The sequence below is a fragment of the Methanomassiliicoccales archaeon genome (assembly GCA_038850735.1).
Lineage (GTDB): Archaea > Thermoplasmatota > Thermoplasmata > Methanomassiliicoccales > JACIVX01 > JACIVX01.
In genome coordinates, this window is record JAWCLO010000001.1 from 1 (window position 1) to 57671 (window position 57671).

Consider the following 57671-nt stretch of genomic DNA (forward strand, 5'->3'; position numbering starts at 1 on the left):
CAAGACCACATTCGAATTGTTCCCGACAGATGCTCTCACTGCGGGAAGTGCATCGAACCTTGTCCTGTCCTCAGCTTTGGCAACTCCGCCTTTGAATTCTAATTATTTGTTCATCCCATCCATTATATTTTTCTTCGATTTACCCCAACGCAGACTCGGACTGCCCCCGCGCTCAACGCACGAAATCAATCCCGTCGTCGTCCTCTATGCGACGAGATTTCCCCCTCGATCTAGGTGCCAATTCATCAACCAGCTTATCCTCATAATCGTAATCGCTTCGACCGAGCATATATTTAGATCTTGCACCAGTTACAATGAGCAAGACTTTTATTGTACCCTTCAGCTCAGGTTCGATTGAGCAACCCCAGATTATTCTTGCCCTTTCATTGACGCTATTTGTGACGATCTCCGCTGCTCTTTGAGCCTCTGCAACAGTCATGTCAGGACCACCGACAACTCTGATCAATGCTCCCTTAGCGTCCTTCAGGTCAATTTCTCCAAGTAACGGCGAAGTGAGCGCTTCCTTGACTGCAGCTTCGACCCGATCTTCATCATCATTTGATTCGCCGATGCCAACGAAAGATATTCCGCCTTCCCTCATAACAGTTTGGATATCACTATAGTCAAGGTTCACCAAGCCAGGTTTCGTAATTATCTCCGTCAGACCCTTCATAGTTTGCATCAAGACTTCATCCGCAACTTTGAAGGCAGCCTCGATTGGTAACTTAGGCACAAGCTCAAGCAACTTATCATTTGGAATTACTATTGTCGTGTCACAAACACGGCGCAACTTGTCAAGTCCAGCTAACGCGTTTTCCATTCTCACCGTTCCTTCAGCCTTAAACGGCAAGGTTACAACTCCGATAGTAAGGGCTTGGAGGGATTCCTTAGCGATTCTCGCAACGAAATGTGCAGCGCCAGTACCGGTTCCACCGCCCATTCCCGCGGTGACGAAGACGATATTGGCACCCCTCAAATATTCCCTGATTTCAAGTTCATTTTCTCGGGCTGCCTGTTCACCAACCTCAGGTATGGCACCTGCACCGAGACCCCTTGTTGCGGTTCTACCGATAAGTATCTTCTTTGGCGCTCTGATCGTTAACAGGTGCTTAGCATCAGTATTGATCGCACACAATTGCGCACCGCTGATGCCAGCATCAACGCATCTATTTATGGTATTGGAGCCGCCGCCACCGCAACCAATAATCTTAATGCATACATCCATTTGAGCGGCAATTCGACGTAGCTCCTCGTCAACATCCGAAGAACCTTCCGCGGGCATTTGCCCCGCCTGCGAATTATTACCCAGAGTCTTTGATACTTCTAATGCATGCTTAACCAACGAATTAACCATGAGTGCATCCCTCGTTTTACGATAAGTTGCAACTGGAATATAAATATTGCGTATGGCCCAGCTAACTAGACGCTGAGTTTTGCGGTTGTTTTCAATTGAGAATATTATTGAATCAATACGAATGGATTGATGAAAAAGCAATTAGAATAGAAGAATATCGTGAATCGCTATGTTTACCCGATGATTTGCATCACGATTTCAGGCCACATCACAAGATGAATGCTCGGTTCCCCTTCAAATTTTCTAAAATAGCGTTGGTATATGTCCTCGCTTGATGATTGCATAAACCCAGATGAAAGCTTCAAACAAACTATGCCAATCGTGTAAAGTGTGAAGACAGCTGATCGATCTTTATTTTCGATGCGCTTCTTAAAATTGTCATCGTAATATGCTAAAAATTCATCTTCGAGAAATGCTCTGAGCGCTTCGATCGCTTCCGATCTCTTTCCAGTTACCGTGCTTGAAGTAACGGAATCCACGAGCTCATGCAGTCTTGAAATTACCCAGACATCAGCACCAGCGAGTTCCGCAGGAGGCATATTTGGCCTTTCTGTAACAATCTCGTTCACAATCTTGCCGATCCGAAGAAGTTCATTTCGAATAGTTGCTTCTTTCATGCGTTCTTCAATGATTTCTCTTGTTTCATCATATCTTCTTGATCTGCTTGCCTTAACAGCCTTCTTTAGCGATTCCTCAATTGCTCCGCCAAAAACACCTATCCTTGTGAGGTCTGGAGCCATCCTCAAAATGTCAACAATGTATGACCTGAGTTGCTCAGCGCTTCGATATCTATGCTTGACAAATTCTAGACAAGATGAGATGTCCTTAATCGCCTCGATGACTTCCCCATCAAGGAAAGTCTGCTTAGACACTTCAGCAAGCGCCTCGATATCATCCACTGGAATATCCTTATTCCTTGCCATCGCTGCCAGTAGAAGTGTTTGCTCGTAAAAAGACGCGTATGTGATTGCATGAATACCCGCGCGTTCGCCAAGGAACGCCAAGACAGCCCTGCGTACTTCTCTACTTGGATGGATGATATTGTTCAGCACGGCATCCATGCCGATCCGTGATTTTGTAAGCTCTGACAGACAGTGGCGAACGCTCTTCTGCACCTTATCATTCGGATGATGGTAATATTTCAGCAATATGGCAATCATCTCATAGGGATCTTTTACTCCATGTCGCAAAATTCTTTTTTCAAGGCGTTTCCGCTCAGATGCGAGAGGAGATTTCAGCGATCGAACCAAAATTTTCTCAATTTTCATTCCCTCAGTTGCTTTCTTTTCCGCGGGCGCAAAAATCCGATGCAACGAAAAGCGTACCATAGCCTCGTGATGATATCGCTTCCAGACATACATGAAGATTTCTCAGCCAAGTGGCAAATTCTCCTCGATGAATAATAGTTATTTTGCCAAATTTCGAAAATGCGCATATAGAATAAACATCATGCTTCCGATCTGGATAATCCAAGAAACTGTGAGTTTTATAGAAAAAGCTTTTATGTTGACTCTTCGATTATACTCCTTGTAACGCTTGTGGAGAGAGTGGGCTAGATGGCTGAATTATCTCAGATTCGAAATGTTTTAGACGAAATTAAGAGGATCGATCATGTCTTGGATGTTTCATTAGTATCAAGAGGTGGAATGTATATAACAGGAGATCCGCCACGAGGCGTGCACCAGGAAACATTTGCCGCCATGGCGGCTATAATTATTGGAGCTGCAGAAACAACTTCAGCTGAACTCAAGGATACTTTGAATAAAGTCGTGCTTCATCTTTCGGGAAGAAATCTCATATTGACAGGCGCAGGACCACGATATCTCATCGCTCTCGCGACGGATCCTTCTGCCGATATCAATAAAATTGCCACCGACGCCAAAGAGAAAATTGCAAAAGTGGAATCATCGCTATGATCAGAGCCTTCTCATCCCTCTTGTGACCCATTCTGAAATGCATTTTACTCCATACCCGATAGTACCTAATGGTTTTCTTGAACTCCCTTCTGCTCTTGTGCTTTTCTCTAGAATTTCCAAAATCAGATCATCGGCGTCCTCGCAATTATCAGAAAAAATCGTAGAAGCTGCCCCAATTTGACGTAACGAGTGTGCATCGCTGCCGCCCGTCTCAGCACAACCGATAATCGCGCGAAGATTAGCTGCCTTATCATTGGATCGGAACGATGATCTCGCATTTATGGTCTCAATTGCATCGAATTTATTCTTGAGAATTTCTTTCGCTCCAATGCCTGACCACCATCTGTATGGGTGAGGTGCAACCGCGATGCCACCGCTATCATGAATATACTCTATTGTTTCTTCAACACTCATATCGCGCGGTATTAGCTCAGTAATGCCATACCCAATTACGTGGCCTGTACTACATGTTATTTCGATTCCTGGGAGTACAATGATATCATTCTTTCTCATATTCATAGCGCGTATAGATCCTTCTATAGAATTGTGATCGACAATCGCAAATCCCTTAATTCCAAGAGCTTTACATCTTGCTGCAATATCTTCAACTTCAAGTTTGGAATCCCCTGAGTAAATCGAATGAATGTGCAAATCAACCTTCATCTGATAAGTGCCCCTTTGCAAATGTCCTCGTCCACCGTAATCTGCACACCAGACTCAGTGAAAAGCGGAAGTGCATGAGAAGAATCCTCCGATGGCAGGAACACTGCAACCTTTGTGCCTTTTTTCAGTTTTGCAGACTTTGCATCGAGATTGATACGTTTTCCAATATCAACAGCATTGAGATCCATAACTTCTCCAACAATTAGCTTCAATTCTTGGAATTCCGAAAAACTCAGCATTTTTCCACTTGGAGACATGCCGGAATTAACCTTAGTTCCTGCTGGAACTTTTTCGTGCGGTGTTAGAAGGACAACTTTCCCCCCATGTTCCGCTGCTAACAACATACCCTGGGATTCAACGCCCCTTAGCTTCGCCGGCTGAAGGTTCGTCACTACAACAATCTGCTTCCCAATCAGCTTGTCTTTGGGGTAATGGCCTTTCAATCCTGCTACAAGTCTGATTCTTTTCCCAACTTCTACATCTAGTATGTAGAGTTTATCGGCATTTGGATGATCACTAATCCCAACAATTTCACCTACCCTGAGATCGAGTTTCTCAAAATCCTTAAACATAGACGAATCCTCCGCAATTTCAACCTTCGAAAAAAGCGGGTATGGTTCCCTTAACTGCTGGCCCACGAGTAGCGGCGTTGAAATCCATGACCACCCCCTGCTCGTGATGTCCTCATCATAGCCAAGAAATTTCCATACCTCTGCAGATGATCGTGGGAGAAAGGGGTAAGACATGATTGCAAGAGCTTTAACGATTTCAAGATTCAGATGAAGAACGGATCCACAACGTTCTCTGTTTTCCTTAAGCAGGCTCCATGGCGCAACACTATCGAAAAATCTATTTCCAAATTGGGCTAGGTCCATCACAGACTTCAGTGCTCTCTTAAATTGACAGGAAGACAGGTATTGATCGAACTCCTCAACAGTTCTTGATACTGCCTGAGACACTCTTTTCATTTCGTCTTCTATCCCAATGCAAGGAGGAACTATGCCAAAATGCCTATGAGTAAAACTCAGCACTCTGTGATAGTAGTTACCCAGGGTAGCAACGAGCTCGTTGTTGATTTTCGCTTCGAAATCATCCCAACTAAACTCTGTATCTCTGTTCTCAGGCATGTTTGATGCAAGGTAGTATCTAATCGCATCGGGATCAAAACGGAGGAGCATACTTGGTATATCTATACTCACGCCTCGACTTTTGGAAAGCTTCTCACCTTTGAATGTCAGATATTCATTTGCAGGAACATCATACGGAAGATTTAATCCACCATAACCCATAAGTATTGCTGGCCAGATGATTGTATGAAAAGGTATATTGTCCTTTCCGAGGAAGTAGTAGTGCTTTGCTTCAGGATCTGTCCAGAAATCCTTCCATCTTTCTGGTAAACCTATTCTTTCAGACCACTCAATAGAGGCAGAAAGATAGCCTATTACCGCTTCGAACCACACATAAATGACTTTATTATCCCATCCAGGCAGAGGTACGCTAACGCCCCAAGACATGTCTCGTGTAATGGGTCTATCATTCAATCCTGCTTCAAGCCAGTTTCTTGTAAATGTTTGCACATTAGGTTTCCAGTAATTTTTATCCTTTATATAATCAAGCAGAGGATCTACAAATTCGCTGAGCTTAAAGAAGTAATGTTCAGTTTCTTTCAGTATGGGCTTTGATGAGCATATTGTGCATCTTGCATCCTCGAGCTCGCCTGGTTGAAAAGTCGCTCCACATTTGTCACACTGATCACCTCTAGCCCTTTCAAATCCGCATTTGACGCATTTACCCTCAACATAGCGATCTGGCAAAAACCGGTTACATTGCTCGCAGAAATATTGGAGAGTTTCTTTCTTGTAGAGATGTCCTTTTTCAAGGAGTCTGAGAAATACTTCGTGAACGACTCTGAAATGGTTTGTTGTGTGTGTTTTTGTGAAAAGATCAAATGTAATCAAAAGACCTTTTATCGCATCGGAATTGATTTTATGATACCGCTCCGCTATTTCCTCAGGGGAAACACCCTCCTTTTCTGCTCTTACGGTGACAGGTGTTCCATGCTGGTCGGAGCCTGAGACCATAAGGACTTCGTTTCCCTTGAGTCGCTGAAACTTGGCAAATATATCGCCTGGTAGCAAGGATCCAGCTACGTGACCTAGGTGAATAGCGCTATTTGAATACGGCCATGCAGTGCAAACCAAGATTCTAGACATATGAAGCGGAAGTGAATAAACCATATAAGATTTAAGTTTTGACTATTGAACAAGGAAAAAATAAAAAATCATTATCTATACGAATTTTTGATAAAAATGAGAGTCAAAAGGAGATTTCAATCCAAATCGCATTAAATGATCTGGATTTCCACTAATATCAGATCCCCCTGAATTGAAGAACTGGATATAAGAACAAACCAATACATGTAATACTTGCTTAGAACCAGTATTCGTTTCGAAATTATCAGGAAATTTCCCAATACTTATCTGGCCGTTTAGCAAAACCGTAGCCAATATTCAATTACCAATAAAGTGATCAGTTTCAGTTGAAAATTTTACAGATTAGGAACATTTTTTTAGGATTTTATCATTGCTAACTGCGTGCGCATTGCAACGCTTATCAAAGATCGCTGCCAACCGAAGAAGTGCAATTCAGAGTGTTTGAAATACTGCCCAAAGGTTCGAACAGGAGTGGAAACTATAGTAATCGGAGATAAGGGCAGGCCAGTTATTTCTGAAGAGCTGTGTGCCGGGTGTGGTATTTGTGTTCATAAATGCCCATATGAGGCGATCAAGATCATTGGCTTGCCTGAGGAACTTGGAAAGGATCTTATACATCAATATGGAAAGAACGCATTCAGATTATACAGATTACCAGTTCCTAAGCAGGGCTTGGTGACGGGCATACTTGGACCAAATGGCATTGGAAAGACAACAGCGCTTAAGTTGCTCTCTGGCGAGGAGATCCCTAATTTTGGGATATATGAGAAACCGCCTTCTAAAGATGAAGCGCTCCAACGCTTTGCAGGGACAGAACTCTATGATTATTTCGAAAGACTATATTCTGGAATGATTAGAGTGTCGTTCAAACCTCAGTATGTTGACAAGATACCAGCAGCTTATAATGGCATGACAAAAGATCTTCTTGCGAGAGTTGCAGAGCGGATTTCCGTTGAAGAGGCGGCTACGATGTTTGAAATTGAAGATACCTTGCATAAGGATCTTTCTAGCTTATCCGGCGGCGAATTGCAACGAGTGGCCATAGCCGCAGCTCTCATGAAGGATTCTGATGCATATTTCTTCGATGAACCTTCTTCATACCTTGACATAAAACAACGTCTGAAAGTAGCAAGGATCATTCAGTCGTTAAGTCAAGGGAAATATGTTGTCGTTATAGAACATGATCTAGCAATCCTCGATTTCCTTGCAGACAATGTTTACCTCATGTATGGTTCTGAGGGATCTTATGGAGTATTTTCTCAACCTCGCCAAGTTAGAACAGCTATAAACACTTATCTCGAAGGGTATCTAGCCGAAGAAAATATCAGATTCAGAGAGCAAAAGATTGAGTTCGAGAACAGACCACCAAAGAATCTGTGGCAATCTGCAATATTGCTCAGATTTGGGCCCTTAGAGTATGAGTATCCTAGTTTCCAGCTTCGGGTAGAGGAGGGGACAATAAAAGTCGGAGAAACCGTTGGAGTGGTAGGTCCAAACGCAATAGGAAAAACTACCTTCGTGAAAATGCTTGCCGGTGTCTTGAGACCTACGAATGGATCTGTTGATAGAAATGTTAAAGTGAGTTATAAACCACAATACATTTCGCCAGATTTTGATGGTAAAGTAAGAGAGCTGTTTCATGTCCTGGTAAAGGATTTTTTCGAGTCTGGATTCTTTAGAAGCGAAATCGCGGAACCGCTCGGACTTACCCACTTATATGAAAAAGAAGTAAAAACCTTGGCCGGGGGGGAATTACAGCGCGTTGCAATTGCTCTCTGTCTTTCTCGCGATGCGGACATATATCTCCTCGATGAGCCGTCCGCGTATCTCGATTCGAATCAACGAATGGAAGCAGCAAAGACTCTAAGAAGAGTTATAGAAAAGCAGGGCAAAAGCGCGTTGGTAGTCGATCACGATATCTATTTTCTTGACATGGTTTCGGATTCGATCATGGTGTTTACGGGAACGCCTGGAAAGGAAGGCATCGGAGCAGGGCCCTTTGATATGCGCACAGGAATGAACCTCTTTTTGAAACAGGTAGGAGTCACGTTCCGGCGTGATAACGAAACTAATAGACCGAGAATCAATAAGCTGGGCTCACGGCTCGATAGAGAGCAAAAAGAAAAGGGAGAATATTATTACTCTTTCTAAATTCACTCATTCCGATGAGTTATCCGCTCTCTTTTCCTGAAAATCACCCAAGCTATGATCACAGCGAGAGCAATCAATATTAGAACGTCAAGACCACGGAAAACTTCAATTATACCTTCCCATGAAGGTCCTAATGCAAATCCCAAATAAACCAAACCAAAGCACCATGGGAATGATCCAACAAAAGTTAGTATAGTAAAATGAAGAAGATTCATTCTGCCGATGCCCGCAGGAAGTGATATAAATGTTCTTATAACGGGCATAAGCCTGCTAAGAAATACAGCAAGATCTCCGTATTTGGAAAACCAACGCTCTGCTGCATCGATCGCCTTCCTATCGATGAGGAAATACTTTCCATATCGTAAAATGAACGCTCTGCCTCCGTAATAGCCAATGGCATATGCAAAGAGGGAGCCTATCGTGCAACCAAGTGTTCCAGAGAGCGATGCTAGCAACAAATCCATTTCTCGCTCGTAAACGAGCCATCCCGCAAATGGCATAATAATTTCACTAGGTATGGGAACACATGCACTCTCAATTGCCATTAACAAAATCAGACCGGGATAATTGAGATCGAGGATGAGATTTTTTATAAATAAAATGCCCCATTCTATGATTCCCATTACTGAGGAAATAGTATTTAATTATTAAATTGTTAGCAATTCAAGAGGATCTTCGAGGTCAATTGGATTCATCACCGAGTTGCATTTCTCAAAGGACTACCGAAAGGAGTTATAAATCGGACGCTTCAAACGGGTGGAGTTAATTATTGTGCAGTTCCGAGGAGAGTCATTTAATTAATTGTCATTACTCGGCATCGGTTTTACGAATGTTATTTATTGCAGAATCCAATATCGCTACCAGATGGAAAGCCGAGCGGATATCCACGTCCACACAAAATATTCTGGAATTGCACGATTGGGATTCTTGCGATTCCCCGAATCCGTTGTCGAACCATATGATGCTGTGAAAAAGGCACAAAACTTAGGTTTGAAAGTTCTTGCAATAACTGATCACAATAGTATCTATGGCGCCATCAAAGCCAAAGAATTCGGAAAAGAAATTGGTATGCAGGTGGTAGTTGGAGAAGAGATTTCGACTTCGGACGGCGAGATCATAGGTTTGTATCTCAACGAGGAAATCCCACCAGGTCTCACTGCCGAGGAAACTATTGACCGCATTCGAGATCAGGACGGCATAGTCATGGCGCCACATCCATTTAGTCTCCATTGCCCCAGCCTGGGAGAAAAAATTGCATTTCTCGATATTGATGCTATCGAAACAATCAACGCAGGGCACATAGACGGATATGCAAATTCAATTGCAGCACAGAAAAGCGAATCTGGGAAGTGGGCCATTGTCGGTGGAAGTGATTCTCATTCAATCAGTACTATAGCACATGCATATACGACGTTTGAAGGAGAAACCGCTGAGGATCTTCGAAAAGCGATATTTTCAAAAACAACCGCTGCATGCGGTGCGAGGATGCCTCTACAGGTGGCGATTTCATGGAGTATCGGCGTCGTCCTCGCATCAGATTTCATGATTCTAAAGTCCATTCTTGGAATGATAAAGGAAGTAGATTTGCATGACCCAGTGATTAAGAAAATAAGTCTTATGACAACAGGCAAGAAATTGCTTGCGCTTGTTGGTTCCCTGATATATCTCACGCCGCCAGTACCCTACTTATGCGCGATTACTGGAGAAAAACTTTTGAAAAGACTAGCAAGAAAGCACGAGGCTGAAAATGAATACAAATTATCATGATGGTTAACATTCTGTGATCTAGATTTTTTGGTTTCTATTTTGCTTTTGCGAATGCATTGGTCGAAATAGATTCCGTCATATAGATGGAATGAGGCATAAATCTCTCCTCAGACGCCTTGGGAACGTCCCGGGTTACTCATAAGCAATAACAGATTTCCCTTCTAGATTTGCGGAATGGGGTCGAAGCCAGGATTTCACTGTGAGTGCATTCCTTTTGGTATCCTCAATTTAGCAAAGGCTCCGACTAGAGCCTCGGATAAGGCTGGATGGATTGTCTGACTTCTCACTAGTGGCAGATAAGTTTGATCAGTCGTATTCATCAGGTAAACAATTGGCTGAACAAGAATCGATGCTTCAGGTCCAACAACACTGGCACCGAGAATTTTCCTTGTATTTGCGTCGACTATCACCTTCACAAATCCATCTTCCTCTGCCATTGCATATCCCTTTGCACAATCAGAGTATCTATTGATTCCGATAGAAATCTGATATCCTTTTTTTGTAGCCTGTTCCTCAGTTAACCCCACGCTTGCCACTTGTGGATAACAAAAAACCGCGTGGGGAACGGCGTGTTCATCAACTGGCATCTTTCGATGTCCAAAGGCATTATTCCACGCAACCAAGCTCTCATAATTTGCAGTGTGTCTGTACATATTCCTACCAATAATATCACCAAATGCCCAGATTCCCGGTATATTTGTTTCAAGAAATTCATTTACAATTATGTATCCTCTCTGATCAAGCGCAATACCGGCCACTTCAGCTTTGAGCTTGTCTGCATTGCTTCTAAGCCCCGTTGCAATGAGAACGCGTTCCGCTTCGACTTCATTAAGGATTCCTGTCTTCCGATCCCTATGCAGAACTCTGTGCGCTTGCCCTCCATTGATAATCTCAGTAACGTCTTGGTTGACCCTCACGTCAATAAATCTGGACATTTTCTTAAGTACTAAATAGCTGACTTCTGGCTCTTCATTTGGCAAAAGACGGGGATTACGACCAATTATTATTACGCGGGTACCAAAAGCTGAGAAAAAATGAGCGAACTCACATGCTTTATAACCTCCGCCTAGGATCACAAGGCTTTTTGGCAATTTTTCAATATCGAAAATGTTCTCAGAGGTGAAGTAATCGACATCTTTGAGACCAGGTATATCTGGAATTTGCGTTCTTGCTCCCGCAGCAATCATGATCTTTTCTGATCGTATACGGGATTCACCGACTTGCAAGGTCTTTCGATCGATGAAATATCCAGTATCTCTGAAAAAGTCTATACCCTTATCAGATTCCACTGCTCTTTCAATGTGCTCTCGTTCACTAATAATTAAATCCCACATGCGTTTCCTAACAAGCTCGAAGTCCGTTTCAATCTCTTTTACATTGATGCCAATTCTCTTAGCATCTTCAATCAACCGGATGACATCTGCGGGGTATGTCAGAATTTTGCTTGGAATGCAACCCCTATTAAGGCATGTACCACCAACTGGCCCATCTTCGATCAATGCTACTTTCAATCCTGCTAGTCTAGCTCGCTCAACAACATTTAGCCCAGCTCCAGACCCAATAACTATGAGATCGTAATTCGCCACCATACCACTCGATAGTTAGTTGAATAAGGGATATATCATTTATACGATTGTTCAGCACAACGTCGAAGGTTGAGATTGACCCATTTTATTCGCAGACCCTAGGGACTCTAAATGATTTATAACACAAAAGAGACAGTAAGGTGATCAATAGATGCCGTGGACAAGTAAATCTGCACAATCATCAAACTTCCTTTAGATGCGCCCAATCACATTGAATAAAATGATACATTCCAGTCCGTTGCATTGATAATAACGGAAATGAGCATTATTTGCCACGATTCCGTAAATGCCTTTGCTTTGGAGGTATACGGAGATGAATTTTTGACGATTTGTCATCGAAAGCGATGCCTTAGAGGACTTTTCAAAAATCCTTCAGCCGGTCAATCGACAACATGTCAAGATGCTTGGTATAGTTTAGGATCGATTGCTCTATAGAATTTTCTCGAATTTTGAAAATGGAGATCGCGCAATTATCATGACGTACCTCATTGAGATGGCTTAAATCCATGCCGAGTAAGATCAATGTCATAATTTTAATCGGGATTCTATGTGAGACGACAAGTACAGCCCGATTTTCCGTGCGTGAAAAAACACAGATTCGATCGAAGAAGTTCTGGATGCGTTTAAGAACATCATGCAAACTTTCGCCGCATGGAAATTTTACTTTTTCGGGATGATTGGACCAAGTTTCCATGAGCAGTGGATACTGCATCACTGCCTCTTTTTCAGAAATGCCCTGAAGAGCTCCATAATCGATGTCAATCAAATCATCATCAATAGTTACATTGATCGAATGTGGTTGAGCAATGATTTCTGCTGTCTTGAGAGATCTTGCAAGAGGGCTACTGTAAATTGTTGAAATATTTTGGTGTTGAAGCGCTCTCGCAGTCAATCTAGCTTGGGCAAGTCCTGTGCTATTCAACGGAATATCCATGCGACCTCTAAATATAGAGGCACGATTCCAGTCGGTTTCACCATGTCTGACAAGAATGAGATCCATTTACTATCACTCCGATGATATCTCTGAATACCAGATTAAGACTGCGTTTCTATTTATCAATGTATCACGCTTAACCGTTATCTTTTTGCGATTATCGCAATTCCTAGCCCGAATAATCCTTGAGAAACTCCGAGTAGACGAGGAAGACCCCTGAGTCGACGAAGAGAGATTATCCGACCTCATTACTGCTAATAACCACATCAAAGCACATGCAAGATGTACTTTTTAGAACACGCCTTTCCATTTCTAAACAAGCCATCAAATTAGCATTGCATGAAGGACGCGTGAAAAATTATTCTAATGAACAAAAAGTCAAAAACAGACAAAAATTGATTTTATACGGGCGTGAGGGGATTTGAACCCCTGACTTGCAGCTTAGGAGGCTGCTGCCATATCCATGCTAGGCCACACGCCCATTATACGCAAAAGAAAAAGGATAAATCATCTTTTCTGACCGGGTCATTTAAGATCTAATCTTCAAGCTAGTTTTTTGGCACAATCTGTGTCTCTGTTGCCACTGCCTCTTCAGTTTCCTTCTTTTCGTCTGCTTTCTTTTCCTCGGGTTTTGTATATTCTTCAATGAAATGAATGATGCTGTAGCCCAGAACATCTCTCAAATCAGAGACCACCCTATATTTTGAAATAAGCCACTTCTGGTCATATTTGCATATGTCTGGAAGAATTAGGATAGCTCTGCCATCTTCGACGGAAACCTTGAAGCCCTCGCTCGAACCATAATCCATTTCAATAACTGCTTTGATTTTCTCAACTGGGTCATCTATTCTTGAAAGAATTTTGAAGCGATAGCGAAGTGTCTTACCGGCAAGACGTCTATTGAAATCTATTCTAACCCTGCCTGTAGTGACTGATATTATAGTACCCACTCGGTTTTTCATACTCACTTCCATGCCTACTTTGGGTTCAATGTTCTGTCTGAGAAATTCTCTAACGGGATGAATTTCTACCAGTTTTGGATCTCTTTGACCAGCAGCCTTTTCAGGAGGTATTGTTATTTCTTTTTCAACGCCTATTTCCGTCCCGAGTATTGCTTCTTCGAGTCCCTCAAATATACGACCCCCACCCACCAATACTGGGATCGGGCCGTATGTGATGTTCTCATTAAAAATGCCTGCCGCTTTTGCTTTCTCTGCGCTCGTCGTGTCAAAAAGCTCGCCGCTATCAACGATCCAACCGTCAAATTCTAATCTTATTATATCGCCTTTTGAGATCTTGGCAATTTCGTTTGTGTTATCAGTCGACATTAAACTCACCAATGAATTCTATCAGCAACGATGAGCGGTGTCATCCATTGGTTCTTTTTATAATTTTTGGTCGAAACGATGATTCACGCATCAGAGGGATGTAAGAGAGTCTACTTTGGCTTTGTCAAGCACCTTGACCATTTCAATGACAAACTTTACGCAATGTTCAACATCTCCAAGATCTAGGATCCCGACGTGTGAATGGATATGCCTTGTTGGCGGCCCAACTACAATACTTGGACAGCCAATATTGCTTATATGGACGGCGCCCGCGTCTGTTCCGCCTCCAGCTGTTGTAGTCAATTGGTACGGGATACGATTCTTTTCGCATACGCTTATAGCCAGCTCTTTAAGAGGTTGATTTGGAATCATGGAAGCGTCGTAGGTTGTTATAGCAATGCCTTCACCTAACTTCGCTTGAGCTTGCTTCGGTTCTACGCCTGGAACATCTCCCGAAATTTCGACATCGAGCACTATTGCCACATCAGGTTTGACAAGATTTGCAACAGTTTTTGCACCCCTCAAACCGACTTCTTCCTGAACTGTTGCCGCACCGACTACTTTGTTGGGATGCTCGATTCCTTTCTCTTTGAGCGTTCTAATCACTTGAGCGGCAATAAACGCTCCAACCCGATCGTCAAATCCCTTGCCAAATGCGAGTGTTTTAATTCCTATAAATTTGCCATCTTTGAATGCCCTTTTCTTGATCGTGAAGAAACTGGAATCGGGAACGACCGCATCACCTACCCTCACGCCCATCTCTTCTGCCTCATCCTTGTTTGAGCAACCTATATCAATGAACATCTTATCCTTTGTAATGACTTTTCTCCGTTCTTCCTCATCGAGTAGGTGTGGCGGTTTAACTGCGATGACTCCTCTCAATTTACCCTTTTTTGTTATCACGAGCACTTTTTGACCAAGAAGACCTTGATCGAACCAGCCACCCAATTGATGAAATGTCAAGAACCCTTGTTCTGTTATGCTTGTCACAATGAATCCAATTTCGTCTATGTGACCTGGAATAAGAATTCTTGGCATATCCGAAGTGCCATTTTTTTCAAAGACCAGACTTCCAATCCTGTCACTATATACGGAATCGGCCCACTTCTGAACGTAATTCCTCAACAAAATTGTTGTTTCTCTTTCAAATCCGGCTGGACCTGAACTATTGCACAATTCCTCGAAGAACTTAAGGGATTCCTTATCCATCATCATACCTCTTATTACAGTCTATCCACCAATTAGTCTTGTGTTGCAAAAGAGAAAGCGGAGATAAGAATAAAAAGCTTCTTCTAGCCTGTAAACAACCAAAACGTGATATAGGCTGAGCATACAAACTCTAAGAATTAAAATACCAATCGGAGAATTAGTTAACAATCTCAAATTAAAAGAGGTTCGTTGTATGGCGATCGCCAATAAATATCCAGTTTCCATTCAATATTGCCGCGAAGGAGATTTAGAAAAACTGCCAGAGATCATGAACAAATTACTTGAACCTCTTCTACTGGAAAAGGAAGTCAAAGAAATCACCTCAGCAGTCATAAAACCAAACATCTGCTGGCAGGAGGGTTGGAAATCGGGCAGCACCACATGTCCACAGCTAGTCATAGAAACAGTTTCATGGTTAAGAAGGAAAGGTGTAGATGAGATCGCACTTGCCGAGGGATCGATGGTTGGTCAGGATACTATGGAGTGTTTCGCCAAGCTGGGATATCTAGATCTTGCAAGGGAACTTGACCTAAGGATTGTAGACCTGAACAAAGATGCAACAGTAAGCCTTAAGGTTCCAAACCCAAGAGTATTCGAGGAGATTGAAGTTGCTCGCACAATCGTAGATTGTGATTTTCTCATAAACATGCCTGTGATGAAAACTCACATAAATACCCTTGTAACGCTCGCAATAAAGAATCTTAAGGGAACCATTCCACATAATTGGAAACGAAAGTTTCACTTCGTGGGCCTTGATTGCAGCTTAGTTGATCTTGCATCTGTGATATCTTCAGATTTGGTTATAATGGATGGAATTATTGGACAGCAGGGCCAAGGCCCGCTTACGGGAACTCCTGCAAATGCGGGAATTGTTATTGCGGGTCGCAATCAATTCGATGTTGACATCACCGCATGCAGGGCAATGGGTATTGATCCTCGAGAGGTACGGCACCTTGCGATGATCGCTGAGGCTGCGGGAATCGATCTGAAAACATATCATGTGGCAATTTCTGGCGTGGATCTTTCGAACCTTGATATTGTGTTTGAGAGACCACGCTATTCGCTACAAGGACTCTACAAAGGCATTGATATAATTTGGGGCGAGCCATGCAGTGGATGTGCAGGTGCGTTGAGTGTAGCACTTGAACGCATGGAGCGGTCTGGTGAGCTTGAGATCATAAGGCAAAATGGCGGTCTGGTAATTGCTCTTGGTAAAACCGCAGATCCTCAACCGAACGAAAGACTAGTATTGCTGGGAAAATGCCAATACCGTAATCGAAGCAAAGGTATGTTTATTCCCGGGTGTCCGCCACCAGGGATGATCGTAAGAGAGATGCTTTCGAAATTCGCAAAAGGAGAGTCAAAATACGGAAGCGAAGCGTTCGTGAGGGAAGCTGAAATACTCTACAAAGACCAGTAATTAATTGCTCAGATTGATGCGACAAATAATAATGAGAAAGTGGGCGTTGTGCGTAACTACTGACCGCCGAATAGCAATAATCGGAGGGACTACACATATTTGATCATGAAAAAATGATAAATGCTAGTTCCGAAATACGAGGGACGATGCCACCATAGCTCAGCTGGAAGAGCGGCTGACTTGTAATCAGCAGGTCGGGAGTTCAAATCTCCCTGGTGGCTCCATTTTATGAGTTAATAGAATTGCTGATTGCAGACTTCTTGAGCAGAATTCGAGCAAACAGTTGCCATTGAACTATAATGAGCTGCTGGAGCGCATTCCGAAGAGTTACGCATCTTAATCTCACACATAATAACACTCATTGAGCGAGGATTTCAAGAAATCCAATGAAGTAAATTGATATTGTTGATCTACCACAATATTAGAGAACATGTAATATAATATCTTACAATCGGGTATTCAGGATTCGCAGTACGCTGATACATAGTTTTTTGCCCGATTTGCCAATCATTTCATCGACTCAACAGCAGACACAGACTCATCGAGAATTTCCATTGCCACATCGATTTCCTCGATTGTCACATTAAGAGGCGGAATATATCTGATAGAGGAATTACCACACCCCAAGAGTATTAGCCCTTTATTGAAGGCCACTTCTATGATCTTATCTCTCTCCTTCACAGCCCTTTCTTTTGATTCTTTATCCTTAACAATTTCCGTCGCCTGCATGAGTCCGAGACCCCTCACATCACCGATGATGTTATGAGAATCTTTCATTTCTTCAAGGCGCCTTCTCAAATAGTCACCACTTTTCTTCGCTTTATCGATGAGATTTTCCTTTTCCAGCACTTCAAGGGTAGCCAAAGCGGATGCACATGCCAGAGGGTTGCCCCCAAAAGTGTTGGAATGAGAGCCCTTGATTTTAAAGTCATATCTGCTATCAAAAATCGTTGCACCTATAGGCACGCCTGATCCAAGGGCCTTTGCGCAACAAAGTATATCCGGTACAATTCCAAAATGATCGATGCCCCACATTCTTCCGGTTCTACCTATTCCCGCTTGCACCTCATCGTCAACAAGAAGTATGCTGTATTTTCTCGTAATCTTGTATATTTCCTTTATGAATTCTTGCGGTGGTACAATGTAACCACCTTCTCCCTGAATTGGCTCTACAAAAATCGCTCCTATTTCATCTGGACAGACAAAAGAATCGAAGTAGACTTCTTCAAAAATGCGTGCACACCAGATATCACATGATGGGTATTCGAGGTGATACGGGCATCGATAGCAATATGCATAGGGCAAATGTATAACACCTGGAACCGTCGGGAAATACCTTGCCCGCTGTACAGGTTTGCTCGCGGTAAGTGATAACGACCCTAATGTCCTCCCGTGAAAAGCCCCGATGAAGGCGACGAATTGGGGACGCTTGGTTGACCATCTCACGATTTTCATTGCCGCCTCGATAGATTCCGTCCCACTATTGCTGAAGAAAACCTTCTTTTGAAAATCTCCTGGTGTAATCTCTGCGAGTTTCTTTGCAAGATTTGATTGTACATCGTAATAGAAATCAGTACCAGCAAAGTGAATAAATCGATCCAACTGTCTTTTTATTGCTTCAATAACAATAGGATGCCTATGACCAACATTTAATACGGCGACACCGCTTGTAAAATCGAGAAATCTATTTCCGTCAGCATCAATGACCGTAGATCCGCTTGCGGACTCAATCGCAAGAGGCAGTGCCTTGGTTGAAGTTGCAAGATACTTCTCGTCGACTTCGATAATCTTCTTAGCCTTTGGACCAGGGGGGCTAACTGCAATTGATGGGGCCTCTTTCATAACCCTTCCCTGCTATCTCCTAGAGAGCACAAGTTATTTTATGATTTGCTGGGAATTTTTCCAAATTTCGAACAATATCCTCGATAGAGCATAATATATCACTCGTCTTGCTCTGATATAACCTGCTCTGCCTTTTCGATACATTTTGTTAATATAGAGTAAGCAGGGATCATGTCAGATTCGGCAACGATAAATATCGTATCTGTGTAACAACTAACAGTCTCAACGATGTTCAAACCGCTCTCAGCAATGCTAGATACAAGATATGCAAAAACACCACTTGTTTCTGTAATCGCCTCAGGAGATTTCACAGATATTTCTACGAGATCCTGGCGAATTTTGAGGATATTCTCCTTTCCCACTGCAGACACTACCTCTCCCTTCAGCTTCTCATCAACTATGATCGTTATTGCGTGCGTTCCTTGAATTACCTGCATTATTGCCTTCTCGTTTAAGAGCTTACGAAACACAGAATCCAACCGTTGAAGCACTGTCCAGTCATTTTTGGCGGTAACTATGCAAATCTTTGTTTTCACTTCAACTCTGCTGTTCCTTATAACTGATAGTACTTCTCTTTCGTGATCATGGTCGTGCAAAGAAAGCGCATATCGTCTGCAGGCAATCATAACAGCTTCTTCATTTTTGATTCCCTCTTCCTTCATTATGAGCCTGGCCAGCGAGGAAAAATTCACAAGATCTTTCGAAATGCAGTCTTTAATGCTTGGGTGCGAATCGATGTATGCCCTCGTCCTCTCTGCTATGCTTTCCTTATGTGGGGTTTTCTTCATAAGAATTGGAGGATTATGAATTACGGTATTAAAAATTAATCATTGTTTGTCGTCACCGCAATACGACGAGATCACATTCATTTAATTGATTGCTTAGAATAAGTTAGGATAAATGAAGAAAAGGCTTCATTGAATTTTCTGACAGAGTTGTCTGACAAGATAAGTGGCGGGACGAGACGAATGACTTTTCCAGCACATAAATTTACCAGAATCCTTCTTTCAAAACAGTACCTGAGAAACTCTTTTGCCGTTTCGCCAAAATCAATACCGATCATCAGCCCTTTTCCCCTTACATCCACATTGAAATCATTTGCGATCGAACTCAGTGCCACGATCCAAGAATCTCCGACGCTCTCCGCACGCTTCCACAGTTGTTCCTCTTTTATAATTTCTATGACCTTAGCTGCAACGCGACAAACAAATGGATTGCCACCAAATGTAGACCCATGAGATCCTGGTTGGAACGTTTTTGCGAGGTCTTGAGATGTTGTGATCGCTCCTATAGGAAAACCACCTCCAAGTCCCTTTGCAAATGTGACTATATCCGGAACGATGTCAAAATGTTCGAATGCAAACATCTTGCCTGTTCTTCCGAATCCAGTTTGGACTTCATCTAGTATCAGTAAGGCTCCAGTTTCATCACATAAGTCCCTAGCAGCTTTCAAAAATTCTTTCGAAGGAACAATCACTCCTCCTTCTCCTTGAATTGGCTCAAGAATCACAGCAGCTGTTTCATTATTGATTTTCTCCTTCAGATCTTCAATATTCCCGTATCTGATGAAATCGAAAGCGTGTGACAAGAGAGGCTCATATCCTTGGTGATATTTTTGCTGTCCAGTTGCTGAAAGCGCTCCCATAGTTCTGCCGTGGAATGAATTGTATGCTGAAACGAAACGCTTTCTACCTGTATTTTTTGCGGCTAGCTTTAAAGCTGCTTCATTTGCTTCTGCGCCACTATTTACAAATAGAGAACAACTAAGAGGTTTTGGAAGTATTTCCGCTAGACTCATCGCTAGATCTAGCTGCTCCTGTATATAATAGAGATTTGAGACATGGATAAGTCGATCGGCTTGCTCCTTAGCCACTTTTACAATAGAAGGATGACAATGACCCAGAAGATTGACAGCAATTCCTGCTACAAGATCGATGTACTCGTTTCCATCAATGTCATATAAATACTCACCACTTCCTCTCTCGAAACAGACCTCTTCTCTTGCATAATTTGGAAAGAGATAGAGGGCACTATATTCTTTGACTTCTTTGATATTCATAAGATTTCCTTCCGCTTCTTTTTTCTAGCTTCTGAATGTTCGAAGATCCATATTAAGCTCACAATTAAATTATGGAACAACCTTTGTGCCACAATCCTTTATGCCCAAGAGCTCGTTGAGTATAGAATGTGGCGTCTTGCCACAGACCATATGAGCTGTTTTCACGCCGTTCATTATAGCAATACGACATGCCTCGAGCTTGGGCACCATTCCATCTTTTACGACACCATTCGCGATCAAATGATCGATTTCTTTAAGAGAAACTCTTGGAATAACCGTTGCACCATTACCATTTTCTTTCATAATGCCAGGAACATCTGTCACAAGAAAGATCTCCTCTGACCGAAGGGCTCTGGCAATGTGAGCTGCGACCGTATCCGCATTGACATTTACGCGTTTTCCATTTTCGTCCGTGCAAATTGGATATATCACGGGCACAAAGCCACTTGCACATAGGAGATTGATTGGAGTGGGATCAACGCAGGATACCTCGCCAACATTCCCTAGATCTACAAGATAAGAATTGCCATTTTCATCTTTAACTGGAACGGGAGACATCCTTCTGCAAACAATCATTTTTCCTTCAGCGCCCTCCATTCCGACTGCTTTGATTCCAGCTTTCTTGAGAGAGAGCACGATCTTCTCATTGATATTTTTAAGAACTCTCATGACAACCTCGAGAGTTTCGTCATCGGTGATCCTGAGCCCAGCTACTTTCTTGACCTCCTTTCCCAATTTCTTCAACTCTTCATTTATCTCCGGTCCGCCGCCATGTATGATGATAGGTCTAATTCCGAGACTAACGAGAAGAGCAATATCTTCGCAGAAACTTGCCATATCTCCGTTTCCGTTGAGGGCGCTTCCACCAAACTTGATGACTATTTTCTTGTGTTTCAATTTTGCCAAACGGAAGGCAAATTCCCTCGGAAATTCAATATTTTTCATCTAGTCTCACCTAGGTCGTATACGCGGAATTTATCCTTACATAGTCATAGCTCAGATCACAGCCCCAAGCATCGGCTGTGCAATTACCCATCCCAAGATCAAGTTGGATTGTTATTGCTTTGCTAGAAAGTACCTTTCTAGCTACGGCCTCAACAGATTTTCCAGATAACTGCATTGGCTCTCCGCGATCGAACAATTTCACACTTGTTCCATTTGCACATATCATGAGTTGCATTTTATCAAGATCGAATTTGCTAGCCGAATTCCCCACGGCCGCAATGATCCTGCCATAGTTGGGATCGGCACCAAATACAGCTGCCTTCACCAAATTTGATGAAACTATCGATCTGGCCGCACTCCTCGCGTCTTCTTCTGTAAGCGCACCCGTTACGACAACCTCGATTAATTTCGTAGCACCTTCACCGTCAGCGGCTATTTTTTTCGAGAGGGTTTTCGCTACCAACTCGACGCCGTCCCAGAAACCGGCGTCATCGTCGACTGGGTCTCCCCCAACACACCCGTTTGCCATAAATACTGAGATGTCATTGGTACTCTGGTCACCGTCGACATTTATCATATTGAATGTGCGGTCGAGAATACGCTGCCAGCGTTTGTCAGGCCTTGAAGTTATCAGTGCATCGGTAGTAATGAAACTCAGTGTCGTTGCATGCAGTGTTCTCATAGATGGAGATATCATCCCGCTACCTTTAGCCATTCCACCTATCGTCACAATCCTACCATCAGCAAGAGGAACTTGGCACGCTACCTCCTTTCTAACAAGATCAGTCGTCATGATTGCAGTTGAGGCTAGTTCATCATATTTCTTTCCCCTTCCAATAGACTTTGCAGCGATACTTATACCCTCAATAACGCGGTCAATAGGCATATAACGACCTATGACTCCAGTTGATGCCACTCCCACGAGAGCTTCATCGATATTGAATTCGTGTGCCGTTGTTTTCACCATCGCAATTGCATCCTCAATCCCCTTTAAACCCGTGAGTGCATTTGCGTTTCCGCTATTGATCACGAATGCTTGGAGAAATTCCGGATCTCTTTTCATCATAATTTCAACAGGTGCTGCTTTTACTTTGTTCTGCGTGTACCCTATTGAGACACGCGCAGGCTTTTCAGAATAGAGTAACGCAAGATCGAGTTTTTCTCTTTTGATACCAGCATGTACGCCGCTTGCGTACCAACCAAGGGGTGAGGTGATACCTCCCTCAATGATATTCAATACTCACACCCCCAGGCCAGGAAAATCAAGGCCACAAGCCTCATCCAGTCCAAACATGATATTTGCATTCTGAATTGCCTGCCCTGCGCCACCCTTCACCAAATTGTCAAGCGCGCCCATGACTACAAGGTTGTCACTGCCGGCAAACTCATATCCTACCTCACAAAAATTCGATCCGACGACTGAAGGTACAGAAGGGATGCTGTTTATCCTTACGAATTTACAGCTTTCATAGAACCCATGATATATCGAATAAATGTCATCATGACCAAACTGAGAATTTAGAGACACATAGCATGTACACAGGATACCCCTAACAATCGGTATAAGATGCGGCGTAAACACTACATCAATAGCGTCATTACCTATTTTTCTAAGCGCCATAGCAATCTCAGGAGTATGTCTATGAGACCCGACTTTATATGGAATCACGCTAGCCCCGCAATTTGGATGATGCGTCATCTTTGTTGGCTCCATACCAGCACCTGATGTTCCACTCTTCGCATCAACAATGATTTTCTTCGACACCAAGCCCTTTGCAACCAAAGGAGCAACTGCAATGACCGCACAAGTAGGATAGCAGCCAGGATTTGCGACCAATTGAGCTTTTGCTATTTCCTCTCCGAAGAGTTCTGGAATTCCATACACCGCTTTCATCAAGTTGTCTGGATCCTTGTGCTCAATTCCATACCACTTGCGATAAACAGCAGCGTCTCCGAGGCGGTAATCACCACTCAAATCAACTACCTTGATTCCCCTCTGTACCAGGTCTGGTATGACATCCATTGAAGCGCCGTACGGAGTTGCGACGAATACGAGATCACAATCTTTTGCTTCGTTGAGCTTCTCATCGAATCTCATATCGAGGAATCCTTCGAGGAAGGGATGCATTTTGGAGACCTTTACGCCCGCATGCTGCCGGGAGGTCATTGAAACAACTGTCATTTTTGGATGACGGCATAGTATACGAGCTAATTCGCCACCCGTATATCCTGATCCGCCAATGATAGCAGTCCTTATCATTCCCGTGTGCCTCTAAACTCGGAACTCGATTAAAATAAGATCAGTATTAATACTGATGACTGATTTGAGACAAAATGAAAAAAAGCCTGTTCCCAACTAGACTGATGTTCTTCTGAACCTGAAATGTCCAAAAAAGGACTGCTTTATATTTAATTAGTCTTCGATAAGTCATCAATATTTTATAATAACCGGAAGTTCTACACGGTTCGATAGCAATGGCATCCAGCATTTCAAAGAATAAAAGAGTGGTTTTGGCATATTCGGGCGGTCTTGATACATCGGTAGCCATAAGATGGCTAAAGGAAAGATACGGTTTTGAAGTAATCGCCGTGTCGGTCGATGTCGGACAACCCGGTAATATTAATGAAGATATTGCAAGGGCGAAGCAGATAGGCGCAGTAAATGCATATGCTGTAGATGCAAAGGAGGATTTTGCCAAAAACTACATTTTTCCAGCACTCAAAGCCAATGCTCTATACCAAGGAACATATCCCCTAAGTACTGCGATTGCCAGGCCACTTATTGCAAAAATCCTCGTTGACGTTGCAAATAAGGAAAATGCAAACTACATTGCGCATGGCTGCACCGCCAAGGGTAATGATCAGGTGAGATTCGACGTCTCGATAGGAGCGCTTGCACCCCACATTGAAATCATTGCTCCTATGAGGGAATGGGTAATGACGAGGGAGGACGAAATCGAATATGCAAAGATTCATAAGATACCCATTAAGGTGAAGAAAGAGAGTCCATACAGTACAGACGAAAACCTGTGGGGCAGAAGTGTGGAATGCGGACTACTGGAAGATGCTACCCAAGAACCACCAGAAGATGCGTTTGAGTGGACGGCTTCTCCTTTGAATGCACCAGATGATCCGGAATATATTGATATTGGATTTGAAAAAGGAATTCCAGTATCCCTCAACAATGAATTTATGGAGCCAGTCAAAATCATAGGAAAACTGAATGAATTGGCTGGTAAGCACGGTGTGGGAAGAATCGATCACATAGAGGATCGACTGGTAGGGATCAAATCCCGTGAGGTTTATGAATGCCCTGCGGCTACTGTTCTAATAAACGCTCACCGTGATTTGGAGAAACTCGTGCTGCCAAGGGATGTGCTCAGTTTCAAGAGAATTGTTGAACAAAAATATGCTGAACTGATTTATGATGGTCTTTGGTTCAGCCCATTAAAAGAAGCGCTTGATGCATTTATTGAAAAGACCCAAGAATTTGTAACTGGGAAAGTCAGAGTTAAACTGTACAAAGGAAGTGCAATACCAGTGGGAAGAAGCTCTGAGTTCTCAATGTATGAAGTTGCATTGTCAACATATGATAAAGGAGACCGATTTGATCACACCGCTTCGAAGGGATTTATTTATGTTTGGGGACTTCCATTGAAAACTATTGCGGCGATTCGGAAAAAGCGGGTGGAATCAGGTGAGCAACAAGACGCTATGGCAGGGAAGATTCGATAAGGGAATGCTTGATCAAGTCCTCGAATTCACCTCCTCTTTGAATCTCGATAAACGTCTCGCATGGTACGATGTAGTTGGTTCAATAGCACATGTAAAGATGCTCTCTAAACAAGGCATCTTGAGCGATAAAGAATGTAAAGCTATTGTTGATTGCCTGAGAAGAATGCTTGAGAAGATAAACTTGGGTGAGTTCAATCCCCACCATAGTTTTGAAGACATCCATTCCTATATAGAATTTGAAATTGTCAAAGAATTGGGTGATACGGGAAAAAAAGTACATACCGCTAGAAGTAGAAATGACCAAGTTGTTACCGATTTCAGGATGTTCGTAAGAGATGCAGCTCTTGAATTAATGACACTGATCTGTGATCTTGAGAAGACACTTTTGGCATTGGCAAGAAAGCATACAAAAACAGTAATGCCAGGTTTTACTCACCTTCAGCATGCCCAACCGATTACCTTAGGCCATCATTTACTTGCTCATTTTGCAAGGTTTGAAAGAGATTTTATGCGATTTGCCAAGAGCTACGAGCGAATAAACGTCTCTCCACTTGGAGCAGCAGCGATGGCTGGTACAACATTTGAGATTGACAGATTCTTCACAACTCGACTGCTTGGGTTTAGATATCCTTCGAAAAATTCGATTGATGCAGTTTCAGATCGGGACTTTGTGGCAGATTTCATTTTCAACTGTAGTATGACGATGATCCATCTTAGTTCACTATGCGAAGAGCTCATTATATGGAGCACTCCTGAGTTTGGATTTATTGAATTCGAGGACGCTTACTCAACGGGTAGCTCGATCATGCCCCAAAAAAAGAATCCCGATATAGCGGAGTTAGTTAGGGCTCGATCTGCAAGGGTTATGGGGAATCTTAATACCATTCTAGGCGTGATAAAGAGTTTGCCACTCGCCTATAACCGAGATCTCCAAGAAGACAAGCCTGCTCTCTTTGACGCGTACGATACAACGAAATCCTGCCTGCGCATGCTCGCTGAATCCCTGTCGTCCATAAATGTCAATGTCGGGAAAATGAGGAAGAGTGCTGAGCAGGGGTATTTGAATGCGACAGATCTTGCAGACTATCTCGTGCTGAAAGGTATTCCTTTTAGAGAGGCTCATGAGCTCGTTGGAAAAATCGTCAAATACGCGATCGAAAATAACAAGAAACTCGAAGAACTTGATATTTTAGAGATGAAGAGATTCTCCGATAAGATTGACGATGATGTGGCTTCTTTTCTTTCAATCGATGCATGTATCGATAGGAGAAAGACATACGGAGGAACCTCTCCAGAAGCCGTCAAGAATCAAATCGCAGAATGCACGCTATTGTTGAAAAGACAAAGAAATTTCACTTCTTACGAAAAAGCTAGGCTGAAAAAAATATGGCAGAGACTTCTTTCATGATCCTTGTGCCAAAGCCCTAGCCAAGTTGACGATGTTGACTACCTGCATCCCGGAATCCGTGATTCTAATTGCATCCTGGAAATTTCTTTCGCAGAATGAGCATGCAGTGACGAGATGTGAAGCACCAGTCTTCTTCGCCTGCTCAAGGCGCTTCCCTGCAATGAAGGTTGCTAGTTCAGGATGACTCTTTTTCACTCCGGCACCAGCACCGCAGCAAATAGCTCTATCCTTTGTAAATTCCATTTCAGTTAACACTAGGCCAGGAATCGACTCAAGGATCAATCGAGGGGGCTCAAAAATTCCTCTGTGCCTACCAAGGTCGCAGGGATCGTGGTAGGTGACTTGAAGATGCGATCTATCGAACGAAATTCGACCATCATCAATAAGTGATGCAATTGTCTGAGTGATGTGCTCAATTTCAATGTCGAATGATGAATCATAATGTGAGTAGATAGATAGAGTATTAAAACAACCAGGACATGGGGTGATGATTTTTCTTACGCCAGCCTCTTTTATTTTCTGAATGTTCCTTTGCACTAATGATAAGAAAATGTCTTTCGCTCCAATCTTATAGAATGGTGATCCGCAGCACATTTCATTAGAACCCATGTATGCAACATTAATACCCACCGATTGAAGAATTTCGACCGAACTTCTTGAGATTTCCGGGGCTCGAAGAGAATTGAAACAACCGGCAAAAAAAAGAATCTCACCGCTTGTTGGCAAATCTAGACCATGAGCCCATTGTGGACGACTTCCAGAGGGTTCATTCCATGGATTCCCTGATGCTGCTACATTCTTAATCATTTCTTCTTGTGCGGGCAGCGGCAAGAAACCCTGCTTAATCGCCTTATACCTCGCCTCTCTTATCAAATTGGGAATATCGATTCTTAGAGGACACATCTCTTTGCAGAGTCCGCATTCTGTGCAGAAGGTAAGGCCACCGCCAATAGCGTGTTCATACCCGTCAAGCTCAGCGGCGAAGCATACACCTCTTCCGCCAAGATACGCATGACTGCCAAAATCTGGACCAAGAATGTCGTAAACTGGACATTTCAATAGACAGCTTCCACAATTAATACAATATAACACTTCTTTGTTTTCAATAAGGCTTCTGCCATTGTCAAGAAGTATAAGCACTACCTCCTTCGGACCGTGCATCCCGTAGAACATAATCTTTTCGATGTCTGCAGTTCTACTGGGAGCACTGATGACATCAATAAACGAACTGTTCAGACTGCCGGTTCCATATAGAATCTGAATCTTCGCTAAATTCATAGCCTCATCGAGATTTGGCACGATTTTTTCAATTGAGCTGATTATGATGTGCTTCTTAGGGCGCCGAGCGCACGCTGTAATGTTTCCTTCATTGTGCACGAGAATGATCGATCCTTCTTCCGCAGCAATGAAATTGGCACCAGTTATTCCAATCGACGCTTGAGAAATGAAGCACGTGATTTCATTTCTTATTGCCTCTGTGAGTTTCTCAGGCGTGGGCTCTATTTTCTGTCTCAAATGCTTGCTTAGTATTAGTGCAACATCGTATCTCGTGAGATGTGCCGCTGGACCAGTTGGGTGTACTGTACGTTCCTTGGCTACCTGAATTATGCGGTCTCCTGCATCCGTTTCGATGCATACGATTCCTTTCGATTCAAGAAAACCCGTGAGCTCGATTTCCTTCGAAACGTTGGATTTGGATTTGACCACAAGTTTCTCGCCTCCAATCTCATCCAGAATCATGTCAAGAGCTTCTTGCTTGGAGTGGGCGATTCGAACTCTAATGCCGTTTGCGCTCATGCGCTCAACAGCTTTTTTCACGATGCTAAGATCCCTAAATGTCTGCTGCCGGACTTCCCTTGCCCTTTCCATTCGCTCATTTAATTTTTCAATCATTTCCTTATTCTTTTCTTGCGAGTGTATTGCTGTTTCAAAAGCACGACGCATGCCCTCTAATTTCCCATAATTCTCTATTGCGCTTCTAATCATGGTATGCGTAATCTTCGCAAAGAAGTCCGGTGCGTTTTTCATCAATTGAACAGACCTCCAACCTTAGATATTTCATTCTTCGATAAACAAAGAAGCATCCCACTCTAAGTCATGAGCAACCCCAGCTTTCGTAAGCAATCTGCTCAATTTCTCTGCAACCCTCACGACATCGCCGCCCTTCGAAGTGCCTTTTACATAAAACTCGCTTCTGCCTATTGGAAAGATCAATTTCATTTTTCCTTTTCTATTGTAGCCCTCTGGTTTTCGATCCCTCTCTAATTCAACTTGGTTCAGATATATGAACATCTGAAGGATATCTTCGTCTTCAGGCATCTGCTCAGTTTCTTCAAGAAAAGTTCTTAGAATTTCTGGAAAGACCTTTGCAAGTTGCTTATATGAGAAATTTTTCTTGAAAATAAAATGACCGCTGGTCGCCTTCATTACTCCGTTCGATTGTCAAGTTTCTATTTAAACCTGTTGAATTCGAGAGGCTTATGTTCATGTACTTTGAAAATTTATACGGCCAAGCGGAAGGATAGGAATAAAATAAGTGCATGAATTTGTAGGATTCTGGAAATCGCGAGGGATAAGGTATGGAGAAAGATTTAGGAAAAAAGGTAGTATTGGCCGTCGCGGGTTCAGATTCGATTGGTGGTGCAGGACTCCAGGCGGACATAAAGGCACTCGCGTCACTCGGTGTTCACTGCGCATCTGTCATTACCGCCATTACTTCCCAGAATACCCAATCTGTAAGAAGAATCTTTCCCATACCAAAGGAAGAGATCATTTACCAGATAGATGCCATAATGGAGGATACAAAAGTTGCTGCTGCAAAAACGGGAATGCTGTATAGCGCGGAGATTGCGGCTGCCGTAGCAAGCAGAATGAAAAACTGTGACTTTCCAATCATCGTGGATCCTGTCCTTGTTGCAGGTGTCGGAGACCCTCTTTCCACAGAAGATTTGATCCAAGCGCTCATCGAGGAAATGATTCCACTCGCTTCGTTAGTAACACCAAATATACCAGAAGCGGAAACCATTACTGGCATAAGAATAAGCACATCAGAAGATCGAATTAAGGTTTGCGAGAGATTCGTTGAGATTGGTGCGAAATCCGTTCTCCTCAAGGGAGGTCATACTGCTTCAGAATATGGAGAACAGATTGTTGATACATTTTATGCAGATGGTGAAATTATCGAGTACAGGCATCCCCGCAGTGAGCACAGAGGCCATGGAGGAGGATGCATTCTTTCTTCTTTCATCGCCGGTTATCTGGCAATGGGAATGTCTCTAACAGAATCCGTATCCAAAGCCAGCAGACGAATTGAGGATTCGATACTGATGAGTTATGCGGTCGGAAAGGGCTCTAAAATTGTAAACGCGATGGCAACTGCGGAAAAAGAAATGGAGAAATACTCCGTCGAAAAAGCCTTAAGGATTGCAATAAAGCAGCTCGAATCGATACTTCCTGTTTCATGGATTCCAGAAGTAGGCATTAATTTCGCATACGCTCTTCCGTTTGCCAAAGAGCCCGAAGAGGTGTGTGCGCTCGAGGGGCGAATTGTAGCTGTTGATGGCAAACCTTTGCATGTTGGCTGCGTTGATTTTGGTGCTTCAAGACACGTGGCTCAAGTTGTGCTTAGTGCGATGCGTTTCGATCCTTCGAAGAGGTCTGCAATCAACATACGATTCAGCGAAGAAACTCTAAGGCGCTTTCAAGAGAGAGGTCTCTCAATATCAGAATTTGAAAGAAGAAAAGAGCCAAATGGAAGAAAAACTATGGAATGGGGGACCGAAGAAGCAATTAGAAAAGCGGGATTTGTACCTGACGTAATTTACGATCGCGGTGGTCATGGCAAAGAACCAATGATCCGTATCATCGGAACAGATCCTTTTGATGTCATTGAAAAAATCAGTATGACCCTGAGATCTGAAGCTACGGTGGTATCGTGAGAATAGCAATGTTTACGGAAACCTATTTGCCCACACGTGATGGAGTCGTTACCTCCGTATTGACCACAAAGAGAACTCTTGAGGAAATGGGACACGAAGTCTATATATTTGCACCCGAACCAGCAGATGAAAAAGACAAAGAAAGCGGCGTATTTTATTTCAAATCAATTAGCTTTAGAAAATATCCCAGTTACCGAATCGCTCCATTTCCATCAGACAAATGCAGAATTTTAAGGGAACTGGACGTGGATTTGATTCATTCGCATGGCCTTTTTTACATGGCTTTGCGAAGCATGTTTGCGGCTAGGTCTTTGAAAAAACCGGTCGTTATCTCGTTTCATACGATGGTAACAGATGCGGCGAGGTATTTTCTGCAGATCCCTATACCTGAGAACGTCATCAACAGGCTTGCTTGGATATACCTTCGGGAGCTCCTTGAACGCGCTAATGCGGTTGTTGTTCCGAGCCACGCTATTCTTGAAGAACTTAAACAGAAAGCACCGACAATGAAGAGGGTTGAAGTCATTCCCACGGGAATCGATTGCTCAAAGTTCAATCCGACTTTGGATGGCTTTTTCGTTCGGAAAAAATATGGTGTCGAAAAAAACAGGATCGTACTTCACCTAGGAAGGATCTCATGGGAAAAGAATATCGATCTCGTGCTCAGGGGATTCTCGATCTTGGCAAGTAAGTACGATGACGTCGTACTCATGATCGTAGGTGACGGACCGGCAAGATCTTACTATATGAAGCAGGCTGATGATTTGAGAATTGCAGACAGAGTAATCTTTACAGGATTTGTTCCAGATGATGAAATTCCCCTGCACTATGCGGCTTGTGATGCTTTTATTACTGCGTCGAAGTTTGAGACGCAAGGTCTTGTCATTCTCGAGGCAATGGCCTGCGGGAAACCGGTTGCTGGTATCAATTACAGAGCGGTTGCTGAAATCATTGGTAAGGAAAATCCATCCTGTCTCTTCGAGGAGGATCCAGTGAGTTGTGCTAATGCGATTGAAAATGCACTCAATTGCAAAGAGGAAAATAGAGCATTGATAAGGAATAGAGCTACCCAGTTCTCTGCAAAGGATAGCGCTCGGAAGCTCTGTCGCTTATACGATGAATTGATCAAAGAAATGAATGAGTAGTTTTGGAAAAGTAGAAGTAAGTGTAGGAAACTACATCATCGAATGTTTGATCTCGGTCAGGCCATATACTCAATTTTCTCCCCACTCGGTCTTACTGGAATGCTGAGTTGCATTTTCATCCTTTTTTACGTAGATGCAATTCTATTTCCAACATTGCCTGAATTGTTCACGGTCATCATATTTATGGCAAAACCCGAGTTGTGGTTTGGCCTTGCCATCCTTATGGCAATTGCGGTCTCTGAATTTCTAGGTCTGACAACGCTCTATTTAATCGTAAGAAAAGTGACCGTGCCGCAATGGATCGAAAAAGCCGCAAACAAGTACAGAAAATGTCTCATCATGGGGGACGAGAGAATAATTTTGCTAAATCGTCTCGCTCCCGTATTGCCATTCATGGGAGCATTTGTTGCGATTTGCAAATGGTCGTACGTAAAATCTGCATTTTACACGTTGATTGGAGGAGTCAGCAAATATGGTCTTATCCTGGCTGCGAGCGGGGTTTTCTTTGCGCTCTTTTCCAGCGGCTTGGCCCAGATAATTACTCTTTCAATGGTCGCCATTGTCATTGCAATTAGTTTCACCCTATCCTACATGAGAGGTCGGAGGCTGGGAACGAGTAATGAGAATCGTCATGGTTAATCCATTTCATTATCCATTTCTTGGTGGAATTGAACACCGAATACATCATGTATCGAAGAGACTTGCAAGAAGACACGATGTTTATGTCGTCACCGGACAACTGCCTGGAACCAAGAATGTAGAAGAGATCGATGGCTACCAAGTCATTAGGCTCCCTTCCAAGTTTGTTAATATATACAATCCGCCCGCGATCTTTACAAGAGGAGTTGGCGCAATATTGAAACAGCTAGATCCTGACATTATAGATTTTCATTATAGGTGGGCTCCAGGTTATACGAAATCTGTCCTTTCAATCGATGCGAAGAAGATATTCACTTGGCATAATGCCTTCGGAGAGGGCGATGGAGCGATCAGGGCTCTAAGCATAATAAACGATATGGTATTTGCCAGACATGTCTCATCCTTTGATCGAATAATCTGCGTGAGCAACTTCGTTGCTGAGGATCTTCTCTTAAGAGGATTCCCCCCCGAATTACTAGCAGTTGCACCAAACGGTGTCGAACTCCCCTCTAAGGAGAAGATTGGCAAGGAAGAGGATTATATACTTTTTATCGGGAGGCTAGTGAGGACTAAAGGACTCCGTTATCTCATTAAAGCAATGAGAGATGTTGACGGAAAATTGATTATTTGCGGATCAGGACCTCAACTCAAACAGTTGCGATCAATCGCTGTTCGTAATGACCTTCAGAAAAAGATCAGCTTCACTGGTAGGATCTCCGAAGAATCCAAAAACGAATTTTTAGCTAAATGCATGCTATTTGTCATGCCTTCGCTCATCGAGTCTTACGGAATTGCTGCTGCCGAAGCCATGTCCTATGGCAAACCTGTTATAGGCACTAGGGTAGGCGGGCTACCTGAGGTAATTGGAGATGGTGGCATTATTGTTAGGCCAAGGGATCCAGATGCGCTGGCGCGGTCGATAAATCTTCTAATAGAGTCAGATGATCTTAGAAAGGAATTAGGACGTAAAGCAAGAGAAAGAGCAGAAGGATTTTCTTGGGATACTATTGCTGAAAAAGTTGAAGGGATTTATGGCGCCTGTGTGCATGAGCGAAGTGGTTTGCTCAAATGAATTGTCTTGACAAATATCGTTAATAAATCAATACAATAAACAAGCAGTCTTCTCAAAAAAACTCATTATTATAAAACAGCCAAGAGCGTTACCGTGAAGTAGAGTGTCTTTCCAACAACTTCTGGGTTGTAATTCAGTATCATAGTACCGCTGGTTTCGTCCACTCTATCAACATAGAACTGGTTTCCGTTTATATCAATACCCTTTACCATCCCAGAGTCCGCTTCTGTTAGAAGGTTTCGCACTTTTATCAAGCCCGTACCTCCATTTGCGGAGGAGTCTATGAGTTCTACTCGAACATTCCAACCAGTTGGAGTCGAAGATTTTGAATCATAGTAAACAAGATAATGAGCCCCCGCGACGGGGTTGTTCATCACCCGAACCATGCCAGTTTGGGTGTTGACTTCCAGGCAGATCACATCCCACCCCCAAAATGGATGTGTAATAGTAAGTCCGGTTCTCGGCGTTTCGGAGAATTTTGCAATGAATGAAGAAAGATTATATTGCTCAAAAACGGGCAGTTCTTCTACCAAAGCCTTTGTCACAAGCTTTGATACGTCAGTCTCACCATATCCTAGCCTGGGCGAAACAGAAATCACCCTCGTTTCATTAATCGCCATCCCTATTATCCCCCGTTCAAAACCAGGAATCATCTGCCCGCTCCCAATTTTAAATTCTAATGGCTTATATGTGGACTGGTTTCTGAGCGTAAAGGATAGTGATTTGGGATACATGGCATCATTCGATGCAACGTCCCAAATAGAGGTGTCGAAAACCCTACCATCAGCAAACCTTCCAATGTAATCCACTCTGACCTTGTCACCCCATTTTGCTTTAACAATTATTGGAGATGACTCGCTCATTGTGCCCTCATAAACTAGAATGGCAACGCTGCTTGCGCCAACTAAAAGGACTGCTATCAGAACGATAAACGCGATATTAAGAGCCGCTGCAAAATCTTTTATCCTGATAACTGATTTCATGAGAATGCAATCGAGCAATTAATTTTCGTCATATAAACCTTATCTAGCTTTGAATTCCGAAAGATCTTCCAGAATTCCGGGATTCTTTTTATATGAGGCAGACATTATCTGCCCCCTCGATGAGGCTTCTATACATTCACGCCGACTATATGGAGTACGAGACCAGAAAACCAACGGCAATAGCAGAAGAAGTCAATGATATTGATAAGCGGAGGCGTCTCGAAGAGGTTCTCGTCTCATTTATAGCTGTTGAAAATCAAGATGAAGGTAAAGTTGAAGAGATTGCGAATCAGGCAGCTAATGATATATCAGAGACCGCAGCACGGGTTGGTGCACAACGAATTTTGCTGTATCCATATGCCCATTTAAGTTCAGAGCTGTCTGATCCAGAGACAGGCGTTAGTACTCTGAGAAGACTGCAAGAGATATTGAGAGAGAGAGGTCTAGAAACCTACAGGGCGCCCTTTGGATGGTATAAATCTTTTAAGATCAGTTGCAAGGGACATCCCTTATCAGAATTGTCCCGTCACATCGTTGCTGGTGAGGAAAAGACTGCGCCGAAAAGTGAGGAGAGATTCATCGTGCTCACGCCAGATGGCGTTGAGTGGAACATTTTGAAATTTACCGGCGGATCGGCATGTTTCAAGCAGATGCTTGAGAAGGAGGCACTAAAAAAAGAGGCGAAGCAAGCTGGTGAGCCTGAGTACCTCAGACTATGCAAGAAGTTCGGAATCCAATGGGAAACCATGAGCGATGTAGGTCATATGGCATTTAATCCGATCGGAGCACTCATGTTTGATCTTGTGGCCGAGTATTCTGCGAAAGTTGTTAATGAGCTTGGTCTCCCGATCTACACCATCAGAGGCACGAATATGTTCAGTCTCGACGAGCCTGCGGTGAGAGAACATGCCAAACTTTTTGGGGATAGACTCTATGTCATCAGGGGCGAAAAGAAAGACTTTGTAATGAGATACGCCGCGTGCCACCAGCAGTTCGCAATGATGCGCAACTGGAACATTAGTTACCGGAATCTGCCATTCGGAGCATTTGAGGTTGCCGATTCCTACCGGCTTGAGCAGTCGGGGGAGACCATGCTTTGCTTTCGAACTAGGAGAATGAATATGCCGGATTTGCACGTGATCTGCAGAGACTTGGGTGAAGCAAAAGCATGGTTTAATGCTATTGATTCAAAAATTTATGAAGAAGCTTCAAAAATTGGCCGCGATTATGAGATGCTGATTAATTTTTCATCACAGGAGGCATACGAGTCAAACAAAGATCTTGTGCTCGAACTTCTTAAGAAGCATGGAAAGCCAGCTCTGCTCCACTTTTATCCAGAGGGAATAAACTACTACTGGACGGTCAACATTGAGTATCATATTCTAGATTCAATGAATAAGGCCAGAGAGATCGGGACAGTACAGATAGATGTCGGCAACTCGAAGCGCTTTGCAATAGAGTATACCGACGAGAATGGCAAAAGACAATATCCAATCATTCTTCATACGGCTATCATTGGTACGATTGAAAGATACCTGTACATGCTCCTTGACACGGCAATTATGAAAGAAAAAGATGGCTCAATCGGATATCTTCCTGTTTGGATAACACCAGAGCAAGTGAGGCTCCTAACGGTCAACGAAGGACATCTCAATAGGGCGAAAGAAATCGCCAAGAGACTTGCTGACGAGAGAATTAGGGTTGGCATTGACGACCGCGTCGAAACAGTTAACAAGAAAGTGCGCGAGGCAAAGCAGGACTGGGTATCATATGTGATAGTGATAGGAGATAGAGAACTTGCATCTGATAATTTAAACGTTTATGACAGAGTAAAGAATGCCAATGTAGAAATGAATGTAGATGAGCTCATCGAAAAAATAAAGAATGAGACCAGAGGCATGCCGTTCAGGCCATTATATTTGCCGATGGAAATGAGCAAACGCGTTGATTTCTAATGCAATCGAACTTTGCCGCTTGGGAATTCTTATAAACTGTCCTAATGCTCTATTTAACCTTGTCACATGTTAAGAAGGCTTTCAACAATTGCATCACCGACTTCGCTCGTTTTTGCATACCCGCCGAGATCTGGTGTTACAATACCTTTTAGTATAACTTCCTCCACAGCCTTCTCAATCTTGCGTGCAAGTCTATCTGAGCCAAGGAACTCGAGCATAAGCTTTGCTGCTAGTATTGCACCGATAGGATTTGCGATTCCACGTCCTGCGATATCAGGAGCACTGCCGTGGACGGGTTCAAACATTGAAACACCATTGGGATTTATATTACCGCTGCATGCCAATCCTAGGCTTCCTTGGATTTCCGCTCCCAGATCTGTGAGTATGTCTCCAAACATATTCGGTGTGGCTACAATGTTGAATTTATCAGGATTTTTGACAAGTGCCTGGCACATCGCATCAACATAAACATATTCGATATCGATATCTCTCTCCTCAGCAAGAGTAGAAAAAACCCTTCGCCAAAGTCCATACATATTCGTGCATACGTTTGCTTTGTCAACAACGGTGATTTTCGTCTGTCCTCGTCTCTTTGCCATATAGAAAGCATATTCTGCAAATCTCGTAACACCGCTCTTTGACAGTAAGCCTAGCTCGAATGCAAGCTCTTCGTCATTAGATAAGCTCGAGGATATCTCTAGGCTTAATTTGTAAAAACTCCGCTCGATTGCAAGCGAGACTGAATTAGATCGCGGAGAGATAAATCCCCCTGATCCAAGATAGAAGTCTTCCGTATTTTCCCGAAGAAATACTATGTCGAAAGGCTTTGACGATTTGAGACGAGCTCCGGGGACCCATGATTTCACAGGCCTTATATTTACAAATTGATCAAAGTAGAACCGCAGCGCCAAGATTATCTCCCTCTCAAGTATTCCTGGTTTCACACGCGGATCGCCGACTGCACCAAAGTATATCGCATCCTGTTCGCTTAAGACGTCTAGATCATCCTGGGTAAGGGTTTTTCCGCTCTCAATATATCGAGTCGCGCCGATGTCTAATTCCCGCATGTCAAATTTGAGATTGTCACATTCTTCCAAAATGCGCAGAACCTTCAAACCCTCAGTGATCACCTCTGGTCCAATGCCATCTCCCGCTATCACCGCAATTCTGAACATCCTTTTCGCCTCCTTACCCTCTGCATCAAGCCTCCAGCTTCTATAATCTCCTCGATGAACTTTGGGAATTTTGTAAAGAGGTATTTTTGCGATGTTGTAGCATTTACAATGACACCATTTTCGAGATCAATCGTTAGAATATCGCCTTCTTCCGCATTTATCGTACATGTAACAGGAATCAATCCAATATTCAGAGCATTCCTGAAAAAAATTCGTGCAAAGCTTTCGGCGACTATACATGAAATCCCTGCTTGCTTGAGAGCTCTCGGTGCATGTTCCCTGCTCGACCCGCAACCAAAATTTCTACCTGCCACGACGATATCACCTTGCTCAACCTTCGATGCAAAATCTGGTCTTACCTTTTCAAAAATGTATAATCCAAGTCTGTCGATATTATTACTCGTAAGCCTTTCCGCAGGAATAATCTGGTCAGTATCCACATGATCTCCAAATTTCCAGACTCTTCCAGTGATTATTGCCACATTTCATCCCTCACAGTAAATCTTCAGGATGTGTAATCCTTCCAGTAACAGCACTAGCAGCGACGACTGCAGGATTAGCAAGGAAAACTTCAGAGTTCTTATGCCCCATTCTTCCGATAAAGTTGCGATTTGTAGAACTAATACATCTCTCTCCAGATGCAAGAACGCCCATGTGACCACCCAGGCAAGCAGCACAGGTAGGTCCTGACACAAATGCACCGGCCTCTGCAAAGATATTGAGCAGTCCCTCCTGAAGAGCTTGCTTGTAGACCTTCATGCTCGCTGGAACAATAATCATCCTTACGGATGGGTGAATCTTTCGTCCAGAAAGAATTTCTGCAGCTTGTCTGAGATCTTCTATTCTACCGTTTGTACAGGAGCCGAGGAACGCTTGGTCTATCTCAACGTCAACTTCTCTCACGTGCCTGACATTTCCAGGTGAGTGAGGAATGGCCACAACACAATCAATTAAACTCAGGTCATAAGTCATTCTTGCTTCATACGAAGCATCGTTGTCAGAGATCACTAGTGAATAGTCGCCTCTCGCTTTATTTGATACGAATTCAACCGTCATTTCGTCAGGAAGAAAAATCCCCGCCTTGGCACCTGCTTCAACACACATATTCGATACCGTCAGCCTGTCCGAAATGGAAAGAGATTTCGTTCCATCACCAGAGAATTCCATTGCCATGTAATTCGCGCCATCAACTCCTATGTCCCTGATTATCGAGAGAATGAGGTCTTTTCCAGTTACAAATCTTCTGAAGGAGCCCTGCAAATTAATTTGCATGGATTTCGGAACGCGAAACCACAAGCATCCCTCGGCAAAACACGCGGCAGCCTCTGTGCTTCCAATGCCAGTTGAAAACGCCCCTAGCGCACCATATGTGCATGTGTGCGAGTCCGCTCCAACGATGAGCCTTCCCGGCGCAACGAAACCCTCTTCTATCATCACCTGATGACAGATTCCCCCCCTTCCCACTTCATAATAATTCGGTATTCGATATTTCTTGGCAAATCGTTTCATCTCAGCGGCCTGCTCAGCTGAGGGGATGTCTTTATTGGGGACGAAGTGATCGGGTATCAGTACAATCTTCTCTCTCAAAGGTTCGAGGCCCAGCGATTCGAATTCTCTGAAGGCTATCGGACCTGTAACGTCGTTGACCATGACATAATCGACCTCAGCTTCCACAAAATCCCCAGCGTACACATCAGAAGACGACTTCGAGGAAAGGATCTTCTCGGAAATCGTTTTTCCCTTCGAAAAACTCATTTGTATCACCGGTTAATCCGCTCTTATTCTAGAATAAAGACGATCTATCGCCTGGATGGCTGCATCGACACTCGTCTGAACGATGTCAGGTCCGACGCTCCTACCAACGGACATGATTTTACTTTCACCATTGTACTGTAGCTTGACTCCTACTTCGCAAAGAGCGTCACTCCCACCGCTTATGGCACTCAACCGATATTCAAGCAGCGAGATTTTCTCGCTGACAAGCTGTCGTATCGCTTTGAGAGCTGCATCTATCGGCCCTACTCCAATTTCCGATCCCCGACGAGTTTCACCATCAACCTCGATGCTTACTATTGCCGTCGGAGTAATATTCAATCCCGTAAACACGGCAAATTCTTTCAACTTGACCTTGCGTTCTTCTCCTGGGCGCTGGCCTGCAATGTGATAAGCGAGCGCAACTAACTCAGTATCGTCAACATGCTTCTCACTTTCCGCAAGCCTCTTAATTTCTTTTACGACCTGTGTAATTTGCTCATCTGTCAAGACTATGCCAAATTCCTTCAGTTTCTCCCTGACGGAATGGACGCCTGTATGCTTTCCAATAACGATCGAGCGCTCCATCCCAACAAGTTCTGGACCAAATGCCTCGTAGGTAGATGGGTCGCCAAGTACGCCGTGAACGTGTATGCCAGATTCATGTGCAAAGGCGTTGCTTCCAACAATCGCCTTGTTAGCTGGGATGGGAATTCCCGTTAAATTTGCGACTGTTTTTGACACATATCCAATTTTTCTTGTATCAACATTCGTCTTCACATCAAGAAACGCCATTAAACCAAGCACGACTTCCTCGAGCGCAGCATTACCAGCACGTTCCCCGAGTCCATTCACACACACATGGACCTGACGCGCTCCGCTCCTGACGGCGGCGATGGAATTCGCTACCGCCAATCCAAAGTCATCGTGGCAGTGTATGCTCAGAGGAACCTTTGTGAATTTCATTACTTCCTCAATCAATCTCTCCATGGCAGGAGGAGAAATGACCCCTACGGTGTCAGGAAAGTTTATCTTATCTACACCGGCTTCTTGCACCGCAAGATGCATTTCTTTCAAAAAGTCTAGATCGGTACGGGTTGCGTCCTCGCAAGAAAACTCAACTGTCAATCCGTGGGCTTTGGCATATTCAATAGCCTCAACTGCCCTAGATTTTACTTCTTCTCTCGTCATTTTTAATTTGTATTTGAGGTGCACATCTGACGTGGCAATGAAGGTATGAACATAATCAACGCCACAGTCGATAACAGTGTCTATATCTTTTAGAGAAGATCGAGAAAGTGCGCATACGCGTGATTGCAATCCGAGCGAAGCTATCCGTTTCACCGCTTTTCTTTCACCATCTGATATCACAGGAAACCCCGCTTCTATGATGTCAACACCTAGGTCATTGAGAGCCTCGGCAACTCTAATTTTCTCCTCCAATGAAAGCGCTACTCCAGGCGTCTGTTCACCATCTCTCAGGGTAGTGTCGAAAATTTCCACGAATTGCGGAATTGAATCCTTTTTTGCATATAAATTGAAATCACTTGTGTAAACCTTTTTTCGATCAAGACCAACTACCTTACATTTCCTTGATTGATATGAAGCATTCTCATGAGCTTGATGCGAAGCCACAAAAATCACCTCGATCAAGCCGGGTCTAAAGCAATGAAATGGAAGTACTCTCCAAAAGTGACAAATGAATTAGCTTCCAGCACATCATGCCTATCCCGGCTTTCTATTTCTGAAACCTCTAAGCCCATATTTAATCATTGCTATGCTATCACTTGGCTAAGGTGAACCAATCGACCTTAGCCACATAAAAGTTGTTCGCAAACGGAGTGAGCAACTCGATGCTACAAAGGTGATGATTTTTCAGAAATTATTTCCAAAATTTGCTGATAGAAAGGTCGTCTTAGAGATAGGTTGCGTAGCGCATGGGGAGCAAGGATCCCATTGAGATCACACTCCTCGTCTATCGCCCCAAATGATCTTATGAAGCTGCGGAAGAACACGAACATTTATCCTGTTTCGAAGAACCCACTCTGCAACCGGCTTAAGATCTAAACCTCCCACGGGCATCATAATTATAGTTGCTTGAATGTCGTGGCTCTCGATGATTTTCTTGGCATACTCCATATCCTCATCGTCGGCAACAACAAACTTCAACTGATCAAAAGGCGAAAGAAGCTCCAAATTATCTAGCCTCATTTTATCGCACATACCAGAAGAAGGGCACTTTAGATCCATGCTGATCAAGAGATTCTCAGAACAACTGAGTTCTTCAATAGAGATCGAACCATTAGTTTCTACTGAAACTTTAAAATCTTTCTCCAGGAGCATATTAACAAGTTTGAATACTTCTCTCTGTAAAAGGGGCTCTCCTCCAGTAATGCATACATAGGGCGTTGGAAAGAGGGACACCTCATCAATAATCTCTTTAATAGAGCGTTCAATACCATTGTCGACCTGCGCATACTTTGTGTCGCACCACGAACACCTCAAATTGCAGCCCGCAGTCCTCACAAAAACGGTTGGCGTGCCTATCAGAACTCCTTCACCCTGAATTGAATAGAAAATTTCAGATATCTTCATTTTCTCGCCTCATATTCGATTTCATCTTCATATCCAGCTTCTTCAAACCCCTCCAAGCGGAGGACACATGAATCACATCTCCCGCAAGCCCTTTCTCCACCGCTATAGCAACTCCAAGTCATGTGCAGGGGAGCATTTAGCGATTTTCCCAGTTTTATGATTTCAGACTTTTTCATATGCAGTATTGGAGTCTCTATCGCTATCGGTTTTCCGCGGACGCCTCGTCTTGTACCGACTTCGAGTACTTTTTTGAATGCCTCAAAGAACTCGGGCCTACAATCGGGATAACCAGAGAAATCGATAGCGTTTGCACCGATAAAAATTGCATCCACGTTTTCATTTTCGCCGACAGCCGAGGCTATAGAAAGAAACACGAGATTACGCGAAGGTACATACGTATCTGGGATGTCACTACCTATCTTCTCAGCGCTTCTATCCTTTGGTAAATCAATAACTCTAGATACAAGAGCGCTCGATGAAAAAAGAGATGGATCGAGGTTGATCTTGAGGTGTCTTTTCAGACCATAATGTTTCACGATTCTTTCCGCCGAAGAAATCTCTCTGCTATGTTTCTGCCCATACAAGAAAGTTAAAGGATAAACTTCATAGCCTTCAGAAATCGCATAGGCAAGTGTTACCGTAGAGTCAATGCCGCCTGATAATAAAACTATTGCTTTTCTCATCAAGAGTGACCACCTATTCTATCTCAAATCGCACGATATCCAAGCACTCTGTCCTCGTTCTTCGTCCACACCAACTTCGATCCTATTCACATTGATAGGGAAGCGAATTTCAGAGAGGACTCTTGAAAGCAGAACTCTCGCTACTTCTTCAGCGCTTGCCTCCTCTGCGTCTATGATAATCACGTCTTCTGGCGGAAATACGTAACGCTTGCCTGAGATTTCAACGACGATCTCCTTATCGACTGAAATCTTGATTCTCGGGCAATTGCCTGCAATTAACACCCTGTGATCGAAATCTTCTACAATCCTTCTCATCATGCTCTTGAGCTCAGTGAAATCCATTATCATGCCATGATCGCCTTTTTCGCCGTGAATGACCATGCTCATAATGTAGACGTGACCGTGTAATCGACCGCACTTTGGATGCTCACTTATTAAATGGCAGGCCGAAAATTTAATGTTCGCTTCCTTTCCATCGATTTCCAATCTCATTTCCGCACGCATCCTGTTCTTGCATTATCTCATTCCCTTATTTAACTTCACGAGTGCTGCGGCGAGTGCTATTGAATCAACATAGTTACGTTTAGCCCTCGACGTATCGATAAAAACCTTCTCCAGATTCAAAATAGGGGCACCAAGCGCACGCCATCCTCCTAAGAAGTGCAGAGCTCTGAAGATCAAATTGCCCGAAATACCGTCAGGTGCAAGAATCATGTTGCGATCCAAAACCGCATTCTCGATGAGAATTTCGCAGTCTTTCACGTCAAACTTCGATTCCCTAAAGTATTCAGCTATTGCTTCAGCTTCATCAAGAGTCCTGTCCACCACTGGATGCCTTCCCCTATCTCCCTTCCTTCCGCCTGAAAGAATACCAACCTTTGGCTCGATTCCCAACCTCGTGAGAAATCTCATTCCGAGATCTATGAGCTCAATTTTCTGTTCAAGTGTCCATCCTTCATCAACGCCAACTGGTGCTAGCAGTATCAGGTTGCCTTTTGGTGGTTGAAGAAGAGCCGCACGCAGAATTTTGTCGAGAGAGAAAAAGCGCCTGACCGATGACATCGTATTGTTTGCCTCGAGATTTCCCCTTACGGCAGCATCGATTTTCCCCGCGCTCAGGGCTTCAACCAGAGTACTCGCATCGCCAAAAAAGTGCACTTCAGATATCCCATGTCTTTTCGCACCCTTGATTATCAAATTCTTACGAGCATTGTCGCCAATCAATCCGATGCCAATTTTTGCGCTGGAATTTTTTGCCATTTCTGCAATATTCTGAGCCGTGAGCACTTCCTCATTATCAGAATGGGATATATTCATTTTTTTCACAATCTTTCAAACCTACGGAATAAAAATAGAACTTATCCATCAATTTTCATTGGAAAATACCTTATTCCTCAATGAGTAAATTTATAATTAGACATCAAAAACTACAACATGAAATCGAGGTGGTAATCGTCCCAGCTTTTATTCCCTAGCGCAATCTCGAACTCAACCGGTGTGAGGATAGGTTTGGGATACCGCAGCAGATCGTCGATGGCGATCCGGGGGCACGCTGTAGATACATAAGCATCTGCTTCGAAGGTTATTAAATAATCAGGATTGAACTCATTCATTAATATAATGTTCGCACTCCGCCCATACTTAAGTGCTAATTTCTTAAGTTCCATAGCAAGAGCAATACGTTTCTGACCCGGTTTCAGAGAAACGAGTATTAAGAATTTCTTGCCTTTTGAAGCTTTGACGATTGCACCATGTCTCTGCCTCATGACACGATCAGAAAGATCTCCAAGATCGCGAATCTCTTGGCTCGCTGGATCGTAAATTACAACTTCCTTCTTTGTTTCGATGGCGACTGCAAGGGGATGAAAATCCCCACTGCCTATATAGAGAAAGTGATCGACGAGATTTAATATACTGCACGCCGAAGAGATGTCGCATCCAAGAATTTGCCCTGGATGTAACGTTCTTGGCCCTTGCCGGCCGATAAATACCTCCTTGCCATTTGACTCAAGCCATTTCTTTATTCGATCCAGTTCACCAAGATATGGCACGGTTGTGATCAGCCCAATCCTGTTTCCCAACCTCGTCAAGAGTCCTTCTGGATATTTCACGTCTTGAAGCGCTGCCTCAATTTCTACATATAAGATCCTGCTGTCTTGCGCCAAAGTCGGAATCTCACTGTGACCGATGTGAATGAGACCGTCCACATGATCGAAGAAACCCGATGCAACATCGCAGGCGCCGTAACAGGGGTCTGCAAGTATAAAAGTCGCAGCGCCAGTATTCTTCTCGATTTCTTCTGAAATGGCTTGTGCATGAATTTTTAAGCCTTCAGGCATCTGCAGACACACATTTCGAATATTTCTTTCTTTGATCCATTTAACCATCTCGTCGATTCTAAAATTATACACGGCGCCTCACTCCGAAAGCTTACATTCGTTTCTATCTTGAGTCCATATGATAAAGTTTTACGCGACCAAATCGTTTCCCTTTTCAACTTGGGTGTAACAAGGAGAAGGTAATTTCATAGCAGCGCGCCACAAGGCTTCCTTTGCCGTATTAAATCCTTGAACTGTAGTTCTAATTGTAATAATCGCTTGATCTGGCTGTACCCTTGCTGCTGTACCAACAGGCTTACCGAAGGCCGCGCGCATACCTCCTGATACACGGTCAGCACCGGCACCTGTCGCCATTTTGTGTTCCCTTAGGACATTATGAGGATAAATCCTCACCTTAAGATGATAATTCGCCGTACCTACTCTTTTTGCAAGTACTCGATTTGCTGCGATACGTGCTGCCTCAAGAGCAGTATGCCTTATTTGGCACGCTTCCTTTACCTTCAATGAAAGCTCCACAGGGAAATCACCAGAAGGATTTCCAATATCAAATTGAGAGATTCTCGGTGCTGGGACTCCACCCATATATTCTTTTCGAGTATAAGCCTGTCCTTTTATTTCGCGATACATTCTTCCTGGTTTTCGCGCCATAATTAATCACCAGTGACATATTGGTTAAGGGTCCTTGTACATTAATATTCTTATATTTAAGCATGACCGGAAGGCGAAATTTCGGTGGCTACCAAATATGGGTACAGTTACTGCAGATAAGGAATTGAAAGATGCCTGAGCAATGGTCATCATCCACAATAGTTTAAAATGAACAACATTGAATTACTGTAAAGAGGAAAGGGATAAGAACGGGAAGAAGAAAGATCAATAGCAGAGAAGTGCGCGTGATAGCAGAAAGAAGAATGCAACAGTTACTAGGGCTTGCAGAGGAAAAAGCGCTTCAGGGAAATATGATGCGCGGCAAGCGCTATGTTGAATTAGCTAGAAGAATTGCGCTGAGAACGAATACAAAAATGCCAAAAGGATTTATGTACTGTCATAAATGTCTCGCACCGTTAATTCCTGGAAGAAATTCCATGGTAAGAGTGAAATCTCACCGTGTGATCATCCGCTGCAAAGAATGTGGATACATCAGGAGAATTCCTTATTTAAGGGAACTGAAGGAGAAAAGGAGAACAAGAAATGTCGAGGCAATCAAAGGCTAATCTCAGAAAAAGAGGGACCGAAATCAAGGCAACGATCTGCATTGGAAAGAATGGAATTTCCGAAAGTCTCGTAAATGAAATAAAAGAGCAGATTGAAAAGCATAAAATTGTGAAGGTTAGGCTATTTAAAACTTCTGGCCTGGAAAAATCCGATGCTGCAGAAAGAATAATGAAATTAACAGGCGCGACACTGTTAGAAGTGAGAGGAAATACGATTCTTCTATGTGATTCCACACTACTTGTGAAAGAAGATTGAGGGTGCGAGGAGGTTATCATTATGCTTGATGTATTGTTGATAAGAAACAATCCTGACCTCGTAAGAAATGCACTGAAAAGTAGAGGCTATCCAGAAAGCTTACTCGATGAATTCTTGAAGATCGATTCAGAATGGCGAAAAGCAGTCGATGAGAACAATAGATTGAAGAGACTGAAAAATGAGGTCGCAGAGGAGATTCCAAAACTGAGAGATGAGGAAAAAAGGAATAAGATAAATGAAATGAAAAGCATAGCCGAGCGAATTAAGCGACTTGATGATAAAATCTCTCAACTAGATAGCATCAGAAATGAAATTGTGCTTAACATGCCGAACATACCTCATCATTCTGTGCCCTTTGGTATGGGAAGCAAAGACAACATTATCGTCAGAGAATTTGCAAAGCCGAAGATCTTTGACTTCCAGCCAAAAACCCATTTCGAGATCGGCGAGGACTTAGACATCATAGATTTTGAGAGAGGCGCAAAAATAGCCGGTTCAGGATTCTATGTATTGAAGGGGGATGGCGCCCGCCTCGAAAGAGCGTTAATAAATTATATGCTAGATTTGCACAGAGAACAAGGATACGTTGAAATCTTTCCGCCTGCCGTCGTGAACAGACAGTCAGTAATCGGAACTGGACAATACCCAAAACTCAGAGATGACATGTATTGGATTGAAAGGGATGATTTGTGGTTAAATCCCACTGCTGAGGTTCCGGTCACGAATCTCCACATGGATGAGATTTTCGATAAAGAGGATCTGCCAATATATTACACCGCATATCTTCCTTCATTTAGGAGAGAGGCTGGACGTCATGCTGACACGCGAGGAATCATTCGAGTCCATCAATTTAATAAAGTTGAACTTGTCAAATTCGTTTTGCCAGAAAAATCGTTTGAAGAGCTTGAGAGTCTTCTTCAAGACGCAGAAGCAGTACTGCAAGGTCTTGAAATCCCCTATAGGGTGATACTTTTGTGTACTGGCGACCTGGGATTCGCGTCAGCGAAGACTTATGACATTGAAGCGCATGCACCCGGAATCAACCTGTGGCTAGAGGTGTCCTCCTGCAGCTGCTTTACGGATTTTCAGGCTCGGAGAGCTAGGATTAAATACAGACCGGAGCCGCATCTCAAGAGCGAATTCGTTCATACGCTGAACGGTTCTGGGATTGCGCTTCCGAGAACTATGGCGGCATTATTGGAAAATTATCAAAATCAAGACGGAACTGTAACCATCCCAAAAGTACTGAGACCATACATGCAGGGACAGGAGTTGATTGAATAGAATTCGTTTGATCTGCCATGTGAAAGTTTCCAACTTGTTACCACAAAAGAATTACCACGAGCAAATTTGTAAGAAGTAGGACTATAAGCAATATCGGTATGGCTAGCTTACAGTATTCTTTCCATGACCATTTAATACCGTTCTTTTCCGCAACCGCCAAACCTACCACATTAGCAGAGGCGCTGATAGGTGTTGCATTGCCCGCGACGTCGCAAGCAAGTGAGGCGGTGAAAGTCAGAGAGCTGAGGTTGATTTCTGAGTCTACAGAGATGGTTCTTATCACTGGAACCATTGCAGCCGCCATTGGTATGTTGTCGAGAAAAATCGAAGCAGTAGCAATGAACCAGAAGAAGATCGTTGGAAACCAGAAGGAGCCTGTTCCGTGCGCTAATTGACCAATCTGATGTCCCAAATTTGATAAAAGACCTGCGGATTCCAGACCACCCACCATTACAAATAAACCTGAGAGAAAGATTATAGTATGCCAGTCAATCTTCTGTATAAGATCGTCGTACTTTCTTCTACCTAACAAAAGTATAAGCGTTCCGCCAAGAACGGCGACGAACGCCACCAGCAAATCTAGGACGCTGTGTAGAACCAACAATGTAACGGTAAATGCGAATATAACTAGGGCGATTCGCATCTGTGTGATATCTCGTACTGCCGAGAATGGATCGAGATCTTTGTGATTTTTGATAATTTCCTCAACGTCGATCTCCTGCTTTTTGAAATTTCTTCTATACGCATACATAAAAAGAAGGAGATTTGCGAAAAAGGCAATGATGGATATAGGGCCGCTATGCAGAACGAAATCAACGAATGAAAAATTGAATGCAGTGCCCAGGATGACGTTTGGTGGGTCACCTACCAGGGTAGCACTTCCGCCAATATTAGCAGAACAAATTTCTGCAATGATGAATGGCAGGGGCTCAATTTTGAGAATTGTGGCCACCTCTATTGTAAGAGATGCCATAAAAACCATGACCGTTATGGAATCCATAAATGCGGCAAGGAAAGCACACAAACCGCAAAACGCTATGAAGATTTTTATCGCATCGAATTGCGTAAGGCGCAGAAAATGCAGACCTATCCATCTAAAAAAACCGCTTTCTGCCAACGCTCCTATAAGTATGAACATTCCGAAAATTAGTCCGATCGCATTCCACTCGATTGATTTAAGTGCGTCGTCAAGCGAGATTATTCCTAATCCAACCATGAGGAGGGATCCGGCTATGACGAGAACAGTCCTATCTGCCAGATCAAGTACCATTAATATGTATACCGTGGCGAATATGAATAGAGCTAGGAAAGAGTGAACATCCACAAGTGCATCCCAATTCCATATTATAGGCTACCAATATAATGATTTTCAAAGTTTGATATGTGTATTATTCGAAACCACTTGGGATTAGATTCGAGATAAATCATTTCCAACTTCGTTGTTAAATTCAAAGAAGCGCACTTATTAAATTCTGCTAACCCCATCGATTTTTAGCATTAAATGATAATCTCAAAAACAATCATGCTTCGAGGGCTCAAGATAAGCAAATGATTAGAAGAATATCTTTTAATGATTTATACACTGGAATGCGCATCCAGAGGTGGAGTGAAATGAGGGAGTTTTGAATACTTCATTTTTAAGTAATCTTAACGCCGCTCTGTTGGAAGACATTCTGCAAATTTATGATGATATCTGAAAGGACTTTCCTTCGTTGGGATGGATTTTTGATATGTACAACAAATTCGTAGCGTATTTTACCGTCGAATATACCAGTGGCAATGGCCTCTGGTTCCCGGTTCTCATCGACCCCTTCAGTTTGATTTGCCGCGGATTTTATTGATGAAACTACCGTCTCAAACGGAATTTCATATGGCAGATCAGCAGTGAATGAAATGGCATAAGACTCAGACCTAGAATAGTTGTAAATCCTATTTTCAATGAGTTCAGAATTGGGAATTTCAACGAGCTCACCATTGAGCGTTTTCACTCGTGTAAAGATGAGCTCCTTATCCAAAACTTCGCATTCCAAATTGTCCCCAATTTTGATCACATCTCCCACCTCAAAAGGATTGCTCTCCATAATAGTCAGGCCAGAAACAACATTCCGAGCAGTGGAATAAGAAAAAACAATACCAATAATAATGAATACAAAAGTCACGACGACGAGCAGAAATCCGACGAGCTCGAGTTCAAGCAATGTGAAGAAGATGAATATGACAGAAAAAGCTGCTACAAGAAATAAAGCATACTTTATGCTGATCTTGAAGAGATCAATAGCTTGTGGGTTGAATCTTTTCGACCTGAATTTATAATCCTCAAGTATTGTTTCGATCAACTTCACGGCTATGAGTATCGCCACGACAATTACCACCATCGATCCGATTGAGGCTTGATTATTGTTCAGAAATTCAATCAGCGTGTCATATGGATTTGCGCCGGGTATCATTGAAATAATGATAAGAATTATAATAATCGAAACAAAAATATATAAAATGTAACTCAGAAAAAGAGTCGTAAACTCAACGGCACTCGAGTGAATGCTCCCCTCTCTTGCAGATTTAATTCTGGCCAATTTTGACATTCTTCTCAGTATCTTCGCAATAAGTATCGTACAGAGTATCAGAATTATAATGAATATTAATTCTAGAAAATACCCATAAAAATGTTCCCATAGGCCTGTTCTAAATTCGTCCCATGTGAGAGAGAGGACATAAAGGAGTGAGAAGACGAGAATGATGGTGATAAATGCTTTAATCGCGTGTCCAAGGAACTGGATTATCTCAGAGTCATAGTATTTACTTTCTCTCAGCTTTAGGCGTTCAAAGTTCTTAGTTACATACGACCATAGATACAGTGAAATGATGAATAAAGCAAAAAAGGCTAAAAATCCCCAGCCATATTTTTCGAGCCACCATTCACTATTCGCATCGATTGCCAGGAGGCCGAGATCGGAATTAAGCATAATTTTAGCATATTAATCAAGACTCTAATGAAATTTCCCAATCGAATAAATAGGATTCAAACAATATATGTTGGTGCCGAGTCCTGATCATAACAAACGTCATGGATTATCCATTTTCTGGAAATATCCTTAGTCTAAAAGCCCATAGATCTGTGTTTCCTTCATTGCCAACTCCAAACAGTGGCGAAATAAAGCGGCTTGGCACCTCACAAATCATCAATCCCATCGTGATAGTCGCATCTACGGGCTCCCTTTGTATTATCCCCAGCAAGGTGTAAACATTCGTTTCCATCATGACCGCCACACGAAACTTCAATTCCTGATTACATGAAAGGAATAGCTTAGAGAAACCCGTGAATGCAAATATCTCAAAGCGTAAATAGATATCTTGCAGAAAGGAAACAATTTCGTTCCTCGCAAATACCTCAGCATCTGGAGTTGTGATCCTTCGAATTGAGCTAGATATGACAGAAAGAGTGCTTTCAAGTGCTTTGGCAACAGTATCGCCTTTGAATACGAGACTCACTGCGAAGCCTGTCCCAGTGATACAAGTAGCATCTGAGATTGTAACCACGACATCCAATTTGAATTCCAAAATAAAGTCGCCTACCGCCTCGATGCATTTTCTCAGTACTCTGCGAATTATTTCCTCTATTAGATTACCGAGTCCGTCTAAATCCGCGCTTGAAACTGAAAGCTCGGAAAACGCTCGTAATGCGGCATCACTAAAAACCTTGTAAACCCAGTCGTCACTACTTGGAGTTAACGCATTTCTCCCATTTGCTTTTCCACGAGTCTCTGATTTGAATATCCATCGATCGTTGCCATCATATGCTCGTTGCCACGTGCGATCGTCATTGTAAAAATCCGTTGTCAATGGCGCCATATCGACCTTGCGTCCCGAAGGATCAATTAGTGCAATACACTCCGATAATGGGAATTTCCATTCTCCCCCATTGTCTAAAACCTGACCTTGGAGTACAAGAATTCTGTAACCGTGTGGCTCAATGCAATCCTCCTCTATAGTGGCAATTTCTTGAATTCCGTGCATAGTCTGGATTGACCAACCGGATAGACTTACGAAGCGATCAGTAGGATTGTACAATTCAATCCATTCACGACCGAAATCGGTACCTGGGGGATTTTGCTCGTATTCATTTATGACAAGATGATTTGCAATGGGAGACCTATATTTGATCTCGAAGCCAGCATCAAGGGAACCGATCAAGCCTGGAATGGGAAGAGGTATTCTAGATAAAAATTGACCTATTACAGGAATGCTTGATAAGGCAAATCTTAATTTTTTGTATTGTAAAGCAAGAGGCATATGCAACTCAAGCGTCGAATTGCCGACTTTTCCCGTAACTTGAACGAAGTGGTTGAAAATTCTCATCAGTGGATCTACAAGTACGTCAAGAAACCATCGTTTTGACTGGATAGTTGCATTCGCAATGATATCGTAGTCTCCATTCGCCATTCGCAAGAATCTAATCGCTACAGATATGTTCGTGGTTCTATGGGAAAGCCAGCAAGTGATTCTAAGGATATCCTTAGTGAAACCAAGAGCAATCTCCAATGGATTGGTTACCACCTGGAATTTGAGACCCCAGATCGTTAAATTAAACTGGATCTTTCCTAACAAAGATATGAGATTATCGCAGATCCATCCGAGCACTGAATCCATACCGGCGACAAACAAATTTCTGATATTTTCGATGGCAAATTGCAATGTCGCCGAAAGACTCTCAACAAATCTAATAGAATATGTCGTCGCGGCACTCAATAAAACACCCATTGTTGATTGCAAACTATCGACAATACTGATGAAGGGAGCAATCCCACCGCAAATTTCATTCCATATCTTTTCAAGAAAGTTGGCTACATCTCTCCCAAAAGTCGATGTAGATTGATAATGGACTCCATGCAACGGCCATGCACTCTGTGCCGAAATTGAGAAGTCTAAATCAAATTCTATTTCTCGACTCATGGTCAATGGAAATTGCCCCAATAACCTACTTTCTGGTGCGCTAGCAGATATTGAGATTAAGTAGGATCCCCTAACAGAAACATCCCATTGCGTGATATATGGCAGGAAAGTTAGATTGGTTATATTTGTTATATGGCGATTTGGATAATAGTGCGATTTCTCCTGGAATTCCCACGGTCTTGTTATCTGGATGAAAACACGCTCGTCATCAGAATTGTCGTCTGCCATTTTGTCAAATTCATTACCTGCATTTATTATCTCAATTGACTCAAGAAGGACTCTTCCTGTATCGGTAAGCAATCGAAAACTCTTCAACTCTGGGGATGCTACAAAGATCTCGTCCCCTCGTAATTCAAAGGCATTCTCAATATCTCCCAATAGACGAGTTACCGTTTTCGTCAACATTGAATTGATTCCTGGGAGTTCTCCCACGATTCCTAACGCTAGGGATAGAATTTCACTGCGAAGGGGTCCGTATGAATAATCATCAATGGCTCCTAAAAATGCTTCCTTCAAGATCTCGATCAAATGCGATACCTTTATATCGAACATCTCAGCAATTTCGTTTTTCAAACCCCACTCTGTTGACTGTTCTATCTCACAGAGAATTTCGATTGTCGCTTTTCTTTCCGCTTCATCGTCAAAACTATATGAACTCAAGATTAAATCGTCAACAATTAGAGTTGCAAGGGATTCTATTGCGGCGTGTATCGATTCATTTTTCTTGAAAAGTTCCTGCTGATACTGTTCAAAAAAGTCTACCAAGGCTTCTCCCATGCTATTGAAAATAGATTTCAATCTGGCGGTTGCTTCAATCACGGACTCAAGACTTGAATTCGAGGATTGAAGAGCACGCAAAAATGATTCTTTAAGGGAAGAGGCATAAGAAATATTGTCTGCGGGATTGCGATTGATTTCGACCTGAGGAAGATTTTTAGAATCTCTGATTGCCAAAGCAATGGATTTCACAAAGTCAATGAGAGAATCAGCCAGATAATGAGTTTCTAGTTTGTATTCAATGGCGAATTTCTTCCAAAGCTCGCTTGAGAATATATCTACAGAGGGAAAATCTAGGGGATAGTTTCCCTGGATACAAAATATAATATTTTCTCCGCGGCTGTTTGTCAAAACGACTTTATGAGCCGGAATATACACGCTCGCGTCAGGTCCTCCATAGTTAAAATACCGGTAATTACTAGCGGAATACCCTGCTCTTTCAAGAGTCGTCATCATCCAATTTATTATTGATTCTTCAATAGCACTATTGCCAAGAATCGATTCGATGAAGTTGGACAATGCTACTTCTGAAAGGTCTGCAGCCTGCTCAATGGTGTTTACTAAATCGATGATATGCAGGTATTCAAGCCATCTAAGAACAACGGCATCAGCAGTTGCAAACAGGACCTGTGAAACCAACATTGAATAGCTATATTCACCTGCGGAAAAAAGTTGTAGAAACAGTTCTGCTGGATCGACCATGCCTGAGAAATTCTTATCAGATATTAGTCTCCAAGAGTCATAGGATGCGCTATCCGAGATTAGTGATGCGATCAAACGATTGTCCAGATTTCGTAGATATTTTCGATCTTCAATCAACAAAGCCAAGCGTATTGCATTCTTGACGTCTTCTTCTGTGAGAATACTAGCAGTACCGTATTCTCCAAGTTTAGCATCGACGCCGTATCCCTTCAATATTCTATCTTGAACAAGTGCCGTTAGTTGATACTTCACAATTTTCTCAAATTCTCCCCCATCATTCGAAATTGATTCGGATAACGTTGCAATCCTATTTGCTAAAAAGGGAATCGGAATATATATCGGCTTGGAGATCTCAAAGGTCTTCGTTAAGTTTCCGTGCGAAGAGGTTGCGAAAAGAGTGAAATTTCCACAAATGCAAAAATATGCAGGTACACTTATTTCATGGCTCTCTGCTTCATCATCTTCATTAATTGCCAATAATTCCTGATAAACTTCTCCCATACTTGCTTTCAAAAACGCAAGATAGACATCGAACTCTTCGACAAAGATTGCATAGATCTCCGCATGCTTTGGGAAGGCATTGTCGACATACTCTTTGGAAGCTTCCCTAAATTCTCTATTTATTTCGCTTTCATCCATGATCGAGGATTTTCCTATGATATCGAGAGCAATGAGGTATAGCGATTGCTGCAATTCATCAGCTGCTTCGCTCACCGAAGAGAACAGTTTATGCATAGTCTCAAAAGATGGAGTTGCCGTATCATTTTCCGAGCTGTAGTCTGATACTAGCGCGATAGTCATGGAGCTGATTAATAATATAATGACAGCTACCAGCGAAAATGCCATTTGACCAGTTCTCGATCTTGTGTCACGATTGAAGATTCGTCTGCAACGAGAAGTCGGCTTCAAGAGAATTGCCATCATAATTGGCAATTCTGTAGGAGATTAAATTAGTTGAAGCTACGTGTAAATTACATCGCTGGTATTCATTGTTGTACGATAAGGTGTTTCCAACTCGTTGCCATTATAATCTTGTTGTTATTCCCTGATTGTATATCTGATAAATTGGGTGAATTCTGCTAAATTCGATGAGGTTTTTTATCTCCAAACGGGGACATCATGAAAGTTTCAAGATATTCCACCAAAAAGGGATTGTCAGAGTAACCACAGATCGAATAATCGGGAGATGCAATCAGCGCTTTTCTTCCGTCACAAATAACATCAGTTGCGATCAGCTCTGTTCGTCTGAAAATTACGGTACATGGTGGAACCTTAACTGATGGTTCAGCAACTACTATTACCTCGACGCCCCTATTTACTGCTTCCCTAAATTTTTGCATAAATCGCTTTCTAATTGGGGGCATGGAAGGTGTGGAAATAAAAAATCGAAATGTTGATACTTCTAGAAGTTCTCCAATTTTCGCGAGTATTTTCTCACGACCCATAATCGTATATACTAATTGAGGTGTGCCCTTCTCAGTGAGAACGCCTTGCATCCTTTCCAAGACATTGAATGCTGCATCAATTTCATCAACGAAGATTTTTCTCACTTCTATCGGCGAGACTGCATGAAAAACAGCAGGTCGACTCTTTGTCATCTGCGCCAGTTTCCTCGATACGAGACTTTCTAGAACTTTATATGAAGACGTCCTCGGAATTCCTCCAATCTTTGCAATATCCTCGGCAGTCCCATGACCCTTTACCACTAGCGCGATATATGCTCTAGCTTCGTAATCGGAAAGACCCAAGTGCCTGAGTGTGTTTCGTATTTCTTCGTAATTGCTTAATAAACCGTTTAACTCGGATGGAGCCATTGAAGTTCCTCGTAATTTTGTAGCTATTGTCGCTACATAAATATTAAATTATATGCTCTTTAATCAATGAGGTCGATCATTTGATGAAACCGAGCTGGTTAAAATGATTGTAAAACAAAGTTCGTTACAAAAAGGACTCCCGAAAGATACTCAATCAATTTGCCCAGAATGCAGAAGAATTATATCTGCAAGAATATTCGAAGCCAATGGAAAAGTTCTAATGGAAAAGGAGTGCCCAGCCCACGGTAAATTCGTTGATACGTATTGGTCAGATGCAGAATTATACCTCAAGGCTGAGAAATTTGCGTACGATGGGATCGGGGTCATCGATCCTTTTATCAAAGATGCAACTGGATGTCCAGAAGAATGCGGCCTATGCAACCTCCATTTGAGTCATACTTCCTTGGCGAACATCGATCTAACAAATCGGTGCAATCTTAGGTGCCCAATATGCTTTGCAAATGCAAATGCAGCGGGATACGTTTACGAGCCTTCATTCGAAGTAGTAGTTACAATGCTTAAGACATTGAGAAATCAAAGACCCGTTCCCACCCCGGCTATCCAATTCTCTGGCGGAGAGCCAACGATATATCCACATATAACTGAAGTTGTGAAGAAAGCAAAGGAGTTGGGATTTGCACAAATTCAGATCGCAACAAATGGCCTGAGACTCGCTCAAGATGAGGAATTTCTTAGACAGATATCAGAAGCGGGGCTAAATACAATCTACTTACAATTCGACGGTTTGCGGGAAGAAATTTACATTAAGACTAGAGGTCGGCCACTTCTTGAGACAAAAAAGAAGGTTATTGACAATCTAAGAAAAATGGACAGGCATCCTTCTGTCGTGCTTGTACCCACGATCGTTAAGGGCGTAAATGATGACCAAGTTGGACCCATTTTGAAATACGCGATTGAAAACTCTGATATTATCAGAGGTGTTAACTATCAGCCAGTTGCCTTCACAGGTAGAATAAGCAAGGAGGAAAGAGACAAGGAGAGATACACGCTAACGGACTTGGTTCATGATATTGAGCTTCAAACAGGATATGCTTCAAAAGATGATTGGTACCCTGTACCAAGTGTTGTACCTGTATCGACATTTGTCTCTGCTATACTCAACCAACCGAAGGTTACGTTTACTGCTCATCCCCATTGTGGCTTAGCCACATATCTCTTTGTTAAAGATACTAATAACGTCATTCCTCTGACGAGATTCGTGGAAGTAGAACCCCTCTTTGAGGAATTGTTTTATCTTTCTGAGAGAACCGAGAGAGCTAGGATAAAATTGTTGGCAAAAATCAAGGCTCTAGGCATACTCCGGAAACATATCGATAAAGAAAAAACACCAGAAGGACTCAAGATATCAGACTTCCTGCAACTGCTGAGTACTGTTTTAAGCGACGAGACAAAAGAAGGGCTCGCAGAATTCTCTTGGAACATGATGTTTGTTGGTGGAATGCACTTCCAAGATGCGTACAATTATGACATCGAGAGAGTAAAGAGGTGTGTGATTCATTATGCAGTTCCTGATGGAAGGATCATACCCTTCTGCGCTTACAACGGCGGACCAACATACAGGGAAGAAATAGAAAGGAAGTATTCAGTTCCACTCGAAGAGTGGAGAAAGACTAGGGGTAGCGATTATACCTAGACTTGGAGGCATACACATGAAAGTAATTATCGAAAAGTGCATGCACTGTGGTGCCTGCGTAGGCTCCTGTCCATCTAATGCAATATTTTTGAATGAGGTGATCATTGATTTCCACCAAGAATGCAATCAATGTAGACGTTGCACAAAAGCGTGTCCAGTTGGAGCTATCCAAATGGAAGCTGGTGGTTAGATGCAGTTGAAGGAATACGATGTC

49 protein-coding genes and 2 tRNA genes (1 of these 51 running past the window's edge) are annotated in these 57671 nt (G+C 42.9%); 18 read left to right on the top strand and 33 right to left on the bottom strand.

Going from position 1 to position 57671, the window contains the following annotated elements; genetic code table 11:
• Positions 1-172 precede the first annotated feature (172 nt).
• Complete coding sequence (ftsZ, locus tag QW087_00005; protein MEM2943119.1) at positions 173-1354, bottom strand: cell division protein FtsZ; 1182 nt, start codon at positions 1352-1354, stop codon at positions 173-175.
• A gap of 173 nt (positions 1355-1527) precedes the next feature.
• The gene (locus tag QW087_00010; protein MEM2943120.1) at positions 1528-2715 is read right to left on the bottom strand and encodes a class I tRNA ligase family protein; all 1188 of its coding nucleotides are present in this window, start codon (positions 2713-2715) and stop codon (positions 1528-1530) included.
• A 195-nt stretch (positions 2716-2910) separates the two neighbouring features.
• On the opposite strand from QW087_00010, the gene QW087_00015 reads away from it, so the two are divergent.
• A complete protein-coding gene (locus QW087_00015) occupies positions 2911-3270 on the top strand; it encodes a roadblock/LC7 domain-containing protein (GenBank protein ID MEM2943121.1) in 360 nt (119 codons plus the stop codon).
• On the opposite strand, the gene QW087_00020 is transcribed toward QW087_00015, so the two are convergent.
• Entirely contained in the window at positions 3271-3933 is a 663-nt protein-coding gene (locus tag QW087_00020) for a PHP-associated domain-containing protein (GenBank protein MEM2943122.1), read from the bottom strand.
• A complete protein-coding gene (gene metG, locus QW087_00025) occupies positions 3930-6146 on the bottom strand; it encodes a methionine--tRNA ligase (GenBank protein ID MEM2943123.1) in 2217 nt (738 codons plus the stop codon). The genes QW087_00020 and metG overlap by 4 nt, the downstream gene beginning before the upstream one ends.
• Before the next feature lie 381 nt (positions 6147-6527).
• Between metG and QW087_00030 the strand changes: the two genes are divergently transcribed.
• Positions 6528-8297: a ribosome biogenesis/translation initiation ATPase RLI gene (locus QW087_00030; protein ID MEM2943124.1), complete on the top strand. Its 1770-nt coding sequence runs from the start codon at positions 6528-6530 to the stop codon at positions 8295-8297.
• A 2-nt stretch (positions 8298-8299) separates the two neighbouring features.
• Here QW087_00030 and QW087_00035 read toward each other — a convergent pair whose 3' ends face one another.
• Positions 8300-8920, bottom strand: coding sequence for a DedA family protein (locus QW087_00035; GenBank protein ID MEM2943125.1), 621 nt, complete (start codon positions 8918-8920; stop codon positions 8300-8302).
• Between the two features lie 241 nt (positions 8921-9161).
• On the opposite strand from QW087_00035, the gene QW087_00040 reads away from it, so the two are divergent.
• Entirely contained in the window at positions 9162-10064 is a 903-nt protein-coding gene (locus QW087_00040; GenBank protein ID MEM2943126.1) for a PHP domain-containing protein, read from the top strand.
• 194 nt (positions 10065-10258) lie between these two features.
• Here QW087_00040 and QW087_00045 read toward each other — a convergent pair whose 3' ends face one another.
• The 5 genes from QW087_00045 to QW087_00065 form a co-directional block, all read right to left on the bottom strand.
• Positions 10259-11650: a dihydrolipoyl dehydrogenase gene (locus QW087_00045; GenBank protein ID MEM2943127.1), complete on the bottom strand. Its 1392-nt coding sequence runs from the start codon at positions 11648-11650 to the stop codon at positions 10259-10261.
• A gap of 361 nt (positions 11651-12011) precedes the next feature.
• The gene (locus QW087_00050; protein MEM2943128.1) at positions 12012-12650 is read right to left on the bottom strand and encodes a histidine phosphatase family protein; all 639 of its coding nucleotides are present in this window, start codon (positions 12648-12650) and stop codon (positions 12012-12014) included.
• Between the two features lie 340 nt (positions 12651-12990).
• Positions 12991-13065, bottom strand: a tRNA-Arg gene (locus QW087_00055).
• 67 nt (positions 13066-13132) lie between these two features.
• Entirely contained in the window at positions 13133-13912 is a 780-nt protein-coding gene (locus tag QW087_00060) for a peptidylprolyl isomerase (protein ID MEM2943129.1), read from the bottom strand.
• Positions 13913-14002: 90 nt separating this feature from the next.
• On the bottom strand, positions 14003-15121 hold the full coding sequence (locus tag QW087_00065; protein ID MEM2943130.1) for a M42 family metallopeptidase: 1119 nt from the start codon (positions 15119-15121) through the stop codon (positions 14003-14005).
• A 193-nt stretch (positions 15122-15314) separates the two neighbouring features.
• On the opposite strand from QW087_00065, the gene QW087_00070 reads away from it, so the two are divergent.
• Together QW087_00070 and QW087_00075 are read left to right on the top strand one after the other, a co-directional pair.
• The gene (locus QW087_00070; GenBank protein MEM2943131.1) at positions 15315-16541 is read left to right on the top strand and encodes a DUF362 domain-containing protein; all 1227 of its coding nucleotides are present in this window, start codon (positions 15315-15317) and stop codon (positions 16539-16541) included.
• A 148-nt stretch (positions 16542-16689) separates the two neighbouring features.
• Positions 16690-16765, top strand: a tRNA-Thr gene (locus tag QW087_00075).
• Positions 16766-17048: 283 nt separating this feature from the next.
• On the opposite strand, the gene QW087_00080 is transcribed toward QW087_00075, so the two are convergent.
• The 6 genes from QW087_00080 to argC all read right to left on the bottom strand — a co-directional run bounded on the left by QW087_00080 (position 17049) and on the right by argC (position 23647).
• On the bottom strand, positions 17049-18383 hold the full coding sequence (locus QW087_00080; GenBank protein MEM2943132.1) for an acetyl ornithine aminotransferase family protein: 1335 nt from the start codon (positions 18381-18383) through the stop codon (positions 17049-17051).
• A gap of 98 nt (positions 18384-18481) precedes the next feature.
• Positions 18482-19171 carry an ACT domain-containing protein gene (locus QW087_00085; GenBank protein ID MEM2943133.1) on the bottom strand — a complete coding sequence of 230 codons (690 nt, stop codon included), beginning with the start codon at positions 19169-19171 and terminating at the stop codon, positions 18482-18484.
• Between the two features lie 77 nt (positions 19172-19248).
• A complete protein-coding gene (locus tag QW087_00090; protein ID MEM2943134.1) occupies positions 19249-20442 on the bottom strand; it encodes an aspartate aminotransferase family protein in 1194 nt (397 codons plus the stop codon).
• A 69-nt stretch (positions 20443-20511) separates the two neighbouring features.
• Entirely contained in the window at positions 20512-21387 is an 876-nt protein-coding gene (gene argB / locus QW087_00095; GenBank protein ID MEM2943135.1) for an acetylglutamate kinase, read from the bottom strand.
• 10 nt (positions 21388-21397) lie between these two features.
• The gene (argJ, locus tag QW087_00100) at positions 21398-22624 is read right to left on the bottom strand and encodes a bifunctional ornithine acetyltransferase/N-acetylglutamate synthase (protein MEM2943136.1); all 1227 of its coding nucleotides are present in this window, start codon (positions 22622-22624) and stop codon (positions 21398-21400) included.
• Positions 22625-22627: 3 nt separating this feature from the next.
• Positions 22628-23647: an N-acetyl-gamma-glutamyl-phosphate reductase gene (gene argC, locus QW087_00105; GenBank protein ID MEM2943137.1), complete on the bottom strand. Its 1020-nt coding sequence runs from the start codon at positions 23645-23647 to the stop codon at positions 22628-22630.
• Between the two features lie 215 nt (positions 23648-23862).
• On the opposite strand from argC, the gene QW087_00110 reads away from it, so the two are divergent.
• Positions 23863-25122: an argininosuccinate synthase gene (locus tag QW087_00110; GenBank protein MEM2943138.1), complete on the top strand. Its 1260-nt coding sequence runs from the start codon at positions 23863-23865 to the stop codon at positions 25120-25122.
• Positions 25085-26530: an argininosuccinate lyase gene (gene argH / locus QW087_00115; GenBank protein ID MEM2943139.1), complete on the top strand. Its 1446-nt coding sequence runs from the start codon at positions 25085-25087 to the stop codon at positions 26528-26530. The genes QW087_00110 and argH overlap by 38 nt, the downstream gene beginning before the upstream one ends.
• Here the strand turns inward: argH and QW087_00120 are convergent.
• Positions 26525-28558, bottom strand: coding sequence for an LUD domain-containing protein (locus tag QW087_00120; protein MEM2943140.1), 2034 nt, complete (start codon positions 28556-28558; stop codon positions 26525-26527). The two genes, argH and QW087_00120, sit on opposite strands and share 6 nt — an antisense overlap.
• A 30-nt stretch (positions 28559-28588) precedes the next feature.
• The gene (locus QW087_00125; protein ID MEM2943141.1) at positions 28589-28957 is read right to left on the bottom strand and encodes a hypothetical protein; all 369 of its coding nucleotides are present in this window, start codon (positions 28955-28957) and stop codon (positions 28589-28591) included.
• Between the two features lie 152 nt (positions 28958-29109).
• Here QW087_00125 and thiD point away from each other — a divergent pair, with 152 nt between their 5' ends.
• The 4 genes from thiD to QW087_00145 are packed head-to-tail and all read left to right on the top strand — an operon-like array spanning position 29110 to position 33324.
• Positions 29110-30468: a bifunctional hydroxymethylpyrimidine kinase/phosphomethylpyrimidine kinase gene (gene thiD / locus QW087_00130; GenBank protein MEM2943142.1), complete on the top strand. Its 1359-nt coding sequence runs from the start codon at positions 29110-29112 to the stop codon at positions 30466-30468.
• Positions 30465-31613: a glycosyltransferase gene (locus tag QW087_00135; GenBank protein MEM2943143.1), complete on the top strand. Its 1149-nt coding sequence runs from the start codon at positions 30465-30467 to the stop codon at positions 31611-31613. Before thiD ends, QW087_00135 begins: the two co-directional genes overlap by 4 nt.
• A 42-nt stretch (positions 31614-31655) precedes the next feature.
• A complete protein-coding gene (locus tag QW087_00140; GenBank protein MEM2943144.1) occupies positions 31656-32252 on the top strand; it encodes a hypothetical protein in 597 nt (198 codons plus the stop codon).
• On the top strand, positions 32233-33324 hold the full coding sequence (locus QW087_00145) for a glycosyltransferase family 4 protein (protein MEM2943145.1): 1092 nt from the start codon (positions 32233-32235) through the stop codon (positions 33322-33324). The genes QW087_00140 and QW087_00145 overlap by 20 nt, the downstream gene beginning before the upstream one ends.
• Before the next feature lie 68 nt (positions 33325-33392).
• Here QW087_00145 and QW087_00150 read toward each other — a convergent pair whose 3' ends face one another.
• Positions 33393-34307: an FKBP-type peptidyl-prolyl cis-trans isomerase gene (locus QW087_00150; protein MEM2943146.1), complete on the bottom strand. Its 915-nt coding sequence runs from the start codon at positions 34305-34307 to the stop codon at positions 33393-33395.
• A gap of 119 nt (positions 34308-34426) precedes the next feature.
• Between QW087_00150 and QW087_00155 the strand changes: the two genes are divergently transcribed.
• On the top strand, positions 34427-36262 hold the full coding sequence (locus QW087_00155) for a threonine--tRNA ligase (protein MEM2943147.1): 1836 nt from the start codon (positions 34427-34429) through the stop codon (positions 36260-36262).
• A 62-nt stretch (positions 36263-36324) separates the two neighbouring features.
• On the opposite strand, the gene QW087_00160 is transcribed toward QW087_00155, so the two are convergent.
• The 10 genes from QW087_00160 to QW087_00205 all read right to left on the bottom strand — a co-directional run bounded on the left by QW087_00160 (position 36325) and on the right by QW087_00205 (position 45454).
• Positions 36325-37437 (bottom strand): isocitrate/isopropylmalate dehydrogenase family protein, encoded by a 1113-nt coding sequence (locus QW087_00160; GenBank protein MEM2943148.1) that lies wholly within the window; start codon positions 37435-37437, stop codon positions 36325-36327.
• Positions 37419-37919, bottom strand: coding sequence for a 3-isopropylmalate dehydratase small subunit (locus QW087_00165; protein MEM2943149.1), 501 nt, complete (start codon positions 37917-37919; stop codon positions 37419-37421). The genes QW087_00160 and QW087_00165 overlap by 19 nt, the downstream gene beginning before the upstream one ends.
• Before the next feature lie 10 nt (positions 37920-37929).
• On the bottom strand, positions 37930-39192 hold the full coding sequence (locus QW087_00170) for a 3-isopropylmalate dehydratase large subunit (GenBank protein ID MEM2943150.1): 1263 nt from the start codon (positions 39190-39192) through the stop codon (positions 37930-37932).
• A gap of 12 nt (positions 39193-39204) precedes the next feature.
• On the bottom strand, positions 39205-40824 hold the full coding sequence (locus QW087_00175; protein MEM2943151.1) for a 2-isopropylmalate synthase: 1620 nt from the start codon (positions 40822-40824) through the stop codon (positions 39205-39207).
• Positions 40825-41151: 327 nt separating this feature from the next.
• Positions 41152-41784 carry a radical SAM protein gene (locus QW087_00180; protein ID MEM2943152.1) on the bottom strand — a complete coding sequence of 211 codons (633 nt, stop codon included), beginning with the start codon at positions 41782-41784 and terminating at the stop codon, positions 41152-41154.
• Positions 41781-42467: a 7-cyano-7-deazaguanine synthase QueC gene (queC, locus tag QW087_00185; protein MEM2943153.1), complete on the bottom strand. Its 687-nt coding sequence runs from the start codon at positions 42465-42467 to the stop codon at positions 41781-41783. Before queC ends, QW087_00180 begins: the two co-directional genes overlap by 4 nt.
• 18 nt (positions 42468-42485) lie before the next feature.
• Entirely contained in the window at positions 42486-42959 is a 474-nt protein-coding gene (locus tag QW087_00190; protein ID MEM2943154.1) for a 6-carboxytetrahydropterin synthase, read from the bottom strand.
• Positions 42960-42983: 24 nt separating this feature from the next.
• A complete protein-coding gene (gene mtxX / locus QW087_00195; GenBank protein MEM2943155.1) occupies positions 42984-43784 on the bottom strand; it encodes a methanogenesis marker protein Mmp4/MtxX in 801 nt (266 codons plus the stop codon).
• Between the two features lie 110 nt (positions 43785-43894).
• Positions 43895-44878: a diphthamide biosynthesis enzyme Dph2 gene (dph2, locus tag QW087_00200; protein MEM2943156.1), complete on the bottom strand. Its 984-nt coding sequence runs from the start codon at positions 44876-44878 to the stop codon at positions 43895-43897.
• A 57-nt stretch (positions 44879-44935) separates the two neighbouring features.
• Positions 44936-45454: a 50S ribosomal protein L16 gene (locus tag QW087_00205; GenBank protein ID MEM2943157.1), complete on the bottom strand. Its 519-nt coding sequence runs from the start codon at positions 45452-45454 to the stop codon at positions 44936-44938.
• A 245-nt stretch (positions 45455-45699) separates the two neighbouring features.
• Between QW087_00205 and QW087_00210 the strand changes: the two genes are divergently transcribed.
• The 3 genes from QW087_00210 to serS are packed head-to-tail and all read left to right on the top strand — an operon-like array spanning position 45700 to position 47560.
• Positions 45700-46020, top strand: a complete 321-nt coding sequence (locus QW087_00210; protein ID MEM2943158.1) for a ribonuclease P protein component 4 — start codon at positions 45700-45702, stop codon at positions 46018-46020.
• The gene (locus QW087_00215; GenBank protein MEM2943159.1) at positions 45998-46276 is read left to right on the top strand and encodes a YhbY family RNA-binding protein; all 279 of its coding nucleotides are present in this window, start codon (positions 45998-46000) and stop codon (positions 46274-46276) included. Before QW087_00210 ends, QW087_00215 begins: the two co-directional genes overlap by 23 nt.
• Positions 46277-46297: 21 nt before the next feature.
• The gene (serS, locus tag QW087_00220; protein ID MEM2943160.1) at positions 46298-47560 is read left to right on the top strand and encodes a serine--tRNA ligase; all 1263 of its coding nucleotides are present in this window, start codon (positions 46298-46300) and stop codon (positions 47558-47560) included.
• 37 nt (positions 47561-47597) lie between these two features.
• Here the strand turns inward: serS and QW087_00225 are convergent, their stop codons facing one another.
• From QW087_00225 to QW087_00240, 4 genes are all read right to left on the bottom strand, one after another.
• The gene (locus QW087_00225; protein ID MEM2943161.1) at positions 47598-48884 is read right to left on the bottom strand and encodes an SLC13 family permease; all 1287 of its coding nucleotides are present in this window, start codon (positions 48882-48884) and stop codon (positions 47598-47600) included.
• A gap of 313 nt (positions 48885-49197) precedes the next feature.
• The gene (locus QW087_00230) at positions 49198-50523 is read right to left on the bottom strand and encodes a mechanosensitive ion channel (GenBank protein MEM2943162.1); all 1326 of its coding nucleotides are present in this window, start codon (positions 50521-50523) and stop codon (positions 49198-49200) included.
• A 106-nt stretch (positions 50524-50629) separates the two neighbouring features.
• Positions 50630-54910, bottom strand: coding sequence for a lamin tail domain-containing protein (locus QW087_00235; protein MEM2943163.1), 4281 nt, complete (start codon positions 54908-54910; stop codon positions 50630-50632).
• A 158-nt stretch (positions 54911-55068) separates the two neighbouring features.
• Entirely contained in the window at positions 55069-55803 is a 735-nt protein-coding gene (locus tag QW087_00240; GenBank protein ID MEM2943164.1) for a helix-turn-helix domain-containing protein, read from the bottom strand.
• Positions 55804-55906: 103 nt separating this feature from the next.
• On the opposite strand from QW087_00240, the gene QW087_00245 reads away from it, so the two are divergent.
• The 3 genes in view from QW087_00245 to QW087_00255 are tightly spaced (at most 16 nt apart) and all read left to right on the top strand, a layout consistent with a single transcriptional unit that may run on beyond the window.
• A complete protein-coding gene (locus QW087_00245) occupies positions 55907-57457 on the top strand; it encodes a radical SAM protein (GenBank protein MEM2943165.1) in 1551 nt (516 codons plus the stop codon).
• 16 nt (positions 57458-57473) lie between these two features.
• Positions 57474-57647 (top strand): 4Fe-4S binding protein, encoded by a 174-nt coding sequence (locus tag QW087_00250; GenBank protein ID MEM2943166.1) that lies wholly within the window; start codon positions 57474-57476, stop codon positions 57645-57647.
• Positions 57648-57671: the 5' end (the start) of an NAD(P)/FAD-dependent oxidoreductase gene (locus QW087_00255; protein ID MEM2943167.1), read on the top strand. It continues 1167 nt past the right edge of the window; the window shows 24 of its 1191 coding nt (coding positions 1-24); it begins with the start codon at positions 57648-57650; its stop codon lies beyond the right edge, outside the window. It abuts the gene before it with no gap.

Coding starts and splice junctions, on each gene's coding strand:
- ftsZ (MEM2943119.1), bottom strand. CDS start 1,354: ATGGTTAATTCGTTGGTTAAGCATGCATTAGAAGTATCAAAGACTCTG.
- QW087_00010 (MEM2943120.1), bottom strand. CDS start 2,715: ATGTATGTCTGGAAGCGATATCATCACGAGGCTATGGTACGCTTTTCG.
- QW087_00015 (MEM2943121.1), top strand. CDS start 2,911: ATGGCTGAATTATCTCAGATTCGAAATGTTTTAGACGAAATTAAGAGG.
- QW087_00020 (MEM2943122.1), bottom strand. CDS start 3,933: ATGAAGGTTGATTTGCACATTCATTCGATTTACTCAGGGGATTCCAAA.
- metG (MEM2943123.1), bottom strand. CDS start 6,146: ATGTCTAGAATCTTGGTTTGCACTGCATGGCCGTATTCAAATAGCGCT.
- QW087_00035 (MEM2943125.1), bottom strand. CDS start 8,920: ATGGGAATCATAGAATGGGGCATTTTATTTATAAAAAATCTCATCCTC.
- QW087_00040 (MEM2943126.1), top strand. CDS start 9,162: ATGGAAAGCCGAGCGGATATCCACGTCCACACAAAATATTCTGGAATT.
- QW087_00050 (MEM2943128.1), bottom strand. CDS start 12,650: ATGGATCTCATTCTTGTCAGACATGGTGAAACCGACTGGAATCGTGCC.
- QW087_00060 (MEM2943129.1), bottom strand. CDS start 13,912: ATGTCGACTGATAACACAAACGAAATTGCCAAGATCTCAAAAGGCGAT.
- QW087_00065 (MEM2943130.1), bottom strand. CDS start 15,121: ATGGATAAGGAATCCCTTAAGTTCTTCGAGGAATTGTGCAATAGTTCA.
- QW087_00070 (MEM2943131.1), top strand. CDS start 15,315: ATGGCGATCGCCAATAAATATCCAGTTTCCATTCAATATTGCCGCGAA.
- QW087_00080 (MEM2943132.1), bottom strand. CDS start 18,383: ATGAAAGAGGCCCCATCAATTGCAGTTAGCCCCCCTGGTCCAAAGGCT.
- QW087_00085 (MEM2943133.1), bottom strand. CDS start 19,171: ATGAAGAAAACCCCACATAAGGAAAGCATAGCAGAGAGGACGAGGGCA.
- QW087_00090 (MEM2943134.1), bottom strand. CDS start 20,442: ATGAATATCAAAGAAGTCAAAGAATATAGTGCCCTCTATCTCTTTCCA.
- argB (MEM2943135.1), bottom strand. CDS start 21,387: ATGAAAAATATTGAATTTCCGAGGGAATTTGCCTTCCGTTTGGCAAAA.
- argC (MEM2943137.1), bottom strand. CDS start 23,647: ATGATAAGGACTGCTATCATTGGCGGATCAGGATATACGGGTGGCGAA.
- QW087_00110 (MEM2943138.1), top strand. CDS start 23,863: ATGGCATCCAGCATTTCAAAGAATAAAAGAGTGGTTTTGGCATATTCG.
- QW087_00120 (MEM2943140.1), bottom strand. CDS start 28,558: ATGAAAAACGCACCGGACTTCTTTGCGAAGATTACGCATACCATGATT.
- QW087_00125 (MEM2943141.1), bottom strand. CDS start 28,957: ATGAAGGCGACCAGCGGTCATTTTATTTTCAAGAAAAATTTCTCATAT.
- thiD (MEM2943142.1), top strand. CDS start 29,110: ATGGAGAAAGATTTAGGAAAAAAGGTAGTATTGGCCGTCGCGGGTTCA.
- QW087_00140 (MEM2943144.1), top strand. CDS start 31,656: ATGTTTGATCTCGGTCAGGCCATATACTCAATTTTCTCCCCACTCGGT.
- QW087_00145 (MEM2943145.1), top strand. CDS start 32,233: ATGAGAATCGTCATGGTTAATCCATTTCATTATCCATTTCTTGGTGGA.
- QW087_00150 (MEM2943146.1), bottom strand. CDS start 34,307: ATGAAATCAGTTATCAGGATAAAAGATTTTGCAGCGGCTCTTAATATC.
- QW087_00155 (MEM2943147.1), top strand. CDS start 34,427: ATGAGGCTTCTATACATTCACGCCGACTATATGGAGTACGAGACCAGA.
- QW087_00160 (MEM2943148.1), bottom strand. CDS start 37,437: ATGTTCAGAATTGCGGTGATAGCGGGAGATGGCATTGGACCAGAGGTG.
- QW087_00170 (MEM2943150.1), bottom strand. CDS start 39,192: ATGAGTTTTTCGAAGGGAAAAACGATTTCCGAGAAGATCCTTTCCTCG.
- QW087_00180 (MEM2943152.1), bottom strand. CDS start 41,784: ATGAAGATATCTGAAATTTTCTATTCAATTCAGGGTGAAGGAGTTCTG.
- queC (MEM2943153.1), bottom strand. CDS start 42,467: ATGAGAAAAGCAATAGTTTTATTATCAGGCGGCATTGACTCTACGGTA.
- QW087_00190 (MEM2943154.1), bottom strand. CDS start 42,959: ATGAGATTGGAAATCGATGGAAAGGAAGCGAACATTAAATTTTCGGCC.
- mtxX (MEM2943155.1), bottom strand. CDS start 43,784: ATGAATATATCCCATTCTGATAATGAGGAAGTGCTCACGGCTCAGAAT.
- QW087_00205 (MEM2943157.1), bottom strand. CDS start 45,454: ATGGCGCGAAAACCAGGAAGAATGTATCGCGAAATAAAAGGACAGGCT.
- QW087_00215 (MEM2943159.1), top strand. CDS start 45,998: ATGTCGAGGCAATCAAAGGCTAATCTCAGAAAAAGAGGGACCGAAATC.
- serS (MEM2943160.1), top strand. CDS start 46,298: ATGCTTGATGTATTGTTGATAAGAAACAATCCTGACCTCGTAAGAAAT.
- QW087_00230 (MEM2943162.1), bottom strand. CDS start 50,523: ATGCTTAATTCCGATCTCGGCCTCCTGGCAATCGATGCGAATAGTGAA.
- QW087_00235 (MEM2943163.1), bottom strand. CDS start 54,910: ATGGCAATTCTCTTGAAGCCGACTTCTCGTTGCAGACGAATCTTCAAT.
- QW087_00240 (MEM2943164.1), bottom strand. CDS start 55,803: ATGGCTCCATCCGAGTTAAACGGTTTATTAAGCAATTACGAAGAAATA.
- QW087_00245 (MEM2943165.1), top strand. CDS start 55,907: ATGATTGTAAAACAAAGTTCGTTACAAAAAGGACTCCCGAAAGATACT.
- QW087_00250 (MEM2943166.1), top strand. CDS start 57,474: ATGAAAGTAATTATCGAAAAGTGCATGCACTGTGGTGCCTGCGTAGGC.